Origin of the sequence: Bacteroides sp. 3_2_5 (assembly GCF_000159855.2) — a bacterium.
GTDB lineage: Bacteria > Bacteroidota > Bacteroidia > Bacteroidales > Bacteroidaceae > Bacteroides > Bacteroides fragilis.
Map to the genome: position 1 here is coordinate 2,259,139 of NZ_JH636044.1, position 57,671 is coordinate 2,316,809.

Sequence of the window (57,671 nt, forward strand, 5' to 3'; positions counted from 1 at the left end):
TTATATCTATGGCTTTTAAGAATTTATGCTTTTGTGTTCAAGAGAATTTTTCCAGCTTCCGAAAGATCGATTTCCACATCTAAAATTTATAATTGCTTTAAGCTCTCTTTACTTGTATCTTTATAAGATAAATTTACAGAGATAATGTATAGGCGGATTCCGAAAAGCCGAGAAAAGAGAGTAGGATAAAATATTATTATATGAGTATGAATGAATTAGACTTTAATTTACGTTTTTTAGACCTATTGAATAGGAGGGATGATATTCCAACATGGGGGATTCCTTCAGTTCCACAGTCCATTATTGTGGATGAGAATAAATATAAACTAATTAATTGTGGTGTAGAATATGCTCCTCAAAGATTGTATGGAGTTTATTGGCGGCAGTCAAATATCTCATACTATAGAATAGCAAAAGGAGCAGACGCTATTAGTTTTCAGTTTACAGGTTGTTATCTAGCCAAAGTAATGTATAATAGTGATTATTTTGTTTTTCATATTCATAGCTCTGATTCTGATAGTACTGCTGATTATTGGAATCAATTTATTGATGATAATAGAGATAGAATAGCTGAGATTACCATTTTCAAACCTGCTGTTGCTAACGAAAAAGATGATGTTATGTTTAAGTATTTAAATGAATCCGATAAGGGAATATTTACCATTGCAGGTATGATCACAGTAGATAATGAATGTTATGAGATATTATTAAATAATAAGACTTGTAAGGCTGAAGCGGTTTTACGGAAAACTAAGTTAGTTGATCCACATTTGAGGTGATCAGATAAATAGAAAGGGCTTCTAAATCCTCCTCTGAGGTAGAAGCCCTTCAACACAAAAACTAAACTAGACTTAACTAAACTATTCTATTCTTGGAAGTTTCACAACTTCCGTTCTGTTTGTTACAAAGATAGATATTTTTTGTTTATGTATAAATAATAATCGACAAATACTCACATTTTACCGATAAATCAGCTACAAATCCTTTCAACTTCGCTCATCGAGGAATGTTTGGAAAGTCTGCTTGTAGCTATCGCTGACGGGGATATAGGTCTTATCAAATACGATACGCCCGCGGTCGATGATGCGTATTTTGTCTTTCTGGACGATGAAAGAACGATGTACACGCATAAAGCGGGCGGGGGGAAGCAACTCTTCCATGGACTTCATGCTCATAAGTGACAAAATGGGTTTGGGGGCATCTTCGGTGTAGATTTTGATGTAATCCTTCAAACCCTCTATATATAATATCTTTTTGAGTTCTACCTGCACCAGTTTATAGTCACTTTTGACAAAAATACTGTCTACTTCTTCGGGCTTCTGGACCAGTTCGAACCATTGCAACGCCTTGTTGGTTGCCTGCAGGAAGTCAACATACGAGATGGGTTTGAGTAGGTAGTCGAGTGCGTTGACCCGGTATCCGTCGATGGCGTATTGACCGAAAGCAGTAGTGAACACAATACGGGTACGAGGGGATACCATTTTAGAGAATTCCAGACCGTTGAGTTCCGGCATCTGAATGTCAAGGAACAACAGGTCGATCTGGTTCCCGGGAAGTTCTTTCATGGCCTGTACGGCACTGGAATACTTTCCCGCCAGTTCGAGAAAAGGTGTTTTGTTGACATAACTCTCCAGCAGACTGAGTGCCAGAGGTTCGTCGTCGACTATGGCGCAACGTAATTTCACGGCTATGGATGATTAAATATTAATAATTTCGATATGTATTCTTTGCCATCCGGGGAGATGGCTTTATCCCATTGATAACGTCCGGGATAAGAGAGTTCGAGGCGCTTCCTTACCTGTTCGAGCCCGATACCCGATCCGCTTTTATCCGTGTTGGTTTTGGGATGATAACTATTGCGTATCTCACACCGGATCTCCTCTTTGTTTTCAGAGATGAGGATGTGGATGAAACTCAGTTCGGTGGGGGAGATGCCGTGTTTAAAGGCATTCTCTATCAGTGAGATGAAGATCAGTGGAGCAATCTCCGTCCGGCTATCCGGCTGTATGTCGAATTGTGTAATGACCTCTACATTTCCCGAAAGACGGATACGCATCAGTTCGATGTAGTTGCGAATGAAGTCTACCTCTTTACAAAGGGGTACATAGTTCTGCTGATTGTCATAGAGCACATAGCGTAGCAACTTGCTGAGCTCCTGCACGGCCTGCTGCGCCTTGTCGCTGTCAAAGGCGATGAGTGCATAAATATTATTCAGCGTGTTGAGCAGGAAATGCGGGTTAAGTTGGTTTCGCAAGTTCTTCAACTCTGCTTCGGTGCGACTTTTCTCCGCTTCACGACGGGCGGCTTCAGCTTGTCCCCAACGGGCACTCATGCGGATGGCCGCACTCAGTCCGATGGTGAAGATGAGGCTTAGAATGTCTCTTACGAAAAAAATCCATCCGGGAGGCATGTGCGGTTTTTTAAGAGTGGGAGCCGGGGCATTCAGGCTTTGCCAGATATGCAGCAGCAGTCCGATGAGGCAGACCAATAAGATGTTGTAGATGATGTATTTATTCTTCTGTTCCCGGAAGAGGAGATGAGGAACGAGGAGGAAATAGTTTAAATAGAATACAGTGACAAAAGAGAGGGGTACGGCAGAATGACGCAGATAGGCATGCCAATTGATACTGTCTCCTGTACGATCGATGAAGAAGAACGGGAAACCGAACACAATCCCCCAACTGATGATGTGTATCAGGATTTCCAGAGGACGGCGGGCTGATGTCAGAGATTGTTTCATGGGAACAAAGATAATAATTTTAGTTTACCACAGGGGCACAGAGACAGAGTTTCTGTCATCCTATCCGGTATACATCAAGGAATTCTTTCTGCCTCTGTGCTCTCTGTGGCGAACAAGTAAACTGATGATGGCTTATTCGTATCGGATTGCCTCGATCGGATCGAGGTCGGCGGCTTTCTTGGCCGGATACCATCCGAAGAATACTCCGGTGACGGTACAAACCGCAAACGACAGGAATACGCTCCAGGGTTGGATGAAGATGGGCCAATGGGCGACACTTTTCACAACCCAGCTGGCACCGCAGCCGATGATTACTCCGATAAGGCCTCCGGTGATGCTGATCAGGATGGCTTCTATCAGGAATTGGCTCAGGATGTCGACGCCACGTGCACCGACCGACATGCGCAGACCGATCTCACGGGTACGCTCTGTGACGCTGACGTACATGATATTCATGATGCCGATGCCGCCTACTACGAGCGATATGCCGGCAATGCAGGCGAGCAGTGTGGTCATCAGGTCGGTGGTAGAGTTGAGCATGCTGCTCAATTCCTGCTGGCTCCGGATGGTGAAATCATCGTCATCCGCCTCTTTCAGCTTGTGATTGCGGCGGAGAAGTTCGGTAATCTCTTCCGTAGCATTGTCCGTCATGTCTTCCGAAAGGGCAGAAGCGTAGATACCTTGCAGATAGGTCTGTGCCAGCAGACGCTTCATCACGGTGGTGTAGGGTGCCAGTACGATGTCGTCCTGGTCCATACCCATAGAGTTGTATCCCTTGGATTTCAGTACGCCTACTACACGGAACGGTATTTTGCTGAACCGGACAATGCGTCCTACAGGATCTTCTCCATCGGGGAAAAGATTGTCTACAATGGTTTTTCCTATCACGCATACCTTGGCGCTCGACTGGATATCGGCTTCGCTGAACATCTCTCCATTGTCTATCGAGAGCTGTCGAATTTCCAGATACTCCGTTCCCACGCCATTCACGGATGACGGATAGTTGTTGTTGCCTGCAATCAACTGCCCGGAGCTGGAAACATTAGGACTGACCGCAGCCAGAAAGCTGGTTTCATCCCGCAATGTTTCGTAGTCGGTCAGTTTCAGTGTCTGCATGGCACTGGGGTCCTGGCGAACACCTCCGCGCATGTCTGCTCCCGGATGAATCATAATCATATTGGAGCCCATCTCGGAGATTTGTGCCTGGATACTTTTCTTTGATCCCTGGCCGATGGCGAGCATGGTGATGACGGATGCCACACCGATGATGATCCCCAGCATCGTAAGGAACGCGCGCAACTTGTTGTTATTCAAGGCGCGCAAAGCTATTTTAAATAAATTGGTTCCGTTCATAATAATCTGTCTGTTATTCTTCTTGTACCGGCAGAGCGGCCAGTGCTTCGGCTGCGGAAAGAATGTCCGGGTTAGTGCTGTCTTCCTTGACTTGTCCGTCGCGCAACACGATGTTACGGCTGCTGTATTGGGCTATTTCCGGATTGTGCGTTACAAATATGATTGTGCGGCCTTCGGCATGCAGTTTCTGAAACAGTACCAGGATCTCGAACGAAGTGCGTGTATCCAGGTTACCGGTTGCCTCGTCCGCAAGGATGACTGCCGGATTATTGACCAACGCACGGGCGATGGCTACACGTTGCATCTGTCCGCCGGACATCTGATTGGATTTGTGTTCCAACCGTTCGCCCAGTCCTACGGCTTGCAGCGCCTCAATGGCGCGCCGCCGCCGTTCGGAAGCGCTGACTCCCGAATTATACATCAGCGGGAGTTCTACATTTTCCACAGCAGTCGTCTTTGGCAGCAGATTGTAACTTTGGAAGACAAAGCCTATCTTTCGGTTGCGCAATATGGCACGCTGAGGTTTGCTCATGGTACGTACCGAGATTCCATCCAGCAGATATTCTCCGCTGGTAGGTGTGTCGAGGCAACCCAGCGTATTCAGTAGCGTTGATTTGCCCGAACCGGACGTACCCATAATGGTGACAAACTCTCCTTCGGTGATGGTGAACGAAACCCCGCGCAATGCGTGAACGGTTTCGTCTCCCACCTGGAAGTTACGTTTGATATTCTGAAGTTCGATGACTGTTTTGTTCATACTTATTTTCCTTTCTTCTTGCTGCCCGGATGGCTAGGCATAAACGGACTTTGTTCTCCTCCGCCTTCCTGTCCGCCTTCAGGCGATACATTGCCGCCCGGCATATTTCCAATGGTGGCTTCGGTGACAACTACCATGCCTTCGGAAGCACCTTGGGTGATTTCCGTATTGATGCCGTTAGTGATCCCTATCTGCACGGGGTGTGCCGTGAAAGTATTTCCTTCACGTGTCCATATTTTATGTTCGCCCTCACAGTCCTTCACTATGTCATTATCGCCGATCAGGGGTTTCTCCGGTGTGAAGCGGAGTGCACGTGCCGGTACAGAGAGCACGTCCTTTCTGTCCAGTGTGTAGATCGTGACATTAGCCGTCAGGCGGGGTTTCAGTTTCAGGTCCGGGTTATGGGCGGAGATCACTACTTCGTATGTGACTACGGTAGTAGACGAACTGCTGGTGCTGGTACTGCTTGCGTCTCCCAGGCGGATTTGGGTCACTATTCCTTCGAAAACATCGTTCGGATAGGCATCTACGGTAAATGTGGCCCGTTGTCCTTCTTCCACGCCGCCTATATCGGCTTCATCTACGTCGGCCACTACCTGCATCTGGGTCAGGTCGGCTGCGATGGTGAACAAAGTCGGTGTCTCGAATCCGGAAGCCACCGTTTGTCCTTCTTCCACATCCCGGCTGATGACAACGCCATCGATCGGAGAAGTAATGGTGGCATAGGACAGGTTGCGTTCTGCCTTGGCCAGTGAAGCCTGGCTGCTTTCGAACGAGCTTTTGGCCTTCTCGTAGTTGTAGAGCGATTGCTCGTAATCGGTATCGCTGATCAGCCCCTTTTCGTGCAACCCTTTGTTGCGCTCATAGTTCTTCTTTTGGTATTCGTATTCCGCCTTTGCACCACTGTAGGTGGCACGTTGAGAGGCGAGTTCACTTTGCAGTGTCACACGGTCCATCTCAGCGATAAGTTGTCCCTTGGTCACTGCCGCGTTATAGTCCACATAAATTTTGTCGATAATTCCGGATACCTGTGTACCGACTTCTACTTCTGTTACCGGTTCGATAGTTCCTGTGGCGGTTACCGACTCCGATATCTCGCCTTTGCTTACGGTTGCCGTGGCATAGGTCACTTTGTGCTTGGCCGTAGAACCGCCAAAGAGCCAAACCCCTCCGCCTGCCAGTATGGCGAGGCTTACGGCAATAAGAATGATCTTTTTCTTCTTCATATCGTTATAACGTTAAATGTTTTATTCCTTTATTGTCTACAGTGTTATCTTATCTCCCTGGTAGAACTTCAGCAATTGTGTATTCAGAATAGCCATGTACTTAGACTGTAACAGCTCTTGCTGTGCCTGTAGCAGATTGTTTTTTTCGGTCAGAAGCTCCACGGTATTTTTCATTCCGGCATTAAATTGCTCGCTGACCAGTTCATAGCTGGTCTGTGTGCTGTGCAATTTCTCTATGGCTGCCGCATATCGCTGCTGGGCGCTGTTGGCGTCGAGCCATAGTCCTTCGATGGTTTTATACAATGTTTTCTGTTCGTCGAGCAGAGTCAGTTGACTGGTCTGATACTGAAGTTTGGCTTTTTCTACGGCACTTTTGGTCTGTCGGTTGTTAAAGATTGGGACACTGATGCTGAGTCCGATGGAGTTGTTCCATCCGTTTTTCACTTGCTCGCCGAAGGTGAAGTCGCTTCCGCTGGTATGGTTGGTACCGATACCGGCTGTCAGGCTGACGCTGGGCAGATATCCCGATTTGGCGATTCCGATCCCCAGTTCCGATGCCTCTACACTGAGCTTGCTTGCCTCTATTTCCGGGCGGAGGGCCACAGCGGAACGAAAGACATCCGTTTTGGTGGGGAGGGGCGACAGTACATTTTCGTCACCCAATGCAGGCAGATAGACCTGCATTTCCTGTTCGCCGTCCAGTTCGAGGAGTTGCTTCAGTTGCAACTTATAGTCCTGAAGTGTGGCCTGTGCGGTCACCAGTTGATAACGGTCGGTGCTGACTTGGGCTTCCAACTGGGCATAGTCGCTCCGGGCAATGCTTCCCGCATCCAGCAGTTGTTTGCCACGGTCCCGTTGGGCTTCGGATACTTGCAGGGTGTTTTCGTTCACCTTGACTGATTCGGCGGCATAGAGAATCTGAATATATACCTGGGCGATCGATTGCTCGATATCATTTTCCGAAGTGGCTACATCGAGGTCTGCCACGCGGTTGTTCAGCTTCTCCTGTTCGATTGTTTTCAGGCGTTTACTGCCGTTATATACGGTCCATTGCGCGTTCAGTCCGTAGTTTCCGTTGTAGGTGGTCTTGTTGCTGCTCTTCAGTACTTCCGAGCCACTGATAATGCTGCTGGACTCTTGGTAGGGACGGTTCACCAGATTTTGGCTGCTGGAGAACGAGAGGCTGGGGAAGAGGGCCGCTTTGGCTGTCTTTACGTCCACCTGTGTGCTCTGCGCATTGATCCGGTTACGACGGATGCTGATGTTTTGCTGCAAGGCATAGTCGATGCAGCTCTGCAGATCCCATTGCGCGGGCATGGATACCGAGTCGGCGGTTTGCGTTGTTCCGGTAGCTTCCGTCTGTTGTGCCCACAATCCGTTGCCGGGCAAGATAGCTGCCAGGCAGACTGTTATTAGGGTGATTCTTTTTACGTTCGTCATACTCTTGCTTCTTTTTATTTTATAGAAACAAAAGTACGCTGCAATAGAAAGATGTGCAAAAGCGATAGACGGGAGGGGAGGTTTTGTCGCTAAAGGCAGGTTTTATGTCGATAAGTGGAGTTGCCGATATTGCCTATGAACTGAACGATCGGACGAAAATAGGGTGTAGCTATCCCGGCCGGATGGCTACGCCCTTTGCTCCTTAAGGCTACACCCTAAGGTCTCCGTGGCTACACCTTCCCATACTTAAAATCCGATTGGTGAATATACCTATGCAAAGAGTGTATTATGGCAGTTTCATATTTTAATTTATATATATAAGGTATAAAGGGTGTAAGCAAGCTTCGGGGGCATAAGAATAGTTTATTTTATTCGTTTCATCAACATTTTTAAGACTATCTTTGTTATTTATTACATAAACGCTAATTTTGAGATGTTATAAACCCTGTATTATGAAGAATACACTGCTCCACATCTGGAATTTCTATGTAGAAGGCTTTCGAAGCATGACCCTGGGACGTACCCTGTGGCTCATTATACTTGTGAAACTCTTTATCATGTTCTTCATTCTCCGCCTGTTTTTCTTCCCCAACTTTCTGAGCAGCCAGCCCACCGATAAGGACAAGGGAGAATACGTTGCGGGCGAACTTATAGAACGCGGGCAATAGACGACTGACGTTTAACTCTAACTACTAATGATATGATTGAAAGTATTGACACTTCACTGATTGACTGGTCGAGAGCCCAATTTGCTCTGACAGCCATGTATCACTGGATCTTCGTGCCTCTCACGCTTGGTTTGGCGGTTGTTATGGCCATTATGGAGACCCTTTATTATAAAACAGGCAATGAATTCTGGAAACGAACGGCTAAATTCTGGATGAAACTTTTCGGTATCAATTTTGCCGTGGGAGTGGCCACCGGGCTGATCCTGGAGTTTGAGTTCGGAACCAATTGGAGTAACTATTCCTGGTTTGTAGGCGATATTTTCGGTGCACCTCTTGCAATTGAAGGTATTTTGGCTTTCTTTATGGAGGCCACGTTTATTGCTGTCATGTTCTTTGGATGGGACAAGGTGAGCAAGAGATTCCACCTCATTTCAACCTGGCTCACGGGCTTGGGAGCTACGATTTCTGCTTGGTGGATTCTGGTTGCCAATGCGTGGATGCAGCATCCGGTAGGCATGCAGTTCAATCCTGACACCGTACGCAACGAGATGGTCGACTTTATGGCTGTTGCGTTTTCGCCGGTGGCTGTTAATAAGTTCTTTCATACGGTACTTTCAAGTTGGGTGCTCGGAGCTGTTTTTGTGATTGGCATCAGTTGCTGGTTCCTGCTGAAGAAGCGTGATAAGGAATTTGCGGTGGCGAGCATCAAGATAGGTGCAGTCTTCGGGCTGGTGGCTTCTTTGCTGACGGTGTGGACCGGTGATGGTTCCGGTTATGCCATCGCACAGACACAGCCGATGAAACTGGCTGCTGTGGAGGGCTATTACGAAGGACAAAATGGTGCCGGACTGGTGGCTGTCGGACTTTTGAACCCGGAGAAGAAAACCTATGATGACGGTCAGGACCCGTTCCTCTTCCGTATCGAGATTCCGAAAATGCTTTCGTTGCTGGCCGAACGTAAGGTGGATGCCTTTGTGCCGGGTATAAAAAATATTATTGAGGGAGGATATGAACTGAAAGACGGTACAAAAGCTCTTTCGGCTGCCGAGAAGATAGAAAAAGGCAAGAAAGCGATTGCTGCCCTGGCCACTTATCGTACGGCAAAAAAAGAAGGTGATGAAGCTGCCGCCAAGGAGGCTTATACCACTTTGCAGGAAAATGTGCCTTATTTTGGTTATGGCTATATTAAAGATGTAAATCAGTTGGTACCTAATGTTCCGCTTAACTTTTATGCTTTTCGCGTGATGGTGATCCTGGGCGGATATTTCATTCTGTTTTTTATCCTGGTGCTTTTCTTTGCCTATAAGAAAGATTTGTCGAAGATAAGATGGATGCAGTACGTTGCTCTGTGGACCATTCCGTTGGCTTATATTGCCGGACAAGCCGGTTGGGTGGTGGCCGAATGTGGTCGTCAGCCGTGGGCGATACGGGATATGCTTCCTACGTCTGTGTCTATCTCTAAGCTCGATGTGGGCTCTGTGCAGACCACTTTCTTTATTTTCCTCGTTTTGTTTACCGTGATGTTGATTGCTGAAATTGGCATTATGGTCCGTGAGATCAAGAAAGGACCGACGGTTAATCATTAGTCACGAACCAATAATTATTTAAACTATGGGTACATACATTTTTCTACAACAATATTGGTGGCTGGTAGTCTCACTACTCGGGGCCATACTCGTATTTTTACTGTTTGTGCAGGGTGGCAACTCTCTGCTGTTTTGTTTGGGCAAAACCGAAGAGCATCGTAAGATGATGGTAAACTCTACCGGACGCAAATGGGAATTTACATTTACCACGCTGGTCACTTTCGGTGGCGCTTTCTTTGCTTCGTTTCCTCTGTTTTATAGTACCAGTTTCGGGGGGGCCTACTGGCTGTGGATGATTATTCTTTTCAGTTTTGTGTTGCAAGCTGTCAGTTATGAATTTCAGAGTAAAGCGGGCAACTTGTTGGGAAAGAAGACCTACCAGACTTTTCTGGTGATTAACGGTGTGGTGGGACCCTTGCTCTTGGGAGGCGCTGTGGCCACTTTCTTTACCGGTTCGGATTTCTATATCAATAAGGGGAATATGGTGAACGAAGTGATGCCTGTGATCAGTCATTGGGGCAACGGTTGGCACGGACTGGATGCGCTGACCAATATCTGGAATGTGATTCTGGGATTGGCCGTGTTCTTCCTGGCGCGTGTTTTGGGAGCTCTTTACTTTATCAATAATATCGCTGATAAAGAGTTGGTCGCCAAATGTCGTCGTTCGTTGATAGCCAATACGGTCCTGTTCCTGGTGTTCTTCCTGGCATTCGTGGTTCGCACTTTGCTGGCCGATGGATATGCCGTCAATCCGGAAACAAAAGAGATCTACATGGAGCCTTATAAATACTTCAATAATTTTATTGAAATGCCGGTGGTGCTTATCGTGTTCCTTGTGGGAGTCGTGCTGGTGTTGTTTGGCATTGGCAAAACCCTGCTGAAAAAAACGTTTGATAAAGGAATCTGGTTTGTGGGTATCGGTACGGTGCTGACTGTTCTGGCACTGCTGCTGACAGCCGGATATAACAATACGGCTTATTATCCGTCGAATACGGACATACAAAGTTCGCTGACCCTTGCCAATAGTTGTTCCAGCCAGTTCACGCTCAAGACCATGGCCTATGTTTCTATCCTCGTTCCGTTTGTCATCGCCTACATTTTCTATGCTTGGCGCAGCATCGACAACCGGAAGATCGATGCCAAGGAAATGGACGAAGGCGGACATGCTTATTGAGATTCTTGTCGGATAAAGGTATAAGGTATCAGAATTTTATTATTTTTGCAGTAATGCTTATCTGTTTTTGGAGAAACAAAGGCAGATAAGCATTTTTTATATCAGTAATTAAACAGACATACTATGAAACGAGTATTTGTATTTCAGGACTTTAAGTCCCAGAAATTTTGGAGCATCGATGTCCGGGGCACTGACGTAATAGTGAATTACGGTAAGTTGGGGACGGATGGACAAACACAGGTGAAGAATTTTTCGTCGGCAGGGGAAGCCGAAAAAGCTGCCGGTAAGCTGATAGCGGAAAAAACGAAAAAAGGATATGTGGAGACCTTGGAAGAGGTTGCCAAAGAAATGAAAGTGGAAGCCAAAAAGTATGCGTTGAGCTATGACGAAGCGGAAGAGGGCGTAAACTTGATGGACAAGATATTGAAAGACAAAAAACTGCCGTCACTCAAGCAGATCACGATAGGCTGCTGGGGATATGAAGGGGAAGACTGCTCGGACATTGCCGATGGCATTGTGGAGAATAAAGAGAAGTTCGCCCATTTCGAAGGTCTGTTTTGGGGGGATATAGATTTTGAGGAACAGGAGATTTCCTGGATTGAGCAAGTCGATTTGAGCCCGGTGCTGGATGCGATGCCTCTGCTGAATAACCTTAAAATCAAAGGAACGAATAATCTGAGCATTGGTAAGAAACCGCGTCCGAACTTGAAGTCACTTGAAATTATCAGTGGCGGCCTGCCCGATTCGGTGGTGGAAGATATCCTGGGTTCCGATCTGCCGAATCTTGAAAAGCTGGTTCTCTATGTAGGAGTGGAGGATTATGGGTTTGATGGCGATATGAATGTATTCAGACCTCTGTTCTCTAAAGACCGTTTCCCTAACCTGAAATGGCTGGGCATTGTCGATGCCGAAGAGCAGAATGCGGTTGTAGAGATGTTTCTTGAATCGGATATCCTGCCGCAACTGGAAACAATGGATATTTCCGCCGGTGTGTTGACGGATGAAGGGGCACGGCTATTGCTGGATCATGTGGATAAAATCAAGCATCTGAAGTTTATCAATATGAAATACAATTATCTGAGCGACGAGATGAAGAAAGAGTTGCAGAAATCGCTGCCCATGAAGATAGATGTTTCCGACTCACAGGAATACGATGACGATTACAGTTACCCGATGATTACGGAGTGAGCGGATGAGAATACTTGTTGCCAGTAACTCGACTTCCAAGCGTACGGACTATTTTATCAAAGCGGGTAGAAGCCTCGGGGCGGACACCTGCTTTGTCACTTATGACGAGTTGTCGGCCGTTCTTCCCGATTGTCGCGATACGGTTGTAAAGCTGGAGCCTCCGGTGTTTCGGGAGGCGGACTTTCGGAAATACAATTTGCTCTGCGAGGAGTATAGAAGTCTGTTGTCCCGACTGGCCGATACGGATAAGTCGGAAAGTGTACACTTTCTGAATGAACCGGCTGCAATTCTTTGTGCACTCGATAAAGTGTATACTCAGCGGAAACTGACCGGGGCCGGCCTGAAAACAACTCCGTTGCTTTCGGATGCGCTTAGCACATTTGATGATTTGGCCGCCATACTTTGCCGGCAGAAGAGGGGAGGATTTCTGAAGCCCCGTTATGGTTCCGGGGCCGGTGGGATTATGGCTGTCAGGTATAATCATCGCCGGGATGAATGGGTGGCTTATACGACGATGTCCTGGGAAGGAGGGCGCGTTTGTAATGCGAAACGTATCTGCAGGCTGACGAACCGGAAAGAGATTGCCACATTGGCGGAAGAGGTCATACGGTGTGGGGCTGTCCTTGAAGAATGGATGGCAAAGGAAAAGCTGGAAGGTGAGAATTATGACTTGCGTGTTGTCTGCAGGGGGGGTGAAGTCGATTATGTAGTGGTGCGTTGCAGTGACGGTGCCATAACTAATCTTCACCTGAACAATAAAGCGAGGCTGTTCGAAGAACTTTCGTTGGCTCCTTCCGTTCGTGAAGAGCTTTTCTGCCGGAGCATCACTGCCATGAAGGCCTTGGGGCTGCGATATGCGGGCATAGACGTGCTGATAGCCCGGAATACGGACACACCTTATATTATAGAGGTCAATGGGCAGGGAGACCATATCTATCAGGATATGTATACGGAAAATAAGATATATGCCAATCAGATAAAAACGATAGAATCACTTTTCAATGGAAATAGATGAATTACCCTCCGGCACGCAGGATCAGAAGCCGGACATAGATATGAATGAAATTGTAGGTACGCATGATATACTGATGCTCTGTTTCGATACTTTGCGTTATGACGTCAGCGTGGCCGAAGAAGCCTCCGGGGGGACTCCTGTACTGAATAGCTGTGGCAACGGTTGGGAGAAACGGCATGCTCCCGGTAATTTCACTTATCCGTCTCACTTCGCTATTTTCGCAGGATTCTTGCCGTCACCCGCCGAGCCGCATATGTTGCGTAACCGAAAGTGGCTCTTTTTCCCCTTTCAAGCCGGTACGGGACGTATACCTCCCAAAGGCAGTTATGCTTTCAAAGAGGCTACGTTCGTACAGAGTCTGGCTCAGGTAGGTTATGAAACAATCTGCATCGGAGGAGTCAACTTTTTCAGTAAGCGGAATGATATAGGAAGGGTATTTCCCGGCTATTTCAATAAGAGTTATTGGCTGCCGACTTTCGGTTGCACGGATAAGAACAGTGCTGCCAATCAGGTGGACTTTGCCGTCGACAAACTGGAAAAGTATCCGGCGGACCGGAAAGTATTTATGTATATCAATTTTTCGGCGATTCATTATCCGAACTGCCACTACGTGGAGGGGAAAAAGAAAGATGATAAAGAGTCGCATGCGGCAGCCCTGCGGTATGTCGACAGTCAGCTGCCCCGCCTGTTCGAGGCTTTCAGGAGGCGCTCGGACACGTTGGTTATTGCCCTGTCCGATCACGGGACCTGTTACGGTGAAGATGGTTACGAGTATCATTGCATCTCTCACGAAAAAGTATATACGGTGCCTTATAAACACTTTATTCTCAGAAAATGAACGAACAACAGCAGATTTCACGATATGTCAGCTATATGTACAGTTATCCGCATAAGACGGCTTACCGTACGTTGACTCCTCCGGTCTCTCTTTCTCCTTATCTTGAACGGCTGGAAGGAAGGGAGGCTAGTTTATATTTCCACATACCTTTCTGTGCCCATAAGTGTGGCTATTGCAATCTTTTTTCACAGCAGTGTTGCGATGCGGAGCGCATTTCATTGTATCTCCACACGATGCGCCGCCAGGCCGAACAGCTGTCTGTGGCGGCACAAGGCCTGAAGTTTACTTCGTTTGCCGTCGGAGGAGGTACTCCGCTTATTCTGGATGAAGGACAGTTGGAAGAGTTGTTCTGCCTGGCCGAACTGTTCGGTGTGCATCCTTCCCGGGTGTTTACTTCTGTCGAGACTTCACCGGAATATACGCAAAAGAGTGTTTTGAGGCAGTTGCGGGCGAGGGGAGTGGAGCGGTTGAGCATGGGGGTGCAGAGTTTCAATGAGACGGAGTTGAAGAAACTGAAAAGAAGACCCGGACTCGGTACAGTAGTCGGTGCACTCGAAAATATTGTGGAGGCAGGTTTTCCGCAGTTTAACCTCGACCTGATTTATGGTATCGAGGGACAGACGGTAGAGAGCTTTATGCGCTCTCTGAACACTGCACTTACTTATCGGCCCAATGAGCTGTTTATTTATCCTCTTTATGTCCGGCCAGGTACACGCATCAATGTACGTTCGACGGATGACATAGGTTACGCTATCTACAAATCTGCCCGTGAGTTACTGGTAGGGCAAGGATTTGTACAAACGTCCATGCGCCGTTTTGTCAGGCGCGAAACAACGGAAACGGAATTTTCGTGTGGTGACGAAGTGATGCTTTCCTGCGGGGCGGGAGGCCGGAGTTATTTGGGAAACTTACACTATGCCACTCCCTATGCTGTACGTCAGCAGGCAATAGCCGATGAAATAGACCATTATATCCGGACTACCGATTTTATGACTGCCGCTAATGGTTTCTTGCTTTCCACAGAAGAGATGCAAATCAGATTCATTATAAAGAACCTGATGTATCACCGGGGAGTGGACTTGGCGGAGTATGAAAAACGTTTTGGTGAGAAGCCGGACCGGAATCTTTTCCGGGAGTTCACAGATCGTGGATGGATTGAAGAGACTGGCCGGATAGTGCGTCTCACGGAGGAAGGAATGGCTTATTCCGATTACATCGGACAGGCATTTATTTCACCTGTCGTGAGGAAACTGATGTCCGAATATGTATATCCCTGATCCGAATAGAATGATGTCCTCTTTGAGTACTGTCCGGAGTATCTATTATAGAGGTAGTCTGGAGCATTGCAATTATACGTGTTCGTATTGTCCGTTCGGCAGAAAGTCTGTGTCTGCCGATACGAGAGAAGATCAGGAAGCATTGGACCGCTTTATTTCCCGTATCGGCGGGTGGAAATACGGTTCATTACGTATCCTGATTATTCCTTATGGGGAAGCGATGATACATCGCTACTATAGAGAGGGCATCATGCGCCTGGCCGCTATGCCCCATGTGATTGGAGTCTCTTGCCAGACCAATTTGTCCTTTTCGGTATCCCGTTTTTTAGATGAGGCTGAGGCGGAGCAGGCAGATGTGTCTAAGTTCAGGTTTTGGGCGAGCTATCACCCGGAGATGGTTGGGGTAGGGGAGTTTGCATCCAAAGTAGAGATGCTTCGTGCGGCCGGCATCGGGGTATGTGCAGGGGCAGTCGGTGATCCTTCGGCAAAGGAACAAATCCGGAAACTGAGACAGCTGCTGGATCCGTCGGTTTACCTGTTTGTGAATGCCATGCAGGGATTGCGGAAGCCGCTGTCGGAAGAGGATATCCGTTTCTTTGGTGAAATAGACAATCTGTTCGATTATGACCGGAGAAATGCAAAGGCGTGCTTGGACGGCTGTGTGGGAGGTAGGGAAACACTTTTTATCGACCGGAAAGGGGATATGTATGCTTGCCCGAGAAGTGGGATACGGATGGCAAACTTTTACGATGACTCCACTTCGGATTTTCAGCCCTTCTGCCTTCGTAAAGTTTGTGATTGTTACATTGCTTTCAGTAATTTGTGCGATACGCCCTTGAGGAGAATGATGGGGGATGGGGCTTTGTGGCGCATACCGGAAAGGAAGAAGGTGGAAGCTGTCTTCTTTGATGTGGATGGTACGCTGACGGATGCTCAGGGACGGATTCCGGACCGTACGGTTTCGGTATTGGAGTATATGGCTAAGCGTTTGCCTTTATATCTGAGTACTGCTTTACCGGTGTCGCATGCTAAAAAACGGCTTGGCAATGTGTTCGGCCTGTTCTCGGGCGGAGTTTTTGCGGACGGAGGTCTGTTATGCTACGGGGAAACTATCGAATGTGTTCCGATTGCAAATCCTGTGACTGCCGGTTTTCCGGGTTGCAGGGTGACCCGTTATACCCGGGAGGGGAAAGTCTTTAAATATGCTGTGCTTGCACCGAATACCCGGGAAGCTGTCCGGTGGCTGACCGAATTGGATGAAGAGGCGTATCAATTGTATCAGGAGGGACGATTGCTGACGGTGGTAGACAGTAAAGCCGGTAAAAAGAACGGTCTGATTACTCTGTGTGCTCGATTGGGGATTTCTCTTAGGGAGGTTTTGGTAGTAGGCAATACGATGCATGATTGGCCGATGATGTCCGTAGCCGGCTATTCTTGTGCCGTGATGGATGCGGAAGAAAAGTTGAGGAAACTATCGGGATATGTTCTGAACCCCGATAGTATTCCTGTATTTTTTGATATCTGACTTTATTTGGCCACGTTGTTCACAGGCTTGCCGCCGATATAGGCTTTCAGGTTGTCGACCAGGATAGCCATCAGGCGCTCGCGGGCAGCCGAAGTAGCCCAGGCTATATGTGGGGTGATGAAGCAGTTTCTGGCAGTCAGCAAAGGATTGTCGGCACGGGGTGGCTCGGTGGAGAGCACATCCAGTCCGGCGGCATAGATTTTGTAATTATTCAGAGCTTCTGCCAGGTCATGCTCGTTGACCAGCGGACCACGGCTGGTATTGATTAAAATGGCATTGGGCTTCATCAGTTCCAGGCGACGGGTGTTAACCAGGTCACGTGTTGATTCCGTCAGTGGGCAATGCAGGCTGACAATATCACATTCGCGGAAAATCTGGTCGAGTTCTGCTTTTCGGATTTCAGGAGGCAGTTGGAGACGTGATTTAGATGTATAAGCCCACACTTTCATACCAAATCCGATAGCGATACGGGCTGTGTTGTATCCGGTTTGTCCCAGGCCGATAAGACCTATCTTCTTTCCCAACAGCTCGATAAGCGGAGTATCCCAGTAACAAAAATCCTGACTCTGAGTCCAGCGTCCTTCACGAACCTCGTCGGCATAATGCTGTACTCGCTGAGTGATGTTCAGGATATGGGCAAAAACCATTTGTCCGACGGAGGGAGTGCTGTAGGCAGGGATATTGGTTACGGTAATGCCACGCTCTTTGGCTGCGGCAACATCGATGATGTTATATCCGGTGGCTATTACGCCAATATACTTCAGGTTGGGCAAGGATGCCATGTGTTCTGCCGTGATCACCACCTTGTTGGTAAGAATCGCTTCTGCATCTTTCGAGCGTTCAAGTACCTCGTCGGGAGCCGTGCGGTCATAGATTTCACACTCACCCAAAGTTCTCAATTCGTCCCAGTTCAGATCTCCGGGGTTGGCGGCATAACCGTCTAAAACTACTATCTTCATAAATTATTAGGTGTTAAGTATTCAGTTTAGATACTTGAATACTGAATGAATAACTTTTTATCTGATAAAACAATTGCAGATGGTTAATAGTTCTTTTCATTTCCCCATAGTTGCTTCATTCGCTCGGCATGTTTTTGTTCTGCCGGATTGTGTTGGGGTTGCCATAGTTGTTTGGCCTTGATTTCATCCGGTAAGAACTGTTGTTTTACAAAATTGCCTTCGTAATTATGTGCATATTTGTACTCCTGACCATATCCCAACTGCTTCATCAGCTTGGTGGGAGCGTTGCGCAAGTGTAGGGGAACAGGCAGATTACCGGTTTCGCGGACCAGTGCCAGTGCATCGTTGATGGCATTGTAGGCCGAATTGCTTTTAGGGCTTGTTGCCAGATAAATCGTTGTTTCTGCCAGTGGAATTCTTCCTTCCGGCCAGCCGATTTTCATCAATGTGTCAAAACAGGCATTAGCCAATAACAATGCGTTCGGATTGGCCAGGCCGATATCTTCTGCGGCAGAGATGACCAAGCGCCTGGCGATGAATGCCGGATCTTCGCCCCCTTCTACCATACGGGCCAGCCAATAGATGGCACCATCAGGGTCACTTCCCCGTATCGATTTGATAAACGCCGAAATAATGTCATAATGCATTTCACCGTCCTTATCGTATGCGAGCGGGTTTTGCTGCAAGCGTTCTGTTACCAGGTCATCAGTGATGATTACGGTTTCTTCTGTTTCCGATTCTACCACGAGTTCCAGTATGTTCAGTAATTTGCGGGCATCGCCTCCCGAAAAGCGAAGCATGGCACCGGTCTCTTTCAATTCGATTTTCCGTTCTTTCAGCACTACGTCGGTAGTAATGGCACGTTGCAGCAATTCCAGTAAATCTTCTTTTTCCAGAGATTTCAGTGTGTAGAGCTGACAGCGGGAAAGGAGCGGACGGATAACTTCGAAAGACGGATTTTCGGTGGTGGCACCTATCAGCGTGACTGTGCCATGTTCGACGGCTCCCAGTAGCGAATCTTGTTGGGATTTGCTGAACCTGTGTATTTCATCGATAAACAGGATAGGGCTGGATTGAGTGAAAAACTTATTGCTCTTGGCGCGATCTATCACTTCGCGCACATCTTTCACCCCGGAGGTGACAGCACTCAAGGTGTAGAAGGGAGTTTCCAGCTTATTGGCAATGATCTGGGCAAGTGTGGTCTTACCCACTCCCGGAGGTCCCCAAAGAATAAATGAAGAGATACGCCCTGCGTCAATCATTTTGCGCAGGATAGCACCCGGTCCCACAAGGTGTTTCTGACCGATATAATCATCCAATGTCTTTGGGCGAAGTCTTTCCGCTAATGGTTGCATATATTTGTAATAAATCTGTTATTTTAGTCAATTACCGTTCCGATGACCTGTACGTCTGTAATAGCAGCTTTCTCTCCTGTGAAACTGATACGTACGAAACGTCCTTGTATACCGGGAACAACCTGAATCATCCGAATGTTCTCGTTCTGTTTATTATTGGTTTGATCCGGTATGAGCGACCAGTGTTCTCTGTCCATGGATACCTCTACTTTGTATTGATAAGGGGCTAAATCCGGAAATGCGATTCGGATGTGACGTATCGACAATCCTTTTTCGGTATCCAGTGTCCAGGAACGTTCCAGGTCGTTCTCTGAAGCTTGCCAGTATGTAGATTCGTCTCCGTCGGCTGCAAAAGCGGATGAATGTCCGTTGGCAGACGAACTGCAGAAAGTCGGGTTGTTAGGTCCGAAGGTTTGCAGATTATCCGTTTTTGTCGGAGTTTCGAAGCGTGTATAGGGACGTTCTTTTACTTTGAAGGCCTCTGTATAGGGAGTGCTTCCGGTGAATCGGATTTTTACTTCGGCCGGTTCCAGTCCCGGTGAAGTAGCACGGATAACAGTTTCTCCGGCATAATATGACCGGAATTCAATAGCCGCTTTTCCGTCGAGTATGCGGATATCACTCTCTTTTTCAAACAGGATCGAGGTTCCGGTGGGAAACTCTCCCGGGCCGGATAGAATGTCGAGCTTAACTGCCGGAGAATTGCTGACCGGCTTTCCGCTTGCATCCAGGATGGTTATTGATAACATAACATCGTCCGTTCCGTCCGCTTTTATGTTATCAGTCCGGTCGGCAACCAGGCTGATGCGGGCAGGTGTTCCTTCTTGCGGCCATTCCGGAGGGGTAATCCCTTTGTAGGCATTCCGGTACCAGTACCAGGCACGCTTGGGAATCCGGAAGTAATCGATGATGCCCATTTTGCCAAGGGCACTGCCGGCAATGCTTCCGTGGTCGAATGCGCACCAGATGGCTTGTCCGCTACGCCATGGAAAACCGTTCTGTGCATTATTCTTAGCCAGGTCTCCCCATCCCGGATCATATTCTCCCGGACGATCGGCTGTAGTACTGCCATATTCCGAAACTACTGTTGGCATGCCCGGTTGCTGAAACTCCGGAATGTAGCTGCCGTCACCGTTATATCCGGCTATGTCGCCCAACTTATCGATTCGTTTCTCTCCCAGCGGACGCTGCGCACCACCGACAGCTGCCGGGCGGGTAGGATCAAGTTGTTTGGAAAGTTTGACGGTTTCTTCCAGTAGTTTACGCATCGGATTGATTGTCTCGGGTGCTGTGAAAAAAGGCTCGTTACTCATGCTCCATACGATGATGGAAGGATGGTTGCAGTGGATGCGAATCAGCTCTTTCAGTTGGGCTTTTACGCTGTTTTCGAATTCTGCCCTGTCGGATTCGTTTACAGGGTATGCACTGGCATTCCAATAACCGTCTCCTTTGTGTCCTCCGATTCCCCAAAATGCGTTTTCTGCCCAGAATAACATTCCTATTTCATCGCATGCTTGTGAAAAAGCCGGTGAATGGGGGTAGTGCGAGCCTCTTATTAAATCGAAGCCGGCTTCTTTCACTAACCGGATATCTCTTCGCATTCCGGTCTCGGTTACAGCGTCTCCCCATCCGGCATGATCCTGGTGAACATTGGCTCCCTTAAAATAAAGGTGCTCCCCATTCAGGAAAAATCCCCGGTCTGCAGTCCATTCAAACCAGCGGAATCCGAATGCTGTTTCGTAACGGTCTATTAATTCTTGTCCGTGATAGAGTGAGCTTATCACTTTATAGAGTGCCGGATGATTGGGATGCCACAGTTGAGGTGCCTGAATTTCTTTGGTTTGTTGTTCAAATGTGTAAGTTGCATTGTCCGGCAGTACTTGGGATGTGGAAACCGAAGACACTTCTTTGCCTTGTGCATCGACGACGGTGGTCAGGAGTCGGTAAGTGTCTGTTTTTCCTGAAGCATTACATACGTCTGTCCGTATGTGGACGCTTCCCGATTTACCTTTGTTCTCTGCCAGGTCCGGGGTTGTGATCCAGGTGCCATACCAATCGATGTAAGTGGGGGGCTTTATTACCAGACGTACGTTCCGGTAGATACCTCCGCTAAATACATGTTCGCCTGCACGCGGGGCAAGGTCAGGGCGCCAACAGTTGTTTACCCGGACGGCTACCAGGTTTTTCCCTTCTTTCAGGTAAGCTGATATGTCGATGGAAAATCCGGTATATCCTCCTTTGTGAGTGCCTGCCAAGTGTCCGTTGACGAAAATCTCTGCTTCTTGAAATACGCCATCGAATTCAAGAAAACTTTTCTTGCCAAGAATCTCTTTTTTTACCGGAAAAGCTTTACGGTACCATCCGTAGCCTACATAAAAGTCCTTCGACATGAAATATGGAGTACTGAAAGAGTGGGGAAGTCCTATTTTCTCCCATTCTGAATCGTCGAACCCCGGTCGGGCAGCATGATCGAAATCCCCCTGACAATATTTCCATCCCCGGTTAAAGTTGATGGTTTGTCGTGGAGAATCTGCCCGGCAAACATTGATTGCGCCACTAAGTAAAAGAAGTACCAACCACAGCTTTATGCCATTGAGGGTATGTAAAGTGAAATTCATCGTATTTAGCTTTTATTTGTGTAAATGATATCAGATCAAAATACCACTTGAATCATAAACCGGATACCTTGCTTGTTGATTCCGGGGTGATTCAGATAGGTCAGACGGCGTACGTATTCAATATGTAACAATTTAAAGATGTTGTAGATACCTACACTGGCTTCCAGATAGGGTACTTTCGGGTCCATTACATAACTGGTGTAACTACCGTCTCGTTGCGGAAAATCGAACAGTTCCGGATTATTGCTCTTAAACGGGTTATTCTTTTCGGTCAGGTTACCATACAGGGCACGGAAACGGAACACTTCTCTCCACTTCAATTTTTTGATTAGTGGAATACGATTGAAAAGTTTGCCATTCATGTCATATGTCAGTGCCAACGATGCATAGCGGTCGTTGAGGAACTCCATATTGTTGATCAGGTTGAAAGTTTCTTTTTGGGTAATATATGAAAGGTTGGCAGCCGGCAGAATGAGTAACGGGAATGGAACGGTATTCCATTGCGCCCCACCTTTCAGGGTGACGTCTACTTTGCCCCAAGACGAAAGCCAGAAGCGCTTCCAGATACTTGCTTCCGTCAAATTGAAATTATACTCTCCTCCCAATACACCTTTGAATCCGGTGGTGTGAGAAAGGGTGAAGATGGGAGCATCCAGCGACACCGGACGCCGACGCTGTTTCGTGTTTACAAAAGTCTCACCCGGAGCATAACGCAAGGTCAATCCCAGTTCGGCAGTGGTAATGTCCGGAACAATTGTTTTGGCAGCATCGTTACGGATGTATTGAAGTTTACCGGCCGGAGTGTCTTTCCGGTGTCGTGCCATAGCTGCGACCGAGAAGCCTGAAAGAGTTTCCATTTCATATCTCAATGTAGCATCCCGTACGTACGACATCTGGTCGACAGTAGTGGTTTTCCAGGCCACGAATACGTTATCCTTATCCGTGTCGAGAAATTTATCCATCGGTGACATGACATCATAACGGTAAGAAGCGGAGATATAGTGTTTCGGGAACTCCCAGGGGAAGAATTCACATTTACGGAAAGAGTAGGTTACATTGCCCTCATATTTCCATTTTTTGTCTTTAAGTCCGTAGGCTCCATATCCATTAAAGAACCAATGAGGATTCAGTTTGGCTGTAGTCATACCACTGAGGCGGAATCGGGTGCCGTCCACATAGTTACTCGATATCATGGTATTGATCGGACCGAAATCGAATTTGCTCGGATGTTTTTTGGTTCCGGTTTCCACATAATTTTCTATCAATGCTTTTGCGCCGAATATGACATATTTGAATCCGGGAATTTGCTCCAGCCGGTTCATGAAAAGATCCATGCTACTCTCGGTTTTTGTTAACGGTACTTGGCGCACTCCGGCCCAGTATTCGTCACTTTTGGTGAGCATGTCCGCTTCTTTGATAACATTGCCTTTTAGTCGGAAGAGTCGTGGCTCGATGGGTTCGAAGACATAGTTGCTATATTTCGTAGTCCGCTTTACCTGAATCCCCTGGATAGCTTTCATTACTAAAAGATCTACGGTCATATCATCATCAGTCAGTACCCAGTTGCCATTGGGGAGTTGTTCGTACTGCTGCACGACATCCAGATTCTCCACAAAGTTTACCCCTGTTTTTTTAGGCAAATTCATGGTGCACTTTTTTACAGCGTAGGTTGAATCATCCAGCACATACAGGTGTCCGGTGAATCCGAAGTCCTGAGGGTTCTGTGGAACAAACGTGAGGTGTACACATTTGTTTTTGTCTACCATCACGGTATCCATCAGGTAGAATTTATAGAAAGAGATGGCCCCGCTTCCGATGGGACTTACAAAACGGCGTTGCAACAGACGGATATCGTCATCGTAGATATTGATATCGGCAAATACATCGTTAAGGATAGTACCCAACATATCACCGGTAGAGAAGAATTCCTCTACGCCATTTGAGTTCATACCTTCGATGATGGTCTTTTTACTTTCCGGATCTTTTCTGTAGATGGTTTTTGAAGATGTTTCCTGTACGGAGATGGGCAAAATCAGTTTGTTAGTCTCGGGCGAAACCTCGACCTGGTCTTTTAGGAAAGAAAACTTTTTATAGATCCCTTTCTCAAGACTTTCGGGTGTCACGTCATTGAGTGACATCTTCATTTTCTGATATTTGCTGTATTGGTAATAGTCATTGGTTTCCAGCTTCTGAGCTTTTTTATGGTCGATTACCTTCCGCATAAACTCTACTGCCGGATTGTTTTTTCGGGAATATTTCTCCTTTTTAGGTTTTACAACCACTTCTTCCAGCATTACATCATCCGGTGAGAGTACTACATTGAGTTCTTTGGCACCCGCCGGAATCTTCACTTTCTTGGTGATATATCCCACCGCAGAAAAAGTCAGCTCATTCCAGCCTTTGCGGGTTTCCACCTTGTATTCTCCGTTAGCGTTGGATATGCCACCTACTCCTTTCCCTTCATAGAAAACGGAAATGTACATTAATGGTTCATGTGAAATAGAATCGGTGATTACTCCCTTTAACTGTGCGAAAGCCTGTGGCGCAGAGAGTAGAAGGAAGATTACTAATAATAGTTTAGAATATTGTTGTTTCATACACACTTCATCTCATCGTGAGACTGCAAAGGTAATAAATTCCTTTTGATTGAAAGGACTATATAACCTTTTTTGTGTATCTTTTGACTCCTGTAAGGAGGGGGAATATGGTATTATTCCCCCAATAATATTTGTACAATTCGCTCTGCGGTTCGTCCGTCCCAACGTTCGGGTAAAGTTCCTTGTTTCCACTCTCCGTTCATCAGTTTGTCCATACAGGCTCCCAATGCGGCCGGGTCTTCACCGACCAGTTCATTAGTGCCTGTTCGCCAGGTCTCCGGATGTTCGGCAAACGTATTGAGCGTGATGCAGGGAATTCCCAGGAAAGTGGCTTCTTCGGCTACATTGCCCGAGTCAGTCACGATGGCTTTTGCCTGATTCATCAGATAACCGAAAGAGAGATAACTCTGTGTAGGCATGATGTGCAGGTTGGGAGCGGTGATCCCCAATGCTTTGATTGCGTCGCGTACATAAGTATGCAGCGGTGCGACAATGGGCATGCCATTTGCTTTTTTAAGCAATGTTTCCATCAATTCCTGTAAGTTCTCCTTATTGTTTAACAGTACGTGACGATTGAGGGTCAGCAGAATGTATTCATGTTCTTTCAGCCCCAGCACAGAGAACCATACCGGTTTTATCAGTCGATTGCGATTATAACGTATCGTATCGATCAGGATATTCCCTACATAATAGACTGTTTCGTTTTCCGTACCTGTCTGGTTTAGGTTACGGTTGGCTACCATGCCGGCTGTGAAGAGGTAGTCGGACAAGCCATCTGTAATCATACGGTTGATCTCTTTGGGCATAGACATGTCGAATGAACGGGTACCGGCTACGAGATGTGCTACTTTTATGTTTTGTTTCTTGGCTACGATGGCACAACTCATGGTTGCTGTGAGGTCATCGACCACCAGGACTACATGCGTAGGGTTTTCTGTCAATTCACGTTCGAAAGCGATCATGATTCCCGCAGTCAGTTCTGTCGGGTTATTGCCGTTTACTCCCAAATAGGCATCGGGAGCTTTCATGTGCAGATCTGCAAATAAGGAGGCGTCCAAACTGTTATCATTCTCTACTCCCGTGTATACCAGGCGATAAGAAATACGTTTACCCTGTGCCTTTGCGGCATCGATAGCCCGGGTGATAGGGGCGATTTTCATAAAATTAGGGCGAGCCCCGGCAACAATCGTTATCTTCATCTTTGTATTCTTACAATTTTCAAGGAACAAATTTACACTTTCTTGCGGAATTATTTGTTTCTTTGCACACAAAAAACTTAATATATGCCAACTATCTTTCAGATTCCGACTTTTATCCAGATTCTGGAGTTTATCGGAACATTCGCTTTTGCCATTAGTGGTATTCGTCTTGCATCTGCCAAACAATTCGATTGGTTTGGCGCTTATGTAGCCGGTGTGGCTGTAGCCATTGGCGGTGGTACCATACGTGATGTTTTATTGGATGTCACTCCATTCTGGATGACGAATCCTATTTATTTAATTTGCTCGGCGCTGGCCTTGCTGTGGGTTATCTTTTTTCGGAAGCATTTGATCCACATGCACAATACGTTTTTTATTTTCGATAGCATTGGTCTTGCGTTGTTTACAGTAGTTGGTATCAGCAAGACGATCGATTTGGGATATGCCTTTTGGGTAGCCATTATTATGGGAACCATGACCGGTGCGGCCGGTGGAGTTATCCGTGATGTATTTATCAACGAGATTCCGTTGATCTTTCGTAAGGAGATTTATGCCATGGCATGTGTTATCGGTGGAGTCATTTATTGGGGGCTCGATCGTTTGGGGGTAGATGCCGCCTTGACGCAGGTCATTAGTGGCTGCTGCATTTTTGTAGTACGCGCTTTGGCTGTAAAATACCAAATTTGCCTGCCTATCTTGAAGGGGGAATAAAGTCGGTACGACTTTATTCCGGCAATATCAAGTCACCTGAAAAACTGATCGATTCACGGTTTTGCATATCGACATCTATGCTGGATGAACCGTTGGAATAGATTGTTATCCTGAATCTGAACTGATCTTCGGGACTTTTGGCGGTAAAGTTGATTTTTGCAGCTCCGCGTTTTCCCATGGCCATGGTGTATTGATCGATTGGGGCATTGAACATCAATCCCTGTCCTCCTCCGTAAGGGATAGAGTAAGCGCGTCCGAAGTAAGGTAGTTGTGAAAAGACAGAATCATTCCGAATTGTTACGGAATAGATTGATGTCAATGGAATCATACGTCCCCTACGCGGGTATGCCGTATTTATGTCGATCCGATAGTTTTCCGATTCAATCTTCTCTTTTACAGTCTGTTCCTTCAGCTCTTTCCTTTCTTCCCGGTTTTGAGCCTGAAGTGTGAAGATACCTGTTCCTGCAATGAACAATATCAGAAGCATGATACGTCTATTTGTTTTCATATCAATGATTATTTAGGAGAATATTTACATAAAGATAACGATCGGAAGAGATAAAATGTACAAAGCGTACAAATGATTTAATATTATTTCGTGTTTGTCGGAGCAGATTTCACAAAGAATAAAAGAGAGAGTTTCAAAACTCTTTTTTACTATAGATTGCACAGATTTATACAACTCATTTTTATAGATAGTCGGTTGTTTACTTTTGATGCAGTGTAGCCCTGTGTATTTTGCGGTGACAGGCCTTTGGTGTTCTTTCTTGTACAGCAAAGGCCATGCACTATTAAAATTGTTCCAGGATAGCTATTCGCTTTTCGATAGGAGGATGGGTGGCGAATAATCCGCTTAATCCGCTCAGGGCACTTTTGGCTTGTTTGCCCGGATGCTGAATGAATAACTGTGCCACATCCTCGCGTTCTACAGCTTCTATATCGGGATCTGCGGATATTTTTCTTAGAGCACTGGCCAGCGCCAACGGGTTCTTTGTCATTTCTGCTGCACCTGCATCAGCCATATATTCACGTTTTCGTGAGATGGCGAAACGCATCAAAGTGGCGAAGAAATAACCGATGGCAGCTACAATCATTGCCAAAACCAGAATAAGTATGGCTCCATTATTCTTATCATTTCTACTGCGTGTCCACGAAGAGTAATAGACGGAACGCAATGCTATTTGTGCCAGCATAGAGAAGATACCGACAAATACAATCGAGATAATCAATAACCGGACATCATGATTGCGGATATGTGTCAGTTCATGTGCGATGACTCCTTCGAGTTCTTCATCGTTAAGCTTTTCAATGATACCTTTGGATAGGGTAATTGTATAGGTCTGTTCATTGATTCCACTGGCGTATGCGTTTAGTGAATCATCATCGATAATGTTGATTTTGGGCATTTTCATACCTTGCGACATACAGAGATTCTCTACCAAATTGTAGATACGTTTATTCTCTTTACGTTCAAGCGGACGCGCGCCTGTGGCAGCTTTGATAATACTGGAATTGGTAAAGTAAGCTATGATAAACCAAACCAGAACACCTCCTATAATATAAGGAATCAGGTTGATAAACATTTGATTGGTCATTGCCAGTGTATTGTACTGCCCATAATCGTCTTCCACGGTAAAAGTGATAAGCAGATAGCAGAACAGGTAAGTCAATACCGCCACCAGGCATGGAAAGAGAATGAGTAAGATACCGGAACGGAGATTGTTCCGGCTCTGTTGTGTCTGTATTCCGACGTATTGCATGTGTCTTTACTTTCCTGAGGATTAAAATTTTATTTTCGGAGCCTCTTCTAAATTGGCACGTTGTTCTGTGCCCAAGTCGAACATCATTTCTTTATGAAAGCCAAACATGTTGGCAATCAGGTTAGAAGGGAATGTCTGTACAGCATTGTTCAGTTCCTTTGTGGCCGAATTAAAGTAGCGGCGTACGGCAGCCAGCTTATTTTCTACGTCCGAAATCTCTTCCTGTAGCTGAAGGAAGTTTTGGTTGGCCTTCAGGTCCGGATAAGCTTCCAATGTAATCTTCAATCCTGCGAGGGCGGAACTAAGTTGATTTTCAGCTGTAATTTTTTCATCGATTGTCCGGGCACTGACAGCTCCGTTGCGGGCTTGGATGACGCGCTCAAGTGTTTCTTTTTCGTGAGCTGCATATCCTTTTACTGTATCTACCAATTGTGGAATAAGGTCGTGACGCTGCTTCAGTTGTACATCAATGTCGGCAAATGCGTTTTCGCGATTATTTCTCAATTTTACCAATGAGTTATACATGGAAGCAATGATAATGACGAGGATGATTATAATCCCCAGGATGATAAGTAAGTTCATAATTCTTTTGATTCTTAACGTTATTAAACTTGATCCAAAGGTATGTGATTCAGTCTCTATTTACAAAAAGCACATAATAAAAAACATTAATTATCAAACAAACCTATCAAAAGCTGTCTAACTCTTTAAGAAATAACACCCAAAAACTATCAAATAGCACCCAAAAACTATCATTTGATAGTTTTTACCCCAAAGATTGGTGAAAATTACCCTACTGAAATCTAAAATAAGCCTTAAACTTGCAATATCGAGAAAGAAACGAAATATTAACCGCTTAAAAACCGCAACGTATGAAAAGTTTAAGTTTTAGAAAAGATTTAATAGGAGTGCAAGAAGAGTTGCTCCGCTTCGCTTATAAATTGACTGCTAATCGCGAAGAAGCAAATGACCTGTTACAAGAGACCTCATTAAAAGCATTAGATAATGAAGATAAATTTATGCCAGACACTAATTTTAAGGGCTGGATGTATACTATCATGCGCAACATCTTTATTAATAATTACCGTAAAATTGTGCGTGATCAAACTTATGTAGACCAAACCGATAATCTTTTCCATCTGAATCTTCCGCAGGACTCCGGTTTTGAAAGTACCGAAGGAGCCTATGACCTGAAAGAAATGCACCGTGTAGTAAATGCGTTGCCCAAAGAATATAAAGTTCCATTTTCAATGCATGTTTCCGGATTTAAATACCGTGAAATAGCCGAAAAATTAGAATTGCCACTCGGCACTGTCAAGAGCCGTATCTTTTTTACCCGTCAGAGATTGCAACAGGAACTGAAGGACTTTGTTTGATTAGGTATTTTTCATTAATAAAAAGATTGATTTTAGGTAGTGATTTAGTGTAATTTTTTAGTTGTGCAAAAGAAGGAGTAAGTGAGGGACCCCCTCCTTGCTCCTTTACTTTTGTGACAATATGATATATAACATATCTTTTATGGGAACTTTTTGATGGTCTGATTTGTCTTTATGTCAAATATCTCACTATATTTGTAATATAGCAAGTTAACCTATGAATGTGAAATCACTTATAACTTACGGCAATGAAAAAGGAAATTAAATTCAGTCTCGTATATCGGGATATGTGGCAGTCGTCCGGTAAGTATCAACCCCGTGTCGACCAGTTAGTGCGAATTGCCCCTTTGATTATTGAAATGGGATGCTTTGCCCGTGTGGAGACCAATGGCGGAGCGTTCGAGCAAGTCAATTTATTGTATGGTGAAAACCCCAATAAAGCAGTGCGGGCTTTTACCAAACCTTTCAATGATGCCGGAATACAAACCCACATGCTTGACCGGGGACTGAATGGTTTACGGATGTATCCCGTTCCTGCCGATGTCCGTCGGTTGATGTACAAAGTCAAGCATGCCCAGGGAGTAGATATCACCCGTATCTTTTGTGGGCTGAATGAAGTAAGGAATATTATTCCTTCCATACACTATGCACTTGAAGGAGGAATGATTCCGCAGGCAACTTTGTGCATCACCTTTTCACCGGTACATACAGTAGAATATTATACGGCTATTGCTGATAAGCTGATTGAGGCCGGTGCTCCCGAGATTTGTCTGAAGGATATGGCAGGTGTCGGACGTCCTGCCATGTTAGGACAATTGACAAAAGTCATTAAGGAACGTCATCCCGAAGTGTTGATTCAATATCATGGCCATAGCGGGCCCGGATTGTCAATGGCTTCCATTCTTGAAGTTTGTGAGAATGGTGCTGATATTATTGATGTAGCCATGGAACCTATGTCCTGGGGAAAAGTTCATCCGGACGTGATCTCTGTACAGGCCATGTTGAAAGATGCCGGTTTTCGTGTACCTGATATTAATATGAAAGCCTATATGAAGGCGCGTGCCATGACACAGGAGTTCATCGATGATTTCCTTGGTTACTTTATGGACCCGACCAACAAACATATGTCTTCTTTATTGCTGAAATGTGGCTTGCCCGGAGGAATGATGGGGTCTATGATGGCCGATTTGAAAGGTGTGCATGCCGGCATTAATATGATATTAAAGAGTAATAATCAGCCTGAACTCAGCATTGACGATCTGCTTGTGATGTTGTTCGATGAAGTGGAATACGTATGGCCTAAGTTAGGTTATCCTCCACTGGTAACTCCATTCAGCCAGTATGTGAAAAATGTGGCATTAATGAATGTAATGGCACGTGTGAAAGGTGAGGAACGCTGGAGCATGATAGACAATAATACCTGGGGGATGATTCTGGGTAAAAGCGGTCGTTTACCCGGTCCGTTGGATCCGGAAATTGTAGCATTGGCTAAAGAGAAGGGGTACGAATTTACAGATGAAGATCCGCAGAAGAACTATCCCGACCAGCTTGATGAATATCGTAAAGAGATGCAGGAGAATGGTTGGGAGTCCGGGCCCGATGATGAAGAACTGTTTGAACTGGCCATGCATGACAGGCAGTATCGTGATTATAAATCGGGAGTAGCCAAGAAGAGGTTTGAAGAAGACCTGCAACGTGCCAAGGATGCGGCATTGGCCAAACAAGGTTTCTCAGAAGAAGATGTGAAAAGGATGAAGCGTGCCAAGGCAGAGCCAATCACTGCGATGGAAAAGGGTAGGATTATCTGGGAAATAGATGTTGAATCGCCCTCCATGCCTCCGGAAGTAGGGCATAAATATGAACCGGATGATGTATTTTGTTATATTGCCACTCCATGGAACACTTATGATAGAGTATTGGCTAATTTTAGTGGACGCATCATTGAGGTATGTGCCAAGCAAGGTGCTTTGGTCAATAAAGGTGATGCTTTGGCTTATGTAGAAAGATGTGAAGAACCGGCATAACGTTTTAAAAGTTGTATTGTTATAGAGTGGATAAAGGCCGTTTCCGGTGTAAACCGGAGCGGTCTTTGTTTTTTAGCGCCATTCCAAAGTCCGGTTCTCTGCTTCCTGAAGCCCGGCTTTCCGCTATTTTTATCCCGGTGTTTCGATGTCCGGAGCCCGGTGCTTCGTTCCCCGTCTTATTTGCTTTTCTTTTTATTTCGACTGCCACCGCAGTTATCATATAAGGCTTGGTTTGTATATGACATTTGTAATATCTTGTTTCGGTAGAAATCTACCGACTCTTTTTCGTAGATAGTAAATAAATATTGGTTTTATATTCAGAAAAGGATAAGAAATTGTTTCTGGTTTTCTAAATCTGGATGGAACTTTTACTTGTAAATAGTGATCAAACCTCGTGTATATAGTTAATTTGAGAAATGACACATATCTTTCAAATCCCTTTGGAATGGATATATAAACAGATCAACCAAGTTCTCTTAGAACTCAGTTCTAAAACGCATTACAAGCACTTTTAAAGGGATTCTGAGAGGTGGTGAATAGCGAAGAAAAAAAAGTAGAAATTAGCATTTAAAAATATTATAGTATATTTATTGTATTTTGATACTTTATATCTATCTTTACTCCGCGAAATAAGATTGGCAACTCCTTATTTTAAAATATACAACTAAATCTGATTGACAAATGTAAAATTACAGCGTAATAAAGTATTTAATATTGTATATAATTTACATTTTTCAAGAATAACTAAGTTCTAAGAGAACTATAGCCATTATTATAACCTAAATTAACACATATTGTTTAACTAAAAAAGAAAAATGAATGAATAACTCGAAAATTATCAATGTGAGATTGATGAAAAAGGTGTTAGTGCTTGTTCTATCTTTTTTGTCTGTTACTGCTTTTGCGCAGAATATAACAGTGAAAGGAATTGTAAAAGATGGAACCGGTGAACCGATTATCGGAGGGAGTGTACTTGTTAAAGGTTCATCGATCGGTACAGTGACAGATGTTGATGGCAATTACACTTTATCTAATGTTCCTGCAGACGGAGTTCTGGAGTTTTCTTACATCGGCATGAAGAAACAGGATGTAAAAGTAAGCGGTAAAACTGTTATTAATGTTGTGCTTCAAGAAGATACCCAGATACTGGACGAAGTAGTGGTGACAGCCTTAGGGTTGAAGCGTGAACAGAAAGCTTTGGGGTATGCAGTGACCGAGGTCAAAGGCGATGACCTGAAAGCTGCCAATACGATTTCTCCGGTAGCCGCCTTACAAGGAAAAGTAGCGGGTGTCGAGATCCGTCAGTCAGACGGAGGTATGTTCGGAGCGACGAAGATTCAGATTCGCGGTGCTTCTACTTTGAAAGGAAACAATCAGCCGATTTATGTGATCGACGGAGTTATTCTCGATAACTCGACTTCGGGAAATACCACGATGGACTGGGATGCCGGAAACAATAATGCCAATGACTATGGTAATGAACTGAAGAACCTCAATCCGGATGACTTTGAGACAGTTTCGGTCCTGAAAGGTGCTGCTGCGACTGCCCTTTACGGTTCACGTGGTCTGAACGGAGCTGTGGTGATTACCACCAAATCGGGAAAAGGTTTCAAAGGCTTCGGAGTTTCTGTATCACAAACATTTGGTATCGATCATGCTTACCGGACACCGGATATACAGACTGAATATGGGGTGGGGTTGATGCCTGGCTGGAAAGACACGGACAACAATGGTTCTGTATGGGATCCTTTTCAGTTCAAACTCGATGATAAAGGGGACCGGACACTAATAGGCGCAGGCAGTTATGGATGGGGACCTAAATACGATGGTCAGCCGATCCGCAACTATGATGGTACCTGGACCAATTATTCGCCCCATAAAAACAACATGCTGGATTTGTATCAATTGGGGCTGAACTCCAATACGAATGTGGCTATTCGCGGTGGCAATGATAAAACATCGTATTACACTTCTCTTTCTTATAAGAAAGCAAGATCTACCAGCGAAAAGAATACATTTGAGCGTTATTCGTTTTTATTGAAAGGTTCGCATAAAATCAGTGATCGGGTGGAAGTTTCGGCTGCTATGAGTTTCACCAACTCAAATCCGAAGAATTCTCCGCGAACAGTAGGAGAGCGTTTTGTCAATCCGAACGGAACCATTATGACTCCGATGCTGGATGTGAATTATTTCCGCGATAAATATCTGGGTGAGCATGGTGGACTGGCATCTACAAGTTATGGTGACAAGTATGGTTCAGTTCCGGGACGTGATTTGTTTTTTATGATCGATAAATACGATTATTCCCAGAAAGAGACTGTGGTTCGTCCCCAAATGGAAGTGAATGTGCAGATTCTGGATTGGCTGAGATTTAAAGCCGATGCCAATATGAATTACTATTACACTAAGTTTGAAGAAAAACAACTGGGTAGTGGATATGCAAATGAAGGCGGTAAGTATACTATGGGGCAAACCACAAAAGAGCAGGCTACCTTTGGCGGAACATTTACTGTCAATAAGCAGATACAAGATTTTAGCGTAGGTGGTTTCGCACGATATGAATACTATACAAGTCGTTCGGAAGCATATAAAGTATATACAGATGGCGGTATGGTAGTACCGGGACAATGGTTTGTCGACAACTCAAAGAACCCTAAAAAGTCGGAAGCGAGCATTTCAAATACAAAGAGAATGATGTCTGCTGTCTTTGCTTTGAATCTGGGATGGAAAAATCAGGTTTATTTAGATGTAACAGGACGTAATGACTGGTCGTCTTCTCTGGTATATCAAAACGGGATGGGTACATATTCTTACTTCTACCCGTCAGTATCCGGTTCATGGCTGCTCAATGAAACATTCGATTTGCCGCATTGGATTACATTTGCTAAAGTACGCGGATCGTGGGCACAGGTCGGTAACGATACCGATCCCTATTATGTGAACTCGGTATATGGCTTTGAAACTAAAGAAATGTATGATGGCAATATTTATGTGAACACTCTCGATAAGACAATGAAGAGTTTGAAGCTGAAACCGGAGCGTAAGAATGCCTGGGAAGTTGGTTTGGATTTACGTTTGTTTGACAGCCGTTTGAACTTTGACTTTACTTATTATAAAGAAAATACGAGAGACCAGATCATGTCGATTGAAGTTCCTGCTATTTCGGGTGTGAACACTCAGTTGATAAATGCTGGTAATATTCAGAATAAAGGTATTGAAATTGCTGTAAACGCCACTCCGTACAAAAATAAAGACTGGCAGTGGGATGTCGCAATGACATATACAAAGAATAAAAATACTATTATCTCATTACATGAAAATGTAGCAGACTACATCGCATTGAGCGGCTATGCTAATGATTACGATTACCATATCGGTTCGGTTGCCAAAGTAGGTGGCGACTACGGATTATTGATGTCCGACATTCTTCCGGCTAAAAATGAAAAAGGAGAAACATTGTTGGAGTGGGACGACAGTTGGCGGGGAGCTTACGAAGCACGTAGCGGAAAAGTACAGGAAGTGGGTAAAATGACTCCCGACTTTTTAGGCTCTTTATCTACTACTCTGTCTTGGAAAAATTTGAGCCTGCATATTGCTACTGACATGCGTTTTGGAGGATTGGTAGCTTCTTACTCTAACTTGTATGGTACACAGGCCGGATGGATCAAGAGTTCTTTAAAATGGCGTGATCCCGAACATGGTGGTTTGTCTTGGACCAGCCAGTACGGTGACAGTAAAGGAATCTCTTATGGTGATGGTGTTATCCCCGACGGAGTATTTAAGAATGGTACGTTCGCAACACTTGTAGACGGAACGAAAATGGATGTAAGCGGTATGTCCTACAAACAGTTGGTGGCAGAAGGGAAACTGGAACCCACACATGCCGGAACTTATCATGTAAACCGTGCGGCTTGGGGACAGAATACGATATTCGACACTTGGGTACACGAGTTGAACTATATTGCTTTGCGCGAGATCACCTTATCGTATCGCTTCCCGAAATCAGTGGCAAGTAAGTTTGGTGCCCAGGGATTGGGATTGAGCTTCTCTGCACGTAATCTGGGATATCTGTATAACTCGTTGCCTAACCATCTGAATCCTGAGAGTGTTCGTGGTAATACGGCTTCTGAGTTCCGTATCCGTGGTTATGAACCTTACACAGCTAATTATATGATGACTATTAATGTAGATTTCTAAACCTTTAATGTGATATTTAGTATGAAACAAATGATGAAAAAATATCTATATATGGCAGCTGTGGCTGTTGTAGGTACAGGCTTCCTGATGTCGTCTTGTAAAGACGAATTTGCCGGACAGAATACCAATCCCTCCACAGTCTCAAAACCGAATGTACGCTATTTATTTACTCAATGTGCCATGAGTTTTCAGCCGGCCGATTATCTTCAGTGGTTTGCTGGTTTCGATGCAATGTCTACCTGGGTGCAGGCAACTGCCTCAGGAGGTGGAAACTCCAGCAAATTGAATATGGTAACTCAGACCGGCTGTGGCTATCAGGTCAACGAGGTGCTTCGTTATACGAATGAAATAAAGCATCAGATCAGTCTGATGTCGGATGATGAAAAAGCAAAATACGAATATATTGCTTATTTATGTAATCCGATGCTGGTGTACTTGGGACTTGAAGACTCGGATATGTATGGATCCCGTCAATATTCAGAGGCAGAAATGGCCCGTTATGGTGGGACTCTGACTCCGAAATACGATACGCAGGAAGAATTGTTCGAACTCTGGCTGAAACAGCTTGACGAGACAATTAACTATCTGAGAGAGAACAATCCGCAAGACGTGCTTGGTGCGCAGGATTTTATTTATAGAGGAAAACTTGATAAATGGGCTAAACTGGCAAACTCATTGAAACTCAGAATTGCTGCACGCCTGATTAATAAAGACAAGGCTCGTGCAATTGCCATTGTGAATGAGGCTGCCCAGAATCCGGCCGGTCTTATTTTAACTCTCGACGATGATTTTGTTTTCAATAAAGGTAAAAGAGACAATAACTGGAACAATGATATTTCCGTTGGTGCGGGAACTAAGCAGTTAATCGATTTTATGGTGAGCAATCGTGACCCTCGTTTGTTTTACTTTTTCCAGAAGAACGATTACAACTCTAATGTAGTTCAAGGTTTCTTTGATCAAAAAAGAGCTTTACCGTCTTATGTAGAAGCCAATGTGAACTATACGGTCGATGCGGACGGAAAGAAACACTTTGAGAGCTGGAAAGCTCCCGGAGAGCCTTGGGTACGCTATTATGGAGTTCCTTGTCAAGTGGATATCAATAAAAAGGAAGAGTACAAAGACTATTTCGACCCCAATAACGAGTTGTTCTATTTGCTGAGCAAAGACGGTGCGAAAAAGACCTATACTCCGATTGCCTACCGGAATACCGAAAATATTAAAGGTCTGTTGATTTACACATTCCCCGATGTTCCCGATGTAGCTCCCGTACAGGATAAAGAAGAATACGGCTGGTACGGACTGTACTTCTCTGCAGGTGAAACCAACCTCCTGCTGGCGGAATTCAAATTATTGGGTGCCAATCTGCCGATGACCGCACAACAGTATTTGAGTGCAGGTGTCGAGATGTCTGTTCGTGGTTATGATTTTGTTTCCGCTAAGAATCATATTCCTTATTATGATAAAACCTACACAGGCGATGTACACGATAAGACAATCAGCCTGAAAGAAGGCATGATTGATGAAATGCTGTCACATGATGCATACCATCTGACAGGTGATTTGAGTAAAGACCTTGAGAAAGTTTATATTCAGCAATATATTCACTATCTGATGCTTCCGATGGACATGTTTGTTACCGCCCGTCGTTCGGGAGTGCCAATGAAGAACAGTACCTTGTTGCCATATCAGGATTTTGATCCGTTATTGGGTGACCAGTACGTCATTCCTCGACGTTTCCCGGTAAGCAAACCTCTTGATTCTGATTTGCTCCGTGACATTACAATTGCAGCCTATCAGGCACAGGGCTATACGTATGAAGGTGAGATGAGTAATTCACCTGTGACGTTAAGCAAAGAACGTGTCTGGTATGATAAAGAGGCACCGGCTTTTGGTACAGGTCCTCAACAGTAATTTTCTGTTTTACATAAATCTCCGGGGCTGCTTCTGCTTTTTGCAGAAGTGGCCTCTTTTTTCTATATTATCCTCACATTATCGGGGCGGTTTGGCGAAGTTGTTATTTCTTCTTTTTCTTATTCTTTTGTTTTTTTGTATCTTGTCCTTTCGCTTTTTCCTTATCAACAGGAGGGAACTTCGGAACCAGATTCATCAGTCGCAGAATTTGTCCTTGGCGTCGTTTGATATAAGGTGAGGGGTGTGCCGAGTCGAATCGTATTGGATTTGGTAAAGTTGCTGCGATCAGGGCACACTGTCCCCGGGTCAGTTTGGCAGCTGTCGTTTTAAATTTATATTTAGCGGTTGCCTGAGCACCGTAAATACCTTTACCCATCTCGATGGAGTTTAGATATACTTCCATAATCCGTTCTTTCGACCAGCAAGTTTCAATCAGAAATGTAAAGTAGACCTCAAATCCTTTTCGTATCCACGAAGATTGTGGCCAAAGAAAGACGTTTTTCGCTGTCTGCTGGCTGATGGTACTGGCACCCCGTTTCTTTTTCCGGGTTTCGTTTTCCTTCATCGCTTTTTTGATTTCTATCATGTCGAATCCGTTGTGAGAGGCAAAGCGGTTATCCTCCGAAGCAATCACCGCCATGGGCAGGCTGGGAGAGATTTTATCAAATGGTACCCACGTATGCTTGCATACCACTTTTTCTCCCGAAACGAGTTGCTGGACAGAGCGGATAATCATAAGTGGAGTGACATATACCGGCACGAATCGATAGAAAATGACGGCACCGATCGAGGAGATAAAGAAAAAAAGGATCAGATTGCGCAGAATGCGAAAGGGTTTCCGGAGTTTCATTGTGTGTGATCTTGTTGGTTATACGAATGTGCCAATATACTGACTTACCATCCTTTTTGTATGAAGGAGTAAACAGTATATTGGCACATGGCATAAAACACCTGGGGGTGTATTATGAAATCGTTATTTACCGGCTTCAGCGTTTTTAATCATCTGTTCACTGGCGTACATAAATATTTCTACACGACGGTTTTGTTCCGGTGTTTCCGACTCGTTGTATTGTGAGTAGCCTACACCTTCCACCTTTTTGAATTGGTAAGGTTTAACGCCACATGCCTGAAGATAATTTTCAACGGCGTATGCACGGTTGGCCGATACTTTCTGGTTAGCTTCGTAGCTGCCTACTTTATCGGTATGACCGATAATGGCTACATCGACTGTCGGATCTTCTTTCAGGATATTGGCAAATTCAGCCAATGATTGTTTAGATGCTGCACTTAGTGCAGAAGAGTTGAATGCAAAAAGTATACCTGAGGGGAAAGTTACCTTTACGGCAGCCAGACCATTGTTATCAGTAACTTGTTCTACTTGTGCGTCTTTGATCTTTGCAGCCTCAGCAGCTTTCTTGTCCATCTTACGACCAATGAGAACACCTGCTCCGGCACCTACGGCAGTACCTACTGCAGCACCGATAGCAGCACCTTTTCCTTTACCGGCAATACCACCGATAATAGCTCCCAGGGCCGCTCCCGAACCACCGCCGATGACACCACCCTTAGCTGTATTATTCATGCTTCCACAACTTCCGAAAACAAGCGCCATGCTTAGAAACAAAGCCATAAATTTAATTTTCTTCATAATTAAGCTCTTTTTATATAGTTAATAATTAAATGGATACTTCCATTTTATAAAAACGTGGCAAATATACAGATTATTTGTTTTGCCTGTCATTTACCTTGTAAAAAAAACAAGAAGATATGTGCTTTTGTTGTCTAAGCTATGCTTTTTCTTTTCAGAGTATCGGGCGCGACAACACTTTCCGTTTAATCAATGCAAACCAACCGGCCAGAATAAGCCCTTTGGCAACAGTAGTGACGCAAACAGCCCACCAGATACCTTCTACTCCCATGCCCATGCGGACAAACAGAATGGCGAGCGGAATACGCATGTAGTTGCAGGTGATGCTGATAATGGCAGGTGGAATGGTGCGTCCGATACCGTAGAATACACCTTGTGTCGTGATCTCGAGCATCATAAAGAGTTGTGAATAACCGTCGATGCGGAGAAACACGCCTCCTGCTTCATAAGCGGCCTGTTCGGGTACAAAGAGAGCAAAGATTTCGTTTCCGAAAAATACAAAAAGCAGGGTGCAGAGCGTACCGAAAATTGAAGTCATCAACAAAGTCATATGCCACGATTTGATCACACGGTCTGTTCGTCCGGCTGCATAGTTCTGGGCAATGAATGCGCTTAAGGCAGTAGAGAATCCTTGTGATGTATTCCAGGTGATAGCCTCAATTTGCCCTCCGGTGGTAAAGGTCATCAATCCGATGTGCCCTCCTTGTTCGGATGCTGTACGGCAAAGGAACATATTGACGAAAGCAAACAAGGTGTTAAGGGTAGCTACCGGTAAACCTAATTTAAGGATACGATGGGTATATTTTTTCTTTAACCGGGTAAAGAAAGAGAATCGTCCCAGTAAAGCGTCTCTGCAACGTAATTGATAGATAAAAATGCCGAATACTGCTGCTTGCGAAATCCAAGTAGCATAGGCTGCTCCGTTGGTACCCAGCCCGAAACCGAAGATGAAAAGGGGATCGAGGAGGATATTCAATACCAATCCGGTACCACTGATGTAGAATGGTATCTTACTTCTTCCGGCGGCATTATAAATACCGGTAAAGGCTGCCGAAAGAAAAATGAAAGGTAATCCGGTAGAGATTATGCGCAGATAAGCGATTGCATTTTCGGTGATATGTGCTTCCAGTTCGTAGATACCGATGATGGGACGTGCAAGCAGGAAAAGCAGTCCACCCCAGCAAAGTGAAATAATAAGGGCGATAGTAATGTTGTGTGAGGCGAAATTACGGGCATCTTCATGATTTTGTGCTCCGATGGACTGACCTACACTGACCTCGGAACCTACTTTGTTCAGTAAGGAAATGGAACCCGACATCCAGGTCAGGATACCTACCGAACCGACGGCGGCGACGGCTTCACTCCCCAAACGCCCTACCCAAGCCATATCTGTCAGGCTATATGCCATTTGGATAAACGAGGTGGCCATAATGGGCATCGCCAGGTTAAACAATTGTTTATTGATAGGACCTTGAGTCAGATTCTTGATTCCTTGCATGATATTATTTAATAAGAAATGAGTGGCAAAGATACGACTTTCTTCCGGCTGCAATCCTTATCTTTGCGGAGAAAATTTATAGAAGAATATGAAAACAACTCAGAGAACGGCCGGATGGTATCATGTGATGGCAGCGGTGACAGTAATGATATGGGGAACAACTTTCGTTGCTACTAAAGTTTTAATAAAATATGGCCTGTCACCTGTCGATATTTTATTCTACCGTTTTTTATTGGCATATATTTGCATTTGGTTTTTCTCTCCTCGTGTGTTGCTGGCTAAGAGTTGGCAGGACGAACTGCGGTTTGTAGGACTCGGACTATGTGGAGGTTCGCTCTATTTTGTAGCCGAAAATACGGCATTGGGTATGACGCTTGCTTCCAATGTATCGTTAATTATCTGTACGACTCCTATTCTGACTGCACTGTTGGCACCCTTTTTCTATAAGGGTGATAAATTAAAAGCACGTCTGATAGGCGGTTCTCTGATGGCGCTTATCGGAGTGGGACTGGTTGTGTTTAATGGTAGTTTCATTTTGCAGCTTAGTCCGGCCGGTGATATTCTGACCCTGATAGCTGCATTAATGTGGGCTTTTTATTGCTTGCTTCTCAGGAGGATGAATACTCATTATCCGACATTGTTCATTACACGGAAAGTTTTCTTTTATGGTTTGGTGACTCTTTTACCCCTATTCTTAGTGTATCCTTTACAGACGGATATACATATCCTGTTCCGGCCCGTTGTCGCTCTAAATCTGCTTTTTCTGGGGGTGATTGCCTCGATGCTGTGCTATATTATGTGGAATACGGCAGTGAAACAATTGGGAGTGGTTTGTGCCACCAGTTATATTTATGTAGTTCCCCTTATTACTTTGCTGACCTCTGCCATTGTGATCGACGAAACCATCACAATAGTTGCTTTATTGGGATCGGCACTGATTCTGAGCGGAGTGTATATTGCCGAAAGGGGAGTGAACTTGAAGAAATAAACAGTGTCGGCAATTGCTTTAATTTTCTGTCTCTTCGATTTTCGATGAAATTTTCTCTATGGCTTCACTCAACTCTTTTTCAGGAGGAATTACATTGAAATCTTCCCAAAAGCTTTTGTCGTATACAAATGGAGTTTCCGCAAAGATGGTATGTACGGACAATCGCTCATTATGGTCGAAACGGTTGACATTATCCGTTTCTGTCTTGCAGGTGACCATTTCAAACCATGTATGTAGGCTGGTATTGTTGAGCCATTTGTTCTTTTGTTTTATTTTAAAGTGTAAGTCTCCGCGTACATGGTGGATGTAATATGTCTGTTTCCAAGGTTTATAGGATACGGTATAAACCACCTTTTGGGGAATAATCCGGATGTTGCGGCTTCTTTTCTCAACCAGCATGTTGGCTGCTTTATGTATATACCGCGGAGTCAACTCGAATCGTGCCCGGAGCAGGGCGCTGTTTTCCGAGTCGATGTAGAGTTCACCGCAATAATAGGGATACTTGATACTTGGACGCTGTTCAAAGGAGACTACATGGGCAAGCCGGTTATCGATAACAGCAAGGTCGCTGGAAGTGTAGACATAGACACATTCTTTGGAGTCCGGAAGCAGAAAATCCGGCAAACTTTTGATTAGGTCTAACTCGATGCTGGCATGAATACCCGATTTCATTTTAGCAATTAAGGTATCCTTTACAGCTTGGTTAGTGATACGGCGCATTTTCAACAACTTTACCTGGTCGGTCTTTTCCGGGGTACTTGACGAAGCCTTATATATCTTGAATATTCCCTCAGTCAGGCTGACAAACCGGTTCTTTTGCTCGATACCCTCCCTATAGAAAGAGGTCAGATAGACAGGGACTTTGGAATAATTCTTTTTTCTGAATTGCAGCATCTCTCTCAATAGACGCACCGGATTGACAATGCGTACAATAACCTCTTGCAGGGGAATTACCTTAGGCTCCAGAGCAAAAGTTCCGTTTCGTCCGGCAAGTAGGGATGCATCCGTGGTTTGCGGTACGTAGCCCAGATGTGAAAAGCGAATCCGGCCGTTTCGGAGGGAATCGGGCAGATGAAGCCTGAAACTCCCGTTTTGATTGGTGACACTACCGATGGAGGAACCCTCGGCACCTACGGTAGCATAGGGGATCGGCTCTCTGGATAGTTGGTCTATTAATGTTCCTTCAAGAGTGAATGAGAGTGTGCTGTCTCTGCATAAACCTTCTTCCTTACTTATACTTAATGCCGTTTCCGGTCGATAAATGATGATGTGTTTGTCTACCGAACGTAGTTTAAGGTTGTCATTACCAATTATACTGTAAATGGCTTGGCGTACGGTCTGTTTTCCACCTTTCAACTTTACCGTACGTTCATTGTCAACCAGTTTGCTGTCGTAGATGAACAGGTATCCTGTCTCTTCCGTTATTTTAGAAAGTAGTTTATAAACGGTCATTTCACTTTTCGGTAACCGGATGATACGATCGAGTATACCGGAGTCATCCGCCTTTACCCGGGCTGCTATGAATAATAGCAGACAGGTGAACAGGCATTGCAGGCAGAGACTTTTCGAGGCTTTCATTGTTTTGGGGTTTTGATTCCGGGATTACTCGGAGAGGGTGATTATGTTTTGATTGCGTGTGCACTTCAGGTTCAGTGCAAGGCCGATTAGCTCGGCCATTTTCTCAGGAGAATCCTCTGAGAACGAAACCGTCAGTACATGTTTCCCCAGTTCCGGGGAACTTTGCAGATGTATTTCCGTCTGGCGAAGGTTGATGGCATGCAGGATGTGATCCAACTGTTCGTCTTTGAAACGCATATTTTGCATGTATCGGGTAAACTGTTCGGAATTCTCGGTCACAGTCAACTGCCATTCATCGCCCAATAAAGTAGCGGTCTCTCCGGCCTTGACATGTATTTCCTGGCCATTCTGCTTTTGAGTAACTTTTACCTCACCTCTCTGAACTGCTAATTCGAATGGAGAGTTGCCACTGTTTCTCACATGAAAGGCGGTACCTATCACCTCGATCTGTACTTTTCCGGTTTCGATGAAGAAAGGACGTGCACGATTGCCCGCTATGTCAAAAAGGGCGTTTCCTTTCAAACTCACTTCTCTTCTTTTTTTAGAAAAATGTTTGGGATATTCCAGTGAAGTCTGCTCTGACAGATAGACAACGGAACCATCCTCAAGCGTGGTGACCAGTATGCTCTCTTCTTTGTTTGCTTTGACCAATAGTTCACCGCCGGAAAGATGGCGGTCGGTCCGTAACACCGTAGGCAGGTAAACACATAGGCTTATAATAGCTGCAATGGCTGCTATGCCGATCCATGCGGTCGGACGTGTGGCAAAACGATGTTCTGTCACCGTTGGTAACAGTCCGTCTGTCTCCAGGCGATTGTGTAATTTATTCCACGCCTGATCGGTTTGGGTCTTGTTTTTTTCGATTCGATTCATGATATCTGGATATAATTCTCAATTTCTTTTCGTAAAGTCCGGAGTGCACGGGTCATTTCTTTCTCTACTGTTTTTACCGATAGTGAGAGGAGAGAGGCTATTTCCGAATACTTTTTTCCTTCTGTGTGGTGTAGTCGGAAGATATGCAAACGGCGCTCCGGTAGTTTCTCAAGGGTTCGGTTTATAATTTGTTGCAGTTCTTTATACTCAATCTGCTCTTGCGGATCGGGTGAAGCTATATTTACCGGAACGGATAAAATCGCATCCTGATAGCGCCTTTTGACATCCTGATGTTCGCAATATTGGATAGAGCGGTTACGTACAGACCGATAGAGATAGTTCTTGACAGAATGAAAAATCTCAAGTTTTTCCCGATCCTTCCAGAATACATAGAACAATTCTTCGACGATTTCTTCGGCTACGTCCGGTTCACCCGTTATGCTGGCGGCGTATAGGCGAAGCGGAGTATAATATTGGCGGAATAATGTTTCAAACGCCTTTATATTGCCTTCTTTTATTTGAGTAAGTATAAATACGTCGTTCAGCATATTGGGGGATATATCGGGAGTTAGAGTTCGTCAAAGATACTATAAAAAGTGATTACTGCTTCTGCTGTTTTTTTAATTTGTTTACTGCATGCTCCAATGACTCTGTAGGCTCTATGATATTATAGCCTCCCCAAAAGTTGTCACTGGTAAAGTTATCCACTTTGTCTGAGAATACATGATTTTGTTTGAATGCTGCTTTATATGGAATAGCTGTAATATTGTTTTCTTTCCTGTCCGTAACCACCATTTCCGATAAGATGGTATAGTTGGTAGAAAACAGTTTACGCTTCCAGTCACACTTAAAGCGGATATTGTTCCGGATATAACTCAGGTAAGTGATCCCTCCCAGGTTTTTGTATGATATCAGGTATGATACTTCTACCGGTTTGAAACGCAGTCCGAAAGGTTTTTTTCTTAAGATAGCTTGAGTGGCTTTATTCTTATCATCCATGCTGAGGTTAAACTCGGCGCGTGTGAATGACAGTCGCTCTTTATCGATGTAGAGTGTACCATAGCATAAGGGATAGGATAATTTTACTCTTGGACGGAAGCTGATGACATACTGGGATCGGTCGTCAATGCTGGTCGGGTCTTCCATTCGAAATTCGTAGAACAATAGGTCTTCTTGAGCCAACAAGCAGTCCGGGTTCTTTACTATATCCATATAAATGGCCATATTGGGGCCTCCGAGTAATTTTACAGCCAGTGTGTCACTCTGTTTTTGGCTCAACAGTCTGCGTCCTCTGTAAATCTGAACCCGATCGTGTTCGGCAGTTTCATTGTAGGGCGTTTTATAAATATCGATTACAGCCTCTGAAATATTGATATAACGACGCCCTTTTTGAGCCAATTCCCTGTAGAATCCTGTGAGCATGTTGCTCTGGGGACTATAATTGGCCGGAATCTTGCGAAGTGCTTCTTCCACAATGCTGCGTGGATCTCTGGCTCTTACCAGGATTTCACTAAGCAGGTTGGCATAAGGAGTGAGCCAGACAATCCGTTCTGTGGGATTTTCTTCTTTTAAAGGGATACGGGAATTGAGATAACCTACATGTGAGGCTTCAATGTCTTTGGCCTGAACCGACTCGGGAATCTTTAGAGTAAACTCACCGTCTGCGTTGGTGACGGTACCGACACTGCTTCCCGGTATCGATACATTGACATACTCCAGTTTCTTTTTGTTGAGTTTGTCTTTGACCACTCCACTGATCGTGGTGTATCTTTCCGCATTGTCCTGTGCAGCCAGTGGCATGATGCCCGACAGAATCAAAACTGCCAGTATACATCCGATTGATCTTATCCATTGCGTTTTCATCTTTTTCAGAGTTTAAAGGGTGAATAATAGTTTGCTTTCTGTATATAAGATCGTTCAAACGGAGAATACCCTACGAATTTCTGAAGAAAAATGAAAAAACTTCAATGAAGAGTCTTTTTCAAGGATAATTTAATCGTTTTACTTCAAAATCTCATTCAAATCCTTGGTGAGACATCCCCATTTGAATTCATGGTTAGGTGTCAGATAGGGATACTTGGCATAAGAATTTTGGGTGACAACTTTAAATTCCACTATTTGCTTTCCTCTGATCCAACCATAAAAGCCAACTTCTTTTCTGTTGAAGTCTACCCAACCTACAACGACGTAATCTTTGGTTTCGGGGTGCTGCTCTTGTGGATAACCATAGGTCCAATTGTCGGTTGGAGGGTTGGCAGTTGTTTTCTTTGCTACTTTGATATCAATTTTGGCACCGTTTACTTTTACGTCAAATTCATCGGAGTGATGGGATTGGAAATCTGTCTGGTCCAATTCGAATGGGATTCCCAGATTTTTCAGGTGTTTTTGGAATGCCAACTCTCCGATACAGCCTAGAAGGGCTTTGTCCAGTCTCTCTTTTTCGGATAACCCGAAACGTGAATAAAGTCCGTTTTGTATCATGCTTTCCGCTTTGGCTTTTGCCATGGCGACTGTTTGATCAAAATTTAAATCCTGTACGATCATAGTAATAAGGTGTTTTATTTTTTAATAAATCAGCAGGAAGGATACCGGCTCAAAAAATAAATTCTCAAGAGGCTTTGAAGTATTGCGCTATCAAACAACTCCCTGCAAACAAAGATACGTAAAAATTCTGAAATGCAAAATAGGAAGAGTGGTTTATTGTCCATTCGTTTCTTTGTCCTTCTTATTCTTTCATTTCTTGCGTCTGAGAATCTGCATCTGCCCCATGCGCGAATCTGTCTAAACTGTTTTGTACAGTTTTAAATGATTCGTACATGAGGCAGGGATCATCTTTAGCACTCCGATACCGCAATCTTTTTTGTTGCCCTTATACAGGCGACTTCGAAACCACAATTGGTCAATAGTCCAATTTACTGATCCATTCGCGGATATCGTTTTCGTTCATTCCATTCAGTAGTTTTCCCTCTTTCCAGATCAGGTCGGGATAACTTTTCTTCAGAGTTGCCATACTGTTAGTGATGCTACTGCTTCCCGATGTGGCGAACAAGATGATTGTCTTGTTTTTCAAATGATAGCTCTCGATGAATGTATTGATAATACGTGGAGCAAGATTCCACCAGATAGGATAGCCGACGAAAATCACGTCATAATCGGCGATATCTATGGAAGATTTCCGGATGGCCGGACGTGACTTCGGATCATTCATTTCCAACGAACTGCGCGATTGTTTGTTATTCCAATTGAGGTCAGCATTTGTATAGGGTTGGGCTGGAGTAATTTCATAAAGTTCTCCACCTGTAACCTTAGACAATTTTTCAGCAGCACCTGCTGTAGTTCCTGTCGCCGAGAAGTAGGCTATAAGCACTTTGTTATTGGGCTGCTTTCTGTTTGCGCCTTGTTTTTGTTGGGCACATGATGCAGTGGCTATGCCCATTATTGCCAGAAATACGAATATAATTTTGTACATAATTGATCTGTCATTATTGGGGGAGTCTATTGTATTCTTTATTAGTCACAGGTTCCAGCCATTCGTTAGAGGAGTCTTCCCCGGGAATTTCGAATGCAAGGTGTGCGAACCAACTTTCGGCTGTTGCACCATGCCAGTGTTTCACGTTGGCAGGGATATGTATGACTGTACCGGGAAGAATCTCTACCGCCGGTTTACCCTCTTCCTGATACCAGCCGCGGCCTGCTATACCGATCAACATCTGTCCGCCACCTTTCTTCGCATGATGAACGTGCCAATTATTTCGGCAACCGGGTTCGAACGTGACATTGGAGATATTAACCTGTTCATGCGATATGGGTGCAAGGTAGCTATTACCGGTGAAATACTGTGCATAGGCTGTGTTAGGTTCTCCTATCGGGAATATCATTTCACGCTGGAAAGCGGCCTTTGCATCTACCTCGGTTGTATCTTTTGCCCATACCTCCTTGGCAAGCCGAAAAGCGGCCCATGCTTTCGGCCATCCTGCATAAAAACCTATATGTGTGATGATTTCGGATATCTCCGTGCGACTGATACCGTTATTCTTGGCCGACTGGAGATGGAACGTCAGTGAGTTATCCGTTATACCTTGGCTAATGAGTGAAGTGATCGTAACCAAACTACGGTCACGCAGACTGAGTTTGTCAGTGCGGCTCCAGATTTCGCCGAAAAGGACATCGTCGTTGAGTTCCGCAAATTTAGGGGCAAAATCACCAAGTTGATCGCGCCCGGCTGTCTGTTTGATTTTTTCTTGTGCCATACTCGTTATTGTTAAAAAGCTGAATAATAAAAATAAAAAAACTTTGTTCATAATGATATATGTTATAATGAAGTGATTGTTTTATCGGATTGTTTTGATAAACTTTGCCGGCACTCCACCGACGACGGCATCAGACGGGACATCTTTGGTTACTACTGCTCCCGCTGCGACAATGGCATTGTTCCCGATGCTTACTCCTTGAAGAATGGTGGCATTGGAGCCTACCCACACGTTCTTGCCGAGTACGATTGGGGCGGGTTGGGTGGACTTGCGTTCTTCGGGTAGCAGTCCGTGGTTGAGTGTGGCGAAAACTACATTATGCCCGATCTGACAACCGTCACCGATTGTAATCCCACCATGATCTTGAAAGTGGCAGCAGGCATTGATAAACACATCTTCGCCAATAGTAATGTTCTTACCGAAATCCGTGTAAAACGGAGGAAATACACGAAATGAAGAGGGAACACGATAACCGAACAGTTCTGAAAGCAGTTCTCGTACCTCGTTGGGCGTATGATATGTCGTGTTGAGTTGAAATGTGATACGTCTCGCTTCGTTACTCATGATATCCATGAATTGATGGATTTCTTCTGTATCAAGGAGTTTCCTTGTTTTTACGTGCTCTTTAAATTCTCTGATCGTCATATTTATTTCTTTTCTATTATTACATTGATATTATATGCAAAAGTACCGGGTATCAGAGAAAGTGCTGTATCCGAATTACAGATTCTCATACCATTTTTCCATTTTAACTCACTTCACCATTATCTTTTTTATATCGTAATTGTGGTATGAAAGCTAAGTATTCACTACATTTGCGCAGATTAAGATTGCCTATAAATTATGAAAAGAGGAAAACGATTGATACTTCCCTTACTGGGAACTCTTATACTGACAAGTCTTTTTTCCTGTGGTGTAGACCGCTGGCCGGAATATTATCCGGAGACGGGACGCGATATTTGGATAGACAGTGTGATGCGTCAGGAGTATCTGTGGTATAGAGATATGCCATCACCTGCTGCTCCGGACTATTTCCAGAAACCGGAAGCGTTTCTGAAAAAAGCCGTCGCTTCCATGGATAATGGCTTTAGTAAGATCGACTCCTTGCTGGATGAACCCATTCCGAGCTATGGTTTTGATTATACTTTATATAAAGTGCTTGATAATGATACAGCGTATAACGCTTTAATCTCTTATGTGGTGCCCGGATCGCCTGCCGAAGAAGCCGGATTGCAGCGTGGTCATTGGATTATGATGATGAATGGAGATTATATCACTAAAAAGGTTGAATCGGAATTACTGCAGGGAAGTACCCGTCAACTTCAGATAGGTGTTTATAAAGAAGTTGTCGGTGAAGATGGTGAGGTAACCGGTGGGGTGGTGCCGATAGGAGAGACGACAATGCCCGCTTCACGTTCTTTGGCGGATAAGCCTGTTCACCGTTTTGAGATTATTCCATGGAATGGGAAAAAGGTAGGCTATTTGATGTATAATGAATTTAAGGCAGGGCCGACGACAGACAGTCAGGCTTATAATGATGATTTGCGTAGGGCCTTCCGGGATTTCCAGACAGGAGGGGTAAATGAGTTTGTATTAGATTTACGCTATAACACCGGAGGCAGTTTAGATTGTGCCCAGTTGCTCTGTACGATGCTTGCTCCGGCTGATAAGATGAATCAATTGTTGGCTCTATTGAGATACAGTGATAAACGCGTGGAAGCAAATCAGGATTTGACATTCAATCCGGAGCTTATCCAATCCGGTGCCAATCTTAACCTGTCTACTGTTTATGTACTGACTACCAATGCTACCAGAGGGGCGGCGGAGATGGTTATCAATTGTCTTAATCCTTATATGAAGGTTGTATTGATAGGTACTAAAACGGCGGGGGAATATGTTGCTACAAAGCCTTTTGTTCATCCAACGGATCGGTTTATATTGAATCTGGTTGTTTGCAATGTATACAATGCAGAAGAAAAGTCAGATTATGCCACCGGTTTCAAACCTACATACGAATACAATGAAGATTCTTATCTGAGTACTTATTTGCCTTTTGGCAATACGAATGAAACTTTATTGAATGCAGCATTGAAAATCATGAGTGGAATAACGGATAAGTAATCGATTTGTCATTTTGTATTTTGAAAATGCGGAGAAACGATTTTTTCCGGCCTGAAAGATTGGAATAGAATAAAAACGCATGGATTTTGCAATAGCATGATTCGTGCGTTTTGTTTTTTTTAAAGATTGTGTTCTTTAAGAAAGGATATAGACTGTTTTTTGTAATCAAGTTAAATCGAAGAATCGATTTGATTGCAAAATGCTATTTAAAGAATAAACGTGTGTAAATGAACTCCAGAAGAAAAAGCTTTCTTTTTTATTGGATTCTTTCTCTGTTTTTCAATTTAATGTAGTTTCGTTCCGTGAAATTAATATCCTGAAAGCAGGAAGTTAACTTCCTGCTTTCAGGATATTAATTATCTCTTGTCAGTGAGTTCGTTTCTTGTCTCTACGATATTAACTTCCTATTGCCTCCTTCTACTTTATTTCTTATAAATATACATGATTTTTGCATAAAGACAATTGATTGATCCCTGTTTTGCATTTTTTGTAAAAATGTGGAGTCAGCAAGAAAGGACTTTTGAGAACTTTTTTTATCGAGATATCTATCTATTGCTTACTTCATGTCAATTGATAAACCAAAATCCGTTTACTTATGAATTGCTTGTGCCGATTCTTCATCAAGATACTTTTGTACAAATGGTATTGCGAGGCATCACTTACCTCCCCCTGCTGATACTGGTCATGGCGGTCATGGATGGGCTGTTATGTATTATCGGTTTACTGCCATTCGCAGACCGTAACAAAGGAATTGGTCATGAGTACGACTGCAACGAACTTTTCGGAAGATAGATGCGTAGGAGCAAGGAAAGCAGAAAATTGCAACGCTACTCCACGGGGTATAAAGGGTAATGTCGCTTTCAGAGGGAGATGTGAGAGAAAGTCCTGTGCTGCAGCATTACCTTCCATTGTGGCGGTGATCATGTGCGTATCTATATCATGCGTAGTAGAAGGTAATCAAATGCCTCTTATCTGCTCATATTCTTGTTTTTTATTCTTATTTTTGTCGAATAATGAAACCCGAAATGATGAAACAATTAATTGCATGTTGCGGATTAGATTGCGAAAATTGCGATGCCCGTATAGCCACTGTCCGAGATGATAATGAATTAAGAGAGAAAACCGCCCAAAAGTGGAGCATAATGAACAATGCACCGGAAATTACACCGGCAACCATAAATTGTATGGGGTGTCGCACGGACGGAGCGAAATTTGCGTATTGCAATGATTATTGTCCAATTCGAAAATGTGTAAATGAGAAGGGATATAATACCTGTGGCGATTGTAAGGAGCTGGATGATTGTCAGATAGTAGGTGCTATTTTTCAGCATGCCCCTGATGCGAAAGAAAATCTTCTATGATATGCAGTCTTTTTGTTGATAAAGTCAACAAAAAGACTTATCTTTGTGCCATGAAGCAAGAATATATAAGTCGTATAAGGTCTTTCAACAGATATTATACGAAAATATTAGGTATACTCAACAAATACTATTTAGGAAGTGAATTGGGACTTCCGGAGGTGCGTATTATTCAGGATGTTTATTTACACCCTGACAGGAGTTCTAAAGATATATCCAATGAATTAAACATGGATAAAGGCTTGTTATCCCGCTTATTAAAACAATTGGAACAGAAAGAGTATATATTTCGAAAAAGCACGGAAAAGGATAATCGTATGGGGTTGGTAAATCTCACAGAAAAAGGATGTGAGGTTTATTACCGCTTGAATACTGCTGCAAATCAATCTATTGAAAGGATATTCTCACACTTAGAAGATCGTCAACTACAAAGATTGGTTCATTGTATGGATTCTATTTATAAGATAATAAATAGTGTGGAGACCGGTCTTACCGTTGATAATAATGAGCCAATTGTTATACGACCGATAGAAGAATCAGATAATGCTTCAATAGCATCGGTGCTTCGTGCGTCAGTAGAGGAGCATGGAGCTCCTAAGGTCGGTACTTTTTATGATGATCCGCATACGGATAGAATGTTTCAGACTTTTAATATTAAAGGTGCAGAATACTGGATAGTGGAAAGTAATGGTGTAATATTAGGCGGAGGTGGCTTTTATCCGACCAAAGGTTTACCACATGGTTATGCTGAGTTATCGAAATTTCATTTTAGACCGGAGCTTAGAGGGAGAGGTATTGGAAAACGTTTACTTCAATTCATAGAGCAGCGTGCTGTTAGTGCCGGATATGTGTATATGTATATTGTTTCTTATCATCAGTTTGGAAATGCTGTTAGTATGTATGAAAAATACGGATATGAACATATAGACAATGCATTAGATCAGTCGGGCTTGTATCAAGATGCACCTTTCCACATGGTAAAAGCACTCTGAATCCAAATATGAAATGTTACGAAGAAAACGATAGAATCTTATAAGAGAGGAGTGAATCCTTTCTGGCTGTTATAGATGTAGGTGTCCGATGAAAGTGAGCGTTCATCTTTCTCGGGCGATTTCAAAAGCCTGTTTGATGCGGTCGGCCATGCCGATTCCTCCTTTGAGATTTCCTGCTACCACCAATCCGGGATACTGTTTTTGCAGTTCATTGATCGCAGCAAATCTGTCGGTACTGCTGCTTTCGTATTGGGGAATGGCTTTCTTATGCCGGAAGATACGTATAAGATCAGGTACTATTCCGGCAGGATAATCTAACATTTCATTCAGGCCGGTGGTTATCAACCTGATAATTTCGTCGTCACTTTTCTCTAGAAGTTCAGGGTGTCTCGTCCCGCCTAAGAAGTATGAATATAATGCACCTCCTTCGGGGGAACGGTTATCGAAACAGGCCGATGGAAACAGAATACCTAAAACTGGTTTTTGTTCACAGGAAGGAACCAATCCGCCAAAGGCATGAAACTCTTTTCCATAAGTATTACGCAATCCCACGGAGACTTGCATCACAGGGGCATAGGTAAGATTACTTATCCGATTCATCTGCTTGTCAGGGACGAAAGGAAGAAGTGAAGGGAGGACAAAGGCAGGTGTGGTGGTTATCACCTTTCGGCAGTGGATTCGGTTAACTATTCCACAGGAATCTGTGAAAGAAACTACCCATCCTTGTTCACATGGCATTAGGGAAGTGGAAGTAGCTCCCAGGGAGAATCGTTTGATTCCAATGGCCTGTTCCAATGCTTTTGTCAGGTTACTAAGTCCCCCATAAGTAGAGAAAATTTTTCGTGTAGCCAACCGGTCGCGTTCACTTCGATGTGAAAATGATTTTGCAATACCACCGAGAATGAAACTGCCATAAGTTTGTTCTAGTTGATAAAGTTTAGGCAGGGCATGACGGGTAACCAATCGCATAGGGTCACCGGCATAAACCCCGGAAATGAATGGGTCTACTGCATAATGTAGATAAGAGATACCCAGGCGCCGCTGTACCAGTTCACCAATCGTTTCATCGGGATTGTTTCCTTTTGAACGGAAGGGTTCACCTAGTATATTGAATTTATCTTTTGTACTGAATAATGGGGTGGTGATTGCACTGAACAGTCCTGAGGGGAGAGGATGAAAGCGATCTCCTTTCCATATAAGGCGTTGCCTGGACGCTTCACGGGCCGTTTCTAAACGGCAGGTGGGGGATAGTTCCGCCAAGAGTTCGGCTACTTCAGGGTGGGAGATTACACCGGTATTGGGCCCACTTTCAAACGTAAAACCATTTTCGTGGTAGGTACGTATCTGGCCGCCTACGCAGGGGCTCTGTTCAATTACCTCGATATCACATCCCTTACGGGTAAGGCAATAGGCGGTAGTCAGACCTGTTAGACCTGCACCGATGATGATGGTATCTCGCAAACGATGATTTTCTGTTACTGTCTGGTTCATTGTTATAAAGGTTTTGAATATGAGTGTGGAGAGTGGAGCATCAGTTTGTCAAGTGAAGCCGCTACGTTGCGTACAAATGCCGAACCTGCGGTTGTCATCTCAAGATAGTCGTCTGTATAGTAAATCAGTCCGTCATCGGCAAAGCCAGATAGTTTTTTTTCATCGTAGGCAGTGGCAGCCTTTAAAGTGGATACCGATACATGCAGGCGCTTTGAAAGATCTCTCCAATCGATACAGCCATTGCACATTAGGGTTTCGATAACCTCTCTGGTGAGTTGTTCGGTTGGAGAAAGGGCATAACCTTTGGTAATACTTAGTTCGCCTTTACTGATAGTCTTGATGTAATGGGGAATATCTTTCGTATTTTGAGCATAAGCCGATTCAAGCTGACTGATAGCGGTTACGCCCAAACCATATACCTGTGCGGTAGTACGCCGGGTGCAGTAGCCTTGAAAATTACGATGTAATTTTTTAGTTTGCATGGCGATGCTCAGCTCGTCATTGGGGCGTACAAAATGATCCATTCCGATAGATTGATAACCGGATTTATGCAATAGTCCGGCAGCAGTGTCAAACATTGTCCGTTTTTCATGGTTGTCGGGTAGGCCTGATTTCTCCAGAAGCAACTGTCGCTTATTAATCCAAGGCACGTGGGCATAACTGAACATAACCAGTCTGTCGGGTGATAAAAGAATAGCCTGCTCTATGTTGCGGGTGAAGTTCTCCACAGTTTGTTTGGGTAAACCATAAAGAAAATCAAGGTTGATACTTATTCCCTTTTCGCGTAGTAGGATAAATATATCTTCCATCGGTAATAAAGAAGGGCGGCGATTGACTGTTTTCAGTACCTCGATATTAAAGTCCTGCACACCAATACTGAGACGGTTAAAGCCGCATTCGGTAAGTTGCAGCCAGTCTTTTTCTGAGAGATAGCCTGGGTGACATTCAATGGCTATTTCAGGGCGGTCAATGACTGGGAATGATGATAATAAGTGAGCATTCAATTCTTTGATTAAAGCAACGGGAATGGCTGTGGGGCTTCCACCACCATAATGTATCTGCGCGATCGGCCGATCCTTATCTAACAGGGGAAGAATCAGATCTATCTCTTGATGCAAAGCTTCTACATATGACTCAATAATCTCGGGACGTGCCATGGGATACGAATTGCATCCGCAATAGTGGCATAAGTGCCGACAAAACGGGATATGCAGGTAAAACGATAATGCGCGCTCTGAAGCCTGATTCGACTGCTGTACAGCCTCCAGGTAGCGGGCGTTGGTAAATGGCTCAAAATAATTGGCCGGTGGATAACTGGTGTATCGAGGTACCGGTACATTGTATTTATTGATTATTTCAGTATACATATATGTTAAGAATGAATGGGTTGAGATTCTTTTCTGAAGAAATAAAATATATAGATCAGTGATATGGAAGCCAATATAACTTCGAAAATAAAGAGACCGTGGTAACCGGTTCTATCGGCTACCACCCCGCTAAGAAAGGCTATTAGTAAGCCGCTTAAGTGTGTGAGTACTGTTTGGATGGTAAAGTCGGTTCCTTCACATCCTTTGCGTACACAATCCATAGAAGTGGTATACACTACAATAGTTGCCATTCCATAGGCACTCCATAGCAGGACGATCCCTAAACAAAGCATTGAAAATGAAGGGACTGTGCATGAAATACACATAAAATAGAGTGTAGTAAGCAGGATGAATATTGCAAATAGTATTCTGGAATGATATCGCCCGATTTTACGAACCAGTAATCCGGCCAGGAAAGATGATGCGAAGGCAGCTCCGGTACCTCCGATACCTATCATAATGCCTATCTCTTTCATTGAATAACCCAAATCGACCAGATAAGAGCGTAACACCGATAAAATTCCGATAATGCTGGCATAATATAGTAGTAGGAATCCTATTTGTTTCCAGATGTTACGACGGGCAAAGAACCAGATAAAATCAGTGAATTGTGCCCGTTTCGAAGGTTCTTTGGGTATTATTCTCATATGTTTGTTTTTCAATAACGGAATAATTGCCAATAGTACAAAAATGCATAAGCATGGTATCACCACATGCCAGCCATAGTGCTGAAGAACGAGGAGTAATATACCTGTTCCTATCAATGTACCTCCGAAGCTACCCATTGATTGCATGCTGTTGACCAAACTTTTATCCGACTTACCAAAGGAGAGTACTGCAAGTGTGTCTGTAGCTATATCTTGTGTAGCTGAGGCTATCAATGATAGAAATACTAATCCAATGATAAGGTAGAGATCTGTTTGGATATCGAGCAGGCCTACCATCAGGATCAGTAATGCATATACGATTTCGGATGTAATGATACAGCGTTTATAGTCTTTTAGGGTGATACAATGCCGGTCGACAAGCGGTGCCCAAAGAAACTTCAATATCCAGGGGAGTTTGATGAGTTGTAATAAAGCGATGGAAGAAAGAGAGTAATCGGCTTGCCTCATTAGTACTTGTATGGCTGTAGAGAAGAAACTCATCGGGATGGCTTGTGCAATGTATAAGCAAAAAAATGTACTGAGGTTCAGTGTTTTCCGGGAAAGCGGTGAAAGCTTGTTTATACGCATGTGATTCATATCGTTTGATTAGAGACTGATGCTGACTGATGTACCTAAGGTAATGGGTTTTCCCTTTTGAGCATAGGCTTTACTGGTTACGAAGTAGTAGCTCAGGTAGTCGGTATTTGTGAGATTCTTGCTCCAGGCTTCCCATGTAAAGCATCCTTTGTTTATGCTAATTCTTAGATTGACCAATGCATACGGGCTTTGTTTGGCTTGGTTATCTTCATACCAATAAATGGGACCTGTTACCGATACGCCGGCGTTGAGGGTAAGGCGGTCGATCCAGGAACAGATGTCATAAAATGAATATCCGGTTGTCAAAGAGAAAGTGTGGCGGGGAACCATAGGCAGATAGTTACCTCCATAATCTTTTAGGATACCACGTTCTTCTTTTTGATAGTGAACAAATCGTGCATCTGTATATCCATAATTCATATACATCATCCATGATTTCGTCGGACGAGCTTGAAAACTGGCTTCGATGCCTTTATTACGAGAGCGACCGGCATTTCGGATTACGTTACCTACGGTTGGAATAGTATTGGTTATCTGCTGATTGCGCCAATCTATATAGAACAGGCTTAAATCAGCTGATAGCCGATTGTTCAGGAATGATAGTTTGGTACCTATTTCGTAATTCCAGTTATATTCGGGGGAATAAAGGTAGTCGTCATTGTTGAGGAAAGAGACATTGAATCCTCCGGCTTTATATCCTTTGGATACGGAGGCATAGAACAATTGATTGTGAGAAGAAAGGTACTGCATACTGAACCTAGGAGTAAAC

At 44.3% G+C, this 57,671-nt stretch carries 48 protein-coding genes (1 of these 48 running past the window's edge); 19 read left to right on the forward strand and 29 right to left on the reverse strand.

The window, feature by feature from the left end; all coding sequences use genetic code 11:
• The first annotated feature begins 200 nt into the window (after positions 1 to 200).
• Entirely contained in the window at positions 201 to 779 is a 579-nt protein-coding gene (locus BSHG_RS08800) for a hypothetical protein (RefSeq protein WP_008659658.1), read from the forward strand.
• A gap of 207 nt (positions 780 to 986) precedes the next feature.
• On the opposite strand, the gene BSHG_RS08795 is transcribed toward BSHG_RS08800, so the two are convergent.
• The 6 genes from BSHG_RS08795 to BSHG_RS08770 form a co-directional block, all read right to left on the reverse strand.
• Positions 987 to 1,685, reverse strand: coding sequence for a LytR/AlgR family response regulator transcription factor (locus BSHG_RS08795; protein ID WP_008659660.1), 699 nt, complete (start codon positions 1,683 to 1,685; stop codon positions 987 to 989).
• Between the two features lie 2 nt (positions 1,686 to 1,687).
• Positions 1,688 to 2,740 carry a sensor histidine kinase gene (locus tag BSHG_RS08790; protein WP_005786905.1) on the reverse strand — a complete coding sequence of 351 codons (1,053 nt, stop codon included), beginning with the start codon at positions 2,738 to 2,740 and terminating at the stop codon, positions 1,688 to 1,690.
• A 132-nt stretch (positions 2,741 to 2,872) separates the two neighbouring features.
• On the reverse strand, positions 2,873 to 4,093 hold the full coding sequence (locus BSHG_RS08785; protein WP_005786907.1) for an ABC transporter permease: 1,221 nt from the start codon (positions 4,091 to 4,093) through the stop codon (positions 2,873 to 2,875).
• A gap of 13 nt (positions 4,094 to 4,106) precedes the next feature.
• Complete coding sequence (locus BSHG_RS08780; protein ID WP_005786909.1) at positions 4,107 to 4,850, reverse strand: ABC transporter ATP-binding protein; 744 nt, start codon at positions 4,848 to 4,850, stop codon at positions 4,107 to 4,109.
• A gap of 2 nt (positions 4,851 to 4,852) precedes the next feature.
• A complete protein-coding gene (locus BSHG_RS08775; protein ID WP_005794794.1) occupies positions 4,853 to 6,076 on the reverse strand; it encodes an efflux RND transporter periplasmic adaptor subunit in 1,224 nt (407 codons plus the stop codon).
• Positions 6,077 to 6,112: 36 nt separating this feature from the next.
• Positions 6,113 to 7,516 (reverse strand): TolC family protein, encoded by a 1,404-nt coding sequence (locus BSHG_RS08770; RefSeq protein ID WP_005786913.1) that lies wholly within the window; start codon positions 7,514 to 7,516, stop codon positions 6,113 to 6,115.
• Between the two features lie 452 nt (positions 7,517 to 7,968).
• Between BSHG_RS08770 and BSHG_RS08765 the strand changes: the two genes are divergently transcribed.
• From BSHG_RS08765 to BSHG_RS08730, 8 genes are all read left to right on the forward strand, one after another.
• Complete coding sequence (locus BSHG_RS08765; protein WP_005786916.1) at positions 7,969 to 8,184, forward strand: DUF4492 domain-containing protein; 216 nt, start codon at positions 7,969 to 7,971, stop codon at positions 8,182 to 8,184.
• Between the two features lie 32 nt (positions 8,185 to 8,216).
• On the forward strand, positions 8,217 to 9,770 hold the full coding sequence (locus BSHG_RS08760) for a cytochrome ubiquinol oxidase subunit I (RefSeq protein WP_005786918.1): 1,554 nt from the start codon (positions 8,217 to 8,219) through the stop codon (positions 9,768 to 9,770).
• A 25-nt stretch (positions 9,771 to 9,795) separates the two neighbouring features.
• Entirely contained in the window at positions 9,796 to 10,944 is a 1,149-nt protein-coding gene (gene cydB / locus BSHG_RS08755; protein ID WP_008659667.1) for a cytochrome d ubiquinol oxidase subunit II, read from the forward strand.
• Positions 10,945 to 11,067: 123 nt separating this feature from the next.
• Positions 11,068 to 12,132 carry an STM4015 family protein gene (locus BSHG_RS08750; RefSeq protein ID WP_005786922.1) on the forward strand — a complete coding sequence of 355 codons (1,065 nt, stop codon included), beginning with the start codon at positions 11,068 to 11,070 and terminating at the stop codon, positions 12,130 to 12,132.
• 4 nt (positions 12,133 to 12,136) lie between these two features.
• Positions 12,137 to 13,147, forward strand: a complete 1,011-nt coding sequence (locus BSHG_RS08745; protein WP_008659669.1) for an STM4014 family protein — start codon at positions 12,137 to 12,139, stop codon at positions 13,145 to 13,147.
• The gene (locus BSHG_RS08740; RefSeq protein WP_005800420.1) at positions 13,134 to 13,985 is read left to right on the forward strand and encodes an STM4013/SEN3800 family hydrolase; all 852 of its coding nucleotides are present in this window, start codon (positions 13,134 to 13,136) and stop codon (positions 13,983 to 13,985) included. The genes BSHG_RS08745 and BSHG_RS08740 overlap by 14 nt, the downstream gene beginning before the upstream one ends.
• Positions 13,982 to 15,262, forward strand: a complete 1,281-nt coding sequence (locus BSHG_RS08735; protein ID WP_008659671.1) for an STM4012 family radical SAM protein — start codon at positions 13,982 to 13,984, stop codon at positions 15,260 to 15,262. Before BSHG_RS08740 ends, BSHG_RS08735 begins: the two co-directional genes overlap by 4 nt.
• Complete coding sequence (locus tag BSHG_RS08730) at positions 15,249 to 16,787, forward strand: STM4011 family radical SAM protein (protein ID WP_008659673.1); 1,539 nt, start codon at positions 15,249 to 15,251, stop codon at positions 16,785 to 16,787. The genes BSHG_RS08735 and BSHG_RS08730 overlap by 14 nt, the downstream gene beginning before the upstream one ends.
• A 2-nt stretch (positions 16,788 to 16,789) precedes the next feature.
• On the opposite strand, the gene BSHG_RS08725 is transcribed toward BSHG_RS08730, so the two are convergent.
• The 5 genes from BSHG_RS08725 to wecB all read right to left on the reverse strand — a co-directional run bounded on the left by BSHG_RS08725 (position 16,790) and on the right by wecB (position 25,515).
• Positions 16,790 to 17,746, reverse strand: coding sequence for a D-2-hydroxyacid dehydrogenase (locus tag BSHG_RS08725; RefSeq protein ID WP_005786931.1), 957 nt, complete (start codon positions 17,744 to 17,746; stop codon positions 16,790 to 16,792).
• Positions 17,747 to 17,829: 83 nt separating this feature from the next.
• The gene (locus BSHG_RS08720) at positions 17,830 to 19,101 is read right to left on the reverse strand and encodes a replication-associated recombination protein A (RefSeq protein WP_005786933.1); all 1,272 of its coding nucleotides are present in this window, start codon (positions 19,099 to 19,101) and stop codon (positions 17,830 to 17,832) included.
• 23 nt (positions 19,102 to 19,124) lie between these two features.
• Complete coding sequence (locus BSHG_RS08715; protein WP_008659678.1) at positions 19,125 to 21,719, reverse strand: glycoside hydrolase family 2 protein; 2,595 nt, start codon at positions 21,717 to 21,719, stop codon at positions 19,125 to 19,127.
• Positions 21,720 to 21,754: 35 nt separating this feature from the next.
• Positions 21,755 to 24,316 (reverse strand): DUF5686 and carboxypeptidase-like regulatory domain-containing protein, encoded by a 2,562-nt coding sequence (locus BSHG_RS08710; RefSeq protein WP_005786936.1) that lies wholly within the window; start codon positions 24,314 to 24,316, stop codon positions 21,755 to 21,757.
• 113 nt (positions 24,317 to 24,429) lie between these two features.
• Entirely contained in the window at positions 24,430 to 25,515 is a 1,086-nt protein-coding gene (gene wecB / locus BSHG_RS08705; RefSeq protein ID WP_005786937.1) for a non-hydrolyzing UDP-N-acetylglucosamine 2-epimerase, read from the reverse strand.
• An 84-nt stretch (positions 25,516 to 25,599) separates the two neighbouring features.
• Between wecB and BSHG_RS08700 the strand changes: the two genes are divergently transcribed.
• On the forward strand, positions 25,600 to 26,226 hold the full coding sequence (locus BSHG_RS08700; protein WP_005776695.1) for a trimeric intracellular cation channel family protein: 627 nt from the start codon (positions 25,600 to 25,602) through the stop codon (positions 26,224 to 26,226).
• Between the two features lie 13 nt (positions 26,227 to 26,239).
• Here the strand turns inward: BSHG_RS08700 and BSHG_RS08695 are convergent, their stop codons facing one another.
• The 3 genes from BSHG_RS08695 to BSHG_RS08685 all read right to left on the reverse strand — a co-directional run bounded on the left by BSHG_RS08695 (position 26,240) and on the right by BSHG_RS08685 (position 28,568).
• On the reverse strand, positions 26,240 to 26,734 hold the full coding sequence (locus BSHG_RS08695; RefSeq protein ID WP_008659684.1) for a DUF4251 domain-containing protein: 495 nt from the start codon (positions 26,732 to 26,734) through the stop codon (positions 26,240 to 26,242).
• 283 nt (positions 26,735 to 27,017) lie between these two features.
• On the reverse strand, positions 27,018 to 27,986 hold the full coding sequence (locus BSHG_RS08690; protein ID WP_005786940.1) for a M48 family metallopeptidase: 969 nt from the start codon (positions 27,984 to 27,986) through the stop codon (positions 27,018 to 27,020).
• A gap of 21 nt (positions 27,987 to 28,007) precedes the next feature.
• A complete protein-coding gene (locus tag BSHG_RS08685) occupies positions 28,008 to 28,568 on the reverse strand; it encodes a LemA family protein (RefSeq protein ID WP_005794778.1) in 561 nt (186 codons plus the stop codon).
• Positions 28,569 to 28,858: 290 nt separating this feature from the next.
• On the opposite strand from BSHG_RS08685, the gene BSHG_RS08680 reads away from it, so the two are divergent.
• The 4 genes from BSHG_RS08680 (at position 28,859) to BSHG_RS08665 (ending at position 37,494) form a co-directional block, all read left to right on the forward strand.
• Complete coding sequence (locus BSHG_RS08680) at positions 28,859 to 29,362, forward strand: RNA polymerase sigma factor (RefSeq protein ID WP_005786945.1); 504 nt, start codon at positions 28,859 to 28,861, stop codon at positions 29,360 to 29,362.
• A gap of 248 nt (positions 29,363 to 29,610) precedes the next feature.
• Positions 29,611 to 31,386: an oxaloacetate decarboxylase gene (locus tag BSHG_RS08675; RefSeq protein ID WP_008659689.1), complete on the forward strand. Its 1,776-nt coding sequence runs from the start codon at positions 29,611 to 29,613 to the stop codon at positions 31,384 to 31,386.
• Positions 31,387 to 32,205: 819 nt separating this feature from the next.
• A complete protein-coding gene (locus BSHG_RS08670) occupies positions 32,206 to 35,583 on the forward strand; it encodes a SusC/RagA family TonB-linked outer membrane protein (protein ID WP_005786949.1) in 3,378 nt (1,125 codons plus the stop codon).
• Between the two features lie 21 nt (positions 35,584 to 35,604).
• The gene (locus tag BSHG_RS08665) at positions 35,605 to 37,494 is read left to right on the forward strand and encodes a SusD/RagB family nutrient-binding outer membrane lipoprotein (RefSeq protein WP_005786951.1); all 1,890 of its coding nucleotides are present in this window, start codon (positions 35,605 to 35,607) and stop codon (positions 37,492 to 37,494) included.
• Positions 37,495 to 37,597: 103 nt separating this feature from the next.
• On the opposite strand, the gene mtgA is transcribed toward BSHG_RS08665, so the two are convergent.
• The 3 genes from mtgA to BSHG_RS08650 all read right to left on the reverse strand — a co-directional run bounded on the left by mtgA (position 37,598) and on the right by BSHG_RS08650 (position 40,640).
• Positions 37,598 to 38,344: a monofunctional biosynthetic peptidoglycan transglycosylase gene (gene mtgA / locus BSHG_RS08660; protein ID WP_005786953.1), complete on the reverse strand. Its 747-nt coding sequence runs from the start codon at positions 38,342 to 38,344 to the stop codon at positions 37,598 to 37,600.
• A 123-nt stretch (positions 38,345 to 38,467) separates the two neighbouring features.
• Entirely contained in the window at positions 38,468 to 39,142 is a 675-nt protein-coding gene (locus BSHG_RS08655; RefSeq protein ID WP_005786956.1) for an OmpA family protein, read from the reverse strand.
• Positions 39,143 to 39,296: 154 nt separating this feature from the next.
• The gene (locus tag BSHG_RS08650) at positions 39,297 to 40,640 is read right to left on the reverse strand and encodes an MATE family efflux transporter (protein WP_008659694.1); all 1,344 of its coding nucleotides are present in this window, start codon (positions 40,638 to 40,640) and stop codon (positions 39,297 to 39,299) included.
• A gap of 88 nt (positions 40,641 to 40,728) precedes the next feature.
• Here BSHG_RS08650 and BSHG_RS08645 point away from each other — a divergent pair, with 88 nt between their 5' ends.
• Complete coding sequence (locus BSHG_RS08645) at positions 40,729 to 41,628, forward strand: DMT family transporter (protein ID WP_005786960.1); 900 nt, start codon at positions 40,729 to 40,731, stop codon at positions 41,626 to 41,628.
• 18 nt (positions 41,629 to 41,646) lie between these two features.
• Here the strand turns inward: BSHG_RS08645 and BSHG_RS08640 are convergent, their stop codons facing one another.
• The 8 genes from BSHG_RS08640 to BSHG_RS08605 form a co-directional block, all read right to left on the reverse strand.
• On the reverse strand, positions 41,647 to 43,206 hold the full coding sequence (locus BSHG_RS08640; protein WP_008659697.1) for a carboxypeptidase-like regulatory domain-containing protein: 1,560 nt from the start codon (positions 43,204 to 43,206) through the stop codon (positions 41,647 to 41,649).
• A 24-nt stretch (positions 43,207 to 43,230) separates the two neighbouring features.
• Positions 43,231 to 44,079 carry a FecR family protein gene (locus BSHG_RS08635; protein ID WP_008659699.1) on the reverse strand — a complete coding sequence of 283 codons (849 nt, stop codon included), beginning with the start codon at positions 44,077 to 44,079 and terminating at the stop codon, positions 43,231 to 43,233.
• On the reverse strand, positions 44,076 to 44,627 hold the full coding sequence (locus tag BSHG_RS08630) for an RNA polymerase sigma-70 factor (protein WP_005786965.1): 552 nt from the start codon (positions 44,625 to 44,627) through the stop codon (positions 44,076 to 44,078). Before BSHG_RS08630 ends, BSHG_RS08635 begins: the two co-directional genes overlap by 4 nt.
• A gap of 52 nt (positions 44,628 to 44,679) precedes the next feature.
• Positions 44,680 to 45,942 carry a carboxypeptidase-like regulatory domain-containing protein gene (locus BSHG_RS08625; RefSeq protein WP_005818018.1) on the reverse strand — a complete coding sequence of 421 codons (1,263 nt, stop codon included), beginning with the start codon at positions 45,940 to 45,942 and terminating at the stop codon, positions 44,680 to 44,682.
• Positions 45,943 to 46,080: 138 nt separating this feature from the next.
• Positions 46,081 to 46,623, reverse strand: a complete 543-nt coding sequence (locus BSHG_RS08620) for a hypothetical protein (protein WP_005800391.1) — start codon at positions 46,621 to 46,623, stop codon at positions 46,081 to 46,083.
• Positions 46,624 to 46,978: 355 nt separating this feature from the next.
• Positions 46,979 to 47,548 (reverse strand): flavodoxin, encoded by a 570-nt coding sequence (locus tag BSHG_RS08615; RefSeq protein ID WP_008659700.1) that lies wholly within the window; start codon positions 47,546 to 47,548, stop codon positions 46,979 to 46,981.
• A gap of 13 nt (positions 47,549 to 47,561) precedes the next feature.
• On the reverse strand, positions 47,562 to 48,380 hold the full coding sequence (locus BSHG_RS08610; RefSeq protein WP_080698835.1) for a carboxymuconolactone decarboxylase family protein: 819 nt from the start codon (positions 48,378 to 48,380) through the stop codon (positions 47,562 to 47,564).
• Between the two features lie 30 nt (positions 48,381 to 48,410).
• A complete protein-coding gene (locus tag BSHG_RS08605; protein ID WP_005818015.1) occupies positions 48,411 to 48,974 on the reverse strand; it encodes a sugar O-acetyltransferase in 564 nt (187 codons plus the stop codon).
• Positions 48,975 to 49,172: 198 nt separating this feature from the next.
• On the opposite strand from BSHG_RS08605, the gene BSHG_RS08600 reads away from it, so the two are divergent.
• From BSHG_RS08600 to BSHG_RS08590, 4 genes are all read left to right on the forward strand, one after another.
• Positions 49,173 to 50,450, forward strand: coding sequence for a S41 family peptidase (locus BSHG_RS08600; RefSeq protein ID WP_008659702.1), 1,278 nt, complete (start codon positions 49,173 to 49,175; stop codon positions 50,448 to 50,450).
• A gap of 570 nt (positions 50,451 to 51,020) precedes the next feature.
• Positions 51,021 to 51,242: a hypothetical protein gene (locus BSHG_RS0220405; protein WP_122133277.1), complete on the forward strand. Its 222-nt coding sequence runs from the start codon at positions 51,021 to 51,023 to the stop codon at positions 51,240 to 51,242.
• A 236-nt stretch (positions 51,243 to 51,478) separates the two neighbouring features.
• On the forward strand, positions 51,479 to 51,811 hold the full coding sequence (locus BSHG_RS08595) for a DUF3795 domain-containing protein (protein WP_032497467.1): 333 nt from the start codon (positions 51,479 to 51,481) through the stop codon (positions 51,809 to 51,811).
• Between the two features lie 50 nt (positions 51,812 to 51,861).
• Positions 51,862 to 52,800: a helix-turn-helix domain-containing GNAT family N-acetyltransferase gene (locus BSHG_RS08590; RefSeq protein WP_224223165.1), complete on the forward strand. Its 939-nt coding sequence runs from the start codon at positions 51,862 to 51,864 to the stop codon at positions 52,798 to 52,800.
• A 102-nt stretch (positions 52,801 to 52,902) separates the two neighbouring features.
• Here BSHG_RS08590 and hemG read toward each other — a convergent pair whose 3' ends face one another.
• The 4 genes in view from hemG to BSHG_RS08570 are tightly spaced (at most 9 nt apart) and all read right to left on the reverse strand, a layout consistent with a single transcriptional unit that may run on beyond the window.
• Positions 52,903 to 54,291, reverse strand: coding sequence for a protoporphyrinogen oxidase (gene hemG, locus BSHG_RS08585; RefSeq protein ID WP_008659707.1), 1,389 nt, complete (start codon positions 54,289 to 54,291; stop codon positions 52,903 to 52,905).
• 2 nt (positions 54,292 to 54,293) lie between these two features.
• Positions 54,294 to 55,658: an oxygen-independent coproporphyrinogen III oxidase gene (hemN, locus tag BSHG_RS08580; RefSeq protein ID WP_008659709.1), complete on the reverse strand. Its 1,365-nt coding sequence runs from the start codon at positions 55,656 to 55,658 to the stop codon at positions 54,294 to 54,296.
• Positions 55,659 to 55,663: 5 nt separating this feature from the next.
• The gene (locus BSHG_RS08575; RefSeq protein WP_008659711.1) at positions 55,664 to 56,902 is read right to left on the reverse strand and encodes an MFS transporter; all 1,239 of its coding nucleotides are present in this window, start codon (positions 56,900 to 56,902) and stop codon (positions 55,664 to 55,666) included.
• 9 nt (positions 56,903 to 56,911) lie between these two features.
• Positions 56,912 to 57,671, reverse strand: the end of a protein-coding gene (locus tag BSHG_RS08570; protein WP_008659713.1) for a TonB-dependent receptor. The gene runs 1,310 nt beyond the window's last position; 760 of the gene's 2,070 nt are visible here — the last part of the coding sequence; its start codon lies beyond the right edge, outside the window; it ends in the stop codon at positions 56,912 to 56,914.

Excerpts from the sequence above, each read along its gene's own strand:
- BSHG_RS08610 (WP_080698835.1), bottom strand. The coding sequence starts at position 48,380 with ATGAACAAAGTTTTTTTATTTTTATTATTCAGCTTTTTAACAATAACG.
- mtgA (WP_005786953.1), bottom strand. The coding sequence starts at position 38,344 with ATGAAACTCCGGAAACCCTTTCGCATTCTGCGCAATCTGATCCTTTTT.
- BSHG_RS08665 (WP_005786951.1), top strand. The coding sequence starts at position 35,605 with ATGAAACAAATGATGAAAAAATATCTATATATGGCAGCTGTGGCTGTT.
- BSHG_RS08715 (WP_008659678.1), bottom strand. The coding sequence starts at position 21,719 with ATGAATTTCACTTTACATACCCTCAATGGCATAAAGCTGTGGTTGGTA.
- BSHG_RS08595 (WP_032497467.1), top strand. The coding sequence starts at position 51,479 with ATGAAACAATTAATTGCATGTTGCGGATTAGATTGCGAAAATTGCGAT.
- BSHG_RS08775 (WP_005794794.1), bottom strand. The coding sequence starts at position 6,076 with ATGAAGAAGAAAAAGATCATTCTTATTGCCGTAAGCCTCGCCATACTG.
- BSHG_RS08640 (WP_008659697.1), bottom strand. The coding sequence starts at position 43,206 with ATGAAAGCCTCGAAAAGTCTCTGCCTGCAATGCCTGTTCACCTGTCTG.
- BSHG_RS08745 (WP_008659669.1), top strand. The coding sequence starts at position 12,137 with ATGAGAATACTTGTTGCCAGTAACTCGACTTCCAAGCGTACGGACTAT.
- BSHG_RS08620 (WP_005800391.1), bottom strand. The coding sequence starts at position 46,623 with ATGATCGTACAGGATTTAAATTTTGATCAAACAGTCGCCATGGCAAAA.
- BSHG_RS08625 (WP_005818018.1), bottom strand. The coding sequence starts at position 45,942 with ATGAAAACGCAATGGATAAGATCAATCGGATGTATACTGGCAGTTTTG.
- BSHG_RS08740 (WP_005800420.1), top strand. The coding sequence starts at position 13,134 with ATGGAAATAGATGAATTACCCTCCGGCACGCAGGATCAGAAGCCGGAC.
- BSHG_RS08600 (WP_008659702.1), top strand. The coding sequence starts at position 49,173 with ATGAAAAGAGGAAAACGATTGATACTTCCCTTACTGGGAACTCTTATA.
- BSHG_RS08635 (WP_008659699.1), bottom strand. The coding sequence starts at position 44,079 with ATGAATCGAATCGAAAAAAACAAGACCCAAACCGATCAGGCGTGGAAT.
- BSHG_RS08630 (WP_005786965.1), bottom strand. The coding sequence starts at position 44,627 with ATGCTGAACGACGTATTTATACTTACTCAAATAAAAGAAGGCAATATA.
- BSHG_RS08575 (WP_008659711.1), bottom strand. The coding sequence starts at position 56,902 with ATGAATCACATGCGTATAAACAAGCTTTCACCGCTTTCCCGGAAAACA.
- wecB (WP_005786937.1), bottom strand. The coding sequence starts at position 25,515 with ATGAAGATAACGATTGTTGCCGGGGCTCGCCCTAATTTTATGAAAATC.
- BSHG_RS08675 (WP_008659689.1), top strand. The coding sequence starts at position 29,611 with ATGAAAAAGGAAATTAAATTCAGTCTCGTATATCGGGATATGTGGCAG.
- BSHG_RS08670 (WP_005786949.1), top strand. The coding sequence starts at position 32,206 with ATGAATAACTCGAAAATTATCAATGTGAGATTGATGAAAAAGGTGTTA.
- BSHG_RS08650 (WP_008659694.1), bottom strand. The coding sequence starts at position 40,640 with ATGCAAGGAATCAAGAATCTGACTCAAGGTCCTATCAATAAACAATTG.
- BSHG_RS08710 (WP_005786936.1), bottom strand. The coding sequence starts at position 24,316 with ATGAAACAACAATATTCTAAACTATTATTAGTAATCTTCCTTCTACTC.
- BSHG_RS08735 (WP_008659671.1), top strand. The coding sequence starts at position 13,982 with ATGAACGAACAACAGCAGATTTCACGATATGTCAGCTATATGTACAGT.
- BSHG_RS08700 (WP_005776695.1), top strand. The coding sequence starts at position 25,600 with ATGCCAACTATCTTTCAGATTCCGACTTTTATCCAGATTCTGGAGTTT.
- BSHG_RS08655 (WP_005786956.1), bottom strand. The coding sequence starts at position 39,142 with ATGAAGAAAATTAAATTTATGGCTTTGTTTCTAAGCATGGCGCTTGTT.
- hemG (WP_008659707.1), bottom strand. The coding sequence starts at position 54,291 with ATGAACCAGACAGTAACAGAAAATCATCGTTTGCGAGATACCATCATC.
- BSHG_RS08785 (WP_005786907.1), bottom strand. The coding sequence starts at position 4,093 with ATGAACGGAACCAATTTATTTAAAATAGCTTTGCGCGCCTTGAATAAC.
- BSHG_RS08780 (WP_005786909.1), bottom strand. The coding sequence starts at position 4,850 with ATGAACAAAACAGTCATCGAACTTCAGAATATCAAACGTAACTTCCAG.
- BSHG_RS08680 (WP_005786945.1), top strand. The coding sequence starts at position 28,859 with ATGAAAAGTTTAAGTTTTAGAAAAGATTTAATAGGAGTGCAAGAAGAG.
- BSHG_RS08645 (WP_005786960.1), top strand. The coding sequence starts at position 40,729 with ATGAAAACAACTCAGAGAACGGCCGGATGGTATCATGTGATGGCAGCG.
- BSHG_RS08770 (WP_005786913.1), bottom strand. The coding sequence starts at position 7,516 with ATGACGAACGTAAAAAGAATCACCCTAATAACAGTCTGCCTGGCAGCT.
- BSHG_RS08750 (WP_005786922.1), top strand. The coding sequence starts at position 11,068 with ATGAAACGAGTATTTGTATTTCAGGACTTTAAGTCCCAGAAATTTTGG.
- BSHG_RS08725 (WP_005786931.1), bottom strand. The coding sequence starts at position 17,746 with ATGAAGATAGTAGTTTTAGACGGTTATGCCGCCAACCCCGGAGATCTG.
- hemN (WP_008659709.1), bottom strand. The coding sequence starts at position 55,658 with ATGTATACTGAAATAATCAATAAATACAATGTACCGGTACCTCGATAC.
- BSHG_RS08590 (WP_224223165.1), top strand. The coding sequence starts at position 51,862 with ATGAAGCAAGAATATATAAGTCGTATAAGGTCTTTCAACAGATATTAT.
- BSHG_RS08690 (WP_005786940.1), bottom strand. The coding sequence starts at position 27,986 with ATGCAATACGTCGGAATACAGACACAACAGAGCCGGAACAATCTCCGT.
- BSHG_RS08760 (WP_005786918.1), top strand. The coding sequence starts at position 8,217 with ATGATTGAAAGTATTGACACTTCACTGATTGACTGGTCGAGAGCCCAA.
- BSHG_RS08685 (WP_005794778.1), bottom strand. The coding sequence starts at position 28,568 with ATGAACTTACTTATCATCCTGGGGATTATAATCATCCTCGTCATTATC.
- BSHG_RS08695 (WP_008659684.1), bottom strand. The coding sequence starts at position 26,734 with ATGAAAACAAATAGACGTATCATGCTTCTGATATTGTTCATTGCAGGA.
- BSHG_RS08605 (WP_005818015.1), bottom strand. The coding sequence starts at position 48,974 with ATGACGATCAGAGAATTTAAAGAGCACGTAAAAACAAGGAAACTCCTT.
- BSHG_RS08765 (WP_005786916.1), top strand. The coding sequence starts at position 7,969 with ATGAAGAATACACTGCTCCACATCTGGAATTTCTATGTAGAAGGCTTT.
- BSHG_RS08720 (WP_005786933.1), bottom strand. The coding sequence starts at position 19,101 with ATGCAACCATTAGCGGAAAGACTTCGCCCAAAGACATTGGATGATTAT.
- BSHG_RS08730 (WP_008659673.1), top strand. The coding sequence starts at position 15,249 with ATGTATATCCCTGATCCGAATAGAATGATGTCCTCTTTGAGTACTGTC.
- BSHG_RS08615 (WP_008659700.1), bottom strand. The coding sequence starts at position 47,548 with ATGTACAAAATTATATTCGTATTTCTGGCAATAATGGGCATAGCCACT.
- BSHG_RS08800 (WP_008659658.1), top strand. The coding sequence starts at position 201 with ATGAGTATGAATGAATTAGACTTTAATTTACGTTTTTTAGACCTATTG.
- cydB (WP_008659667.1), top strand. The coding sequence starts at position 9,796 with ATGGGTACATACATTTTTCTACAACAATATTGGTGGCTGGTAGTCTCA.
- BSHG_RS08790 (WP_005786905.1), bottom strand. The coding sequence starts at position 2,740 with ATGAAACAATCTCTGACATCAGCCCGCCGTCCTCTGGAAATCCTGATA.